The sequence below is a fragment of the Streptomyces sp. JJ38 genome (assembly GCF_019303475.1).
GTDB lineage: Bacteria > Actinomycetota > Actinomycetes > Streptomycetales > Streptomycetaceae > Streptomyces.
Genome location: NZ_JABLSI010000037.1, coordinates 1 through 51,821, shown reverse-complemented (window position 1 = coordinate 51,821; position 51,821 = coordinate 1). Strand labels below are relative to the sequence as shown.

General features: G+C 74.2%; 44 protein-coding genes, 1 pseudogene and 1 riboswitch. Of the genes and pseudogenes, 9 read left to right on the top strand and 36 right to left on the bottom strand.

Going from position 1 to position 51,821, the window contains the following annotated elements; translation table 11 throughout:
* Positions 1–178: 178 nt before the first annotated feature.
* The 7 genes from rho to HPT28_RS19670 all read right to left on the bottom strand — a co-directional run bounded on the left by rho (position 179) and on the right by HPT28_RS19670 (position 9,102).
* The gene (rho, locus tag HPT28_RS19700) at positions 179–2,218 is read right to left on the bottom strand and encodes a transcription termination factor Rho (protein ID WP_219092476.1); all 2,040 of its coding nucleotides are present in this window, start codon (positions 2,216–2,218) and stop codon (positions 179–181) included.
* A 371-nt stretch (positions 2,219–2,589) separates the two neighbouring features.
* Positions 2,590–3,582 carry a homoserine kinase gene (gene thrB / locus HPT28_RS19695; RefSeq protein WP_219092475.1) on the bottom strand — a complete coding sequence of 331 codons (993 nt, stop codon included), beginning with the start codon at positions 3,580–3,582 and terminating at the stop codon, positions 2,590–2,592.
* A 295-nt stretch (positions 3,583–3,877) separates the two neighbouring features.
* Complete coding sequence (gene thrC / locus HPT28_RS19690) at positions 3,878–4,966, bottom strand: threonine synthase (RefSeq protein ID WP_219092474.1); 1,089 nt, start codon at positions 4,964–4,966, stop codon at positions 3,878–3,880.
* Between the two features lie 5 nt (positions 4,967–4,971).
* Entirely contained in the window at positions 4,972–6,273 is a 1,302-nt protein-coding gene (locus HPT28_RS19685) for a homoserine dehydrogenase (RefSeq protein ID WP_219092473.1), read from the bottom strand.
* A gap of 125 nt (positions 6,274–6,398) precedes the next feature.
* Positions 6,399–7,790: a diaminopimelate decarboxylase gene (gene lysA, locus HPT28_RS19680; RefSeq protein ID WP_219092472.1), complete on the bottom strand. Its 1,392-nt coding sequence runs from the start codon at positions 7,788–7,790 to the stop codon at positions 6,399–6,401.
* Between the two features lie 18 nt (positions 7,791–7,808).
* Complete coding sequence (locus HPT28_RS19675) at positions 7,809–8,591, bottom strand: DALR anticodon-binding domain-containing protein (protein WP_219092471.1); 783 nt, start codon at positions 8,589–8,591, stop codon at positions 7,809–7,811.
* A 49-nt stretch (positions 8,592–8,640) separates the two neighbouring features.
* The gene (locus tag HPT28_RS19670) at positions 8,641–9,102 is read right to left on the bottom strand and encodes a response regulator (RefSeq protein WP_308119379.1); all 462 of its coding nucleotides are present in this window, start codon (positions 9,100–9,102) and stop codon (positions 8,641–8,643) included.
* A gap of 293 nt (positions 9,103–9,395) precedes the next feature.
* Here HPT28_RS19670 and HPT28_RS19665 point away from each other — a divergent pair, with 293 nt between their 5' ends.
* Positions 9,396–10,052 (top strand): DedA family protein, encoded by a 657-nt coding sequence (locus HPT28_RS19665; protein ID WP_219092470.1) that lies wholly within the window; start codon positions 9,396–9,398, stop codon positions 10,050–10,052.
* Between the two features lie 485 nt (positions 10,053–10,537).
* Here the strand turns inward: HPT28_RS19665 and HPT28_RS19660 are convergent, their stop codons facing one another.
* Genes HPT28_RS19660 through HPT28_RS19650 form a run of 3 tightly spaced genes read right to left on the bottom strand, consistent with a single transcriptional unit; the run spans position 10,538 to position 13,827 of the window.
* Positions 10,538–11,671, bottom strand: a complete 1,134-nt coding sequence (locus HPT28_RS19660) for a phosphotransferase family protein (protein ID WP_219092469.1) — start codon at positions 11,669–11,671, stop codon at positions 10,538–10,540.
* Positions 11,672–11,701: 30 nt separating this feature from the next.
* On the bottom strand, positions 11,702–12,562 hold the full coding sequence (locus tag HPT28_RS19655; RefSeq protein ID WP_219092468.1) for an SDR family NAD(P)-dependent oxidoreductase: 861 nt from the start codon (positions 12,560–12,562) through the stop codon (positions 11,702–11,704).
* Positions 12,559–13,827, bottom strand: a complete 1,269-nt coding sequence (locus tag HPT28_RS19650) for an acyl-CoA dehydrogenase family protein (RefSeq protein ID WP_219092467.1) — start codon at positions 13,825–13,827, stop codon at positions 12,559–12,561. Before HPT28_RS19650 ends, HPT28_RS19655 begins: the two co-directional genes overlap by 4 nt.
* A gap of 267 nt (positions 13,828–14,094) precedes the next feature.
* On the opposite strand from HPT28_RS19650, the gene HPT28_RS19645 reads away from it, so the two are divergent.
* On the top strand, positions 14,095–15,786 hold the full coding sequence (locus HPT28_RS19645; protein ID WP_374226987.1) for a glycoside hydrolase family 13 protein: 1,692 nt from the start codon (positions 14,095–14,097) through the stop codon (positions 15,784–15,786).
* 122 nt (positions 15,787–15,908) lie between these two features.
* Here the strand turns inward: HPT28_RS19645 and HPT28_RS19640 are convergent, their stop codons facing one another.
* Together HPT28_RS19640 and HPT28_RS19635 are read right to left on the bottom strand one after the other, a co-directional pair.
* Positions 15,909–17,618, bottom strand: coding sequence for an FAD-dependent oxidoreductase (locus HPT28_RS19640; RefSeq protein ID WP_219092465.1), 1,710 nt, complete (start codon positions 17,616–17,618; stop codon positions 15,909–15,911).
* Positions 17,619–17,639: 21 nt separating this feature from the next.
* Positions 17,640–18,563, bottom strand: coding sequence for a diiron oxygenase (locus HPT28_RS19635; RefSeq protein WP_219092464.1), 924 nt, complete (start codon positions 18,561–18,563; stop codon positions 17,640–17,642).
* A 441-nt stretch (positions 18,564–19,004) separates the two neighbouring features.
* Between HPT28_RS19635 and HPT28_RS19630 the strand changes: the two genes are divergently transcribed.
* Positions 19,005–19,163 (top strand): hypothetical protein, encoded by a 159-nt coding sequence (locus HPT28_RS19630; RefSeq protein ID WP_219092463.1) that lies wholly within the window; start codon positions 19,005–19,007, stop codon positions 19,161–19,163.
* Positions 19,164–19,269: 106 nt separating this feature from the next.
* Positions 19,270–20,493, top strand: a complete 1,224-nt coding sequence (locus tag HPT28_RS19625; protein WP_219092462.1) for an FAD-dependent monooxygenase — start codon at positions 19,270–19,272, stop codon at positions 20,491–20,493.
* Between the two features lie 93 nt (positions 20,494–20,586).
* Here the strand turns inward: HPT28_RS19625 and HPT28_RS19620 are convergent, their stop codons facing one another.
* The 10 genes from HPT28_RS19620 to HPT28_RS19575 form a co-directional block, all read right to left on the bottom strand.
* Entirely contained in the window at positions 20,587–21,318 is a 732-nt protein-coding gene (locus tag HPT28_RS19620; protein WP_219092461.1) for an ABC transporter ATP-binding protein, read from the bottom strand.
* Complete coding sequence (locus tag HPT28_RS19615) at positions 21,306–22,094, bottom strand: ABC transporter ATP-binding protein (protein WP_219092460.1); 789 nt, start codon at positions 22,092–22,094, stop codon at positions 21,306–21,308. The genes HPT28_RS19620 and HPT28_RS19615 overlap by 13 nt, the downstream gene beginning before the upstream one ends.
* The gene (locus HPT28_RS19610) at positions 22,091–24,148 is read right to left on the bottom strand and encodes an ABC transporter permease (RefSeq protein ID WP_219092459.1); all 2,058 of its coding nucleotides are present in this window, start codon (positions 24,146–24,148) and stop codon (positions 22,091–22,093) included. The genes HPT28_RS19615 and HPT28_RS19610 overlap by 4 nt, the downstream gene beginning before the upstream one ends.
* 1 nt (position 24,149) lies before the next feature.
* The gene (locus tag HPT28_RS19605) at positions 24,150–25,358 is read right to left on the bottom strand and encodes an ABC transporter substrate-binding protein (protein ID WP_219092458.1); all 1,209 of its coding nucleotides are present in this window, start codon (positions 25,356–25,358) and stop codon (positions 24,150–24,152) included.
* 79 nt (positions 25,359–25,437) lie between these two features.
* Positions 25,438–25,842 (bottom strand): roadblock/LC7 domain-containing protein, encoded by a 405-nt coding sequence (locus tag HPT28_RS19600; protein ID WP_219092457.1) that lies wholly within the window; start codon positions 25,840–25,842, stop codon positions 25,438–25,440.
* Entirely contained in the window at positions 25,839–28,325 is a 2,487-nt protein-coding gene (locus HPT28_RS19595; protein ID WP_219092456.1) for a nitrate- and nitrite sensing domain-containing protein, read from the bottom strand. The genes HPT28_RS19600 and HPT28_RS19595 overlap by 4 nt, the downstream gene beginning before the upstream one ends.
* Before the next feature lie 678 nt (positions 28,326–29,003).
* Entirely contained in the window at positions 29,004–29,867 is an 864-nt protein-coding gene (locus tag HPT28_RS19590) for an energy-coupling factor ABC transporter ATP-binding protein (RefSeq protein WP_219092455.1), read from the bottom strand.
* Positions 29,864–30,613: a cobalt ECF transporter T component CbiQ gene (gene cbiQ, locus HPT28_RS19585; RefSeq protein WP_219092454.1), complete on the bottom strand. Its 750-nt coding sequence runs from the start codon at positions 30,611–30,613 to the stop codon at positions 29,864–29,866. The genes HPT28_RS19590 and cbiQ overlap by 4 nt, the downstream gene beginning before the upstream one ends.
* A gap of 5 nt (positions 30,614–30,618) precedes the next feature.
* Positions 30,619–31,041, bottom strand: coding sequence for an energy-coupling factor ABC transporter substrate-binding protein (locus HPT28_RS19580; RefSeq protein ID WP_219092453.1), 423 nt, complete (start codon positions 31,039–31,041; stop codon positions 30,619–30,621).
* Entirely contained in the window at positions 31,038–31,757 is a 720-nt protein-coding gene (locus tag HPT28_RS19575; protein ID WP_219092480.1) for an energy-coupling factor ABC transporter permease, read from the bottom strand. Before HPT28_RS19575 ends, HPT28_RS19580 begins: the two co-directional genes overlap by 4 nt.
* A gap of 29 nt (positions 31,758–31,786) precedes the next feature.
* Positions 31,787–31,971: riboswitch (cobalamin riboswitch) on the bottom strand.
* Between the two features lie 233 nt (positions 31,972–32,204).
* On the opposite strand from HPT28_RS19575, the pseudogene HPT28_RS19570 reads away from it, so the two are divergent.
* A pseudogene (locus tag HPT28_RS19570) lies at positions 32,205–32,824 on the top strand (hypothetical protein).
* A gap of 32 nt (positions 32,825–32,856) precedes the next feature.
* Here the strand turns inward: HPT28_RS19570 and HPT28_RS19565 are convergent.
* Genes HPT28_RS19565 through HPT28_RS19530 form a run of 8 tightly spaced genes read right to left on the bottom strand, consistent with a single transcriptional unit; the run spans position 32,857 to position 40,991 of the window.
* Positions 32,857–34,338: an NADH-quinone oxidoreductase subunit N gene (locus HPT28_RS19565; protein ID WP_219092452.1), complete on the bottom strand. Its 1,482-nt coding sequence runs from the start codon at positions 34,336–34,338 to the stop codon at positions 32,857–32,859.
* 7 nt (positions 34,339–34,345) lie between these two features.
* Positions 34,346–35,830 (bottom strand): NuoM family protein, encoded by a 1,485-nt coding sequence (locus tag HPT28_RS19560; protein WP_219092451.1) that lies wholly within the window; start codon positions 35,828–35,830, stop codon positions 34,346–34,348.
* A 2-nt stretch (positions 35,831–35,832) separates the two neighbouring features.
* A complete protein-coding gene (locus HPT28_RS19555) occupies positions 35,833–37,776 on the bottom strand; it encodes a proton-conducting transporter membrane subunit (RefSeq protein ID WP_308119377.1) in 1,944 nt (647 codons plus the stop codon).
* Positions 37,773–38,078 carry an NADH-quinone oxidoreductase subunit K gene (locus tag HPT28_RS19550; RefSeq protein WP_219092450.1) on the bottom strand — a complete coding sequence of 102 codons (306 nt, stop codon included), beginning with the start codon at positions 38,076–38,078 and terminating at the stop codon, positions 37,773–37,775. Before HPT28_RS19550 ends, HPT28_RS19555 begins: the two co-directional genes overlap by 4 nt.
* Positions 38,075–38,599, bottom strand: coding sequence for an NADH-quinone oxidoreductase subunit J (locus tag HPT28_RS19545; protein ID WP_219092449.1), 525 nt, complete (start codon positions 38,597–38,599; stop codon positions 38,075–38,077). Before HPT28_RS19545 ends, HPT28_RS19550 begins: the two co-directional genes overlap by 4 nt.
* A gap of 6 nt (positions 38,600–38,605) precedes the next feature.
* The gene (locus HPT28_RS19540) at positions 38,606–39,523 is read right to left on the bottom strand and encodes an NADH-quinone oxidoreductase subunit H (protein ID WP_308119375.1); all 918 of its coding nucleotides are present in this window, start codon (positions 39,521–39,523) and stop codon (positions 38,606–38,608) included.
* Positions 39,520–40,650 (bottom strand): hypothetical protein, encoded by a 1,131-nt coding sequence (locus tag HPT28_RS19535; protein ID WP_219092448.1) that lies wholly within the window; start codon positions 40,648–40,650, stop codon positions 39,520–39,522. The genes HPT28_RS19540 and HPT28_RS19535 overlap by 4 nt, the downstream gene beginning before the upstream one ends.
* Positions 40,641–40,991, bottom strand: coding sequence for an NADH-quinone oxidoreductase subunit A (locus tag HPT28_RS19530; protein ID WP_257578948.1), 351 nt, complete (start codon positions 40,989–40,991; stop codon positions 40,641–40,643). The genes HPT28_RS19535 and HPT28_RS19530 overlap by 10 nt, the downstream gene beginning before the upstream one ends.
* A gap of 363 nt (positions 40,992–41,354) precedes the next feature.
* On the opposite strand from HPT28_RS19530, the gene HPT28_RS19525 reads away from it, so the two are divergent.
* Both HPT28_RS19525 and HPT28_RS19520 read left to right on the top strand, forming a co-directional pair.
* Positions 41,355–42,143, top strand: coding sequence for an LPXTG cell wall anchor domain-containing protein (locus tag HPT28_RS19525; RefSeq protein WP_219092447.1), 789 nt, complete (start codon positions 41,355–41,357; stop codon positions 42,141–42,143).
* Positions 42,144–42,227: 84 nt separating this feature from the next.
* Positions 42,228–42,704, top strand: coding sequence for a hypothetical protein (locus tag HPT28_RS19520; RefSeq protein WP_219092446.1), 477 nt, complete (start codon positions 42,228–42,230; stop codon positions 42,702–42,704).
* Positions 42,705–43,032: 328 nt separating this feature from the next.
* Here HPT28_RS19520 and HPT28_RS19515 read toward each other — a convergent pair whose 3' ends face one another.
* From HPT28_RS19515 to HPT28_RS27110, 5 genes are all read right to left on the bottom strand, one after another.
* Positions 43,033–44,463 carry an FAD-binding oxidoreductase gene (locus tag HPT28_RS19515; protein WP_219092445.1) on the bottom strand — a complete coding sequence of 477 codons (1,431 nt, stop codon included), beginning with the start codon at positions 44,461–44,463 and terminating at the stop codon, positions 43,033–43,035.
* Complete coding sequence (locus HPT28_RS19510; RefSeq protein ID WP_219092444.1) at positions 44,460–45,392, bottom strand: alpha/beta fold hydrolase; 933 nt, start codon at positions 45,390–45,392, stop codon at positions 44,460–44,462. The genes HPT28_RS19515 and HPT28_RS19510 overlap by 4 nt, the downstream gene beginning before the upstream one ends.
* Before the next feature lie 144 nt (positions 45,393–45,536).
* Positions 45,537–47,180, bottom strand: a complete 1,644-nt coding sequence (locus HPT28_RS19505; RefSeq protein ID WP_219092443.1) for a LuxR family transcriptional regulator — start codon at positions 47,178–47,180, stop codon at positions 45,537–45,539.
* Positions 47,181–47,424: 244 nt separating this feature from the next.
* Entirely contained in the window at positions 47,425–48,108 is a 684-nt protein-coding gene (locus tag HPT28_RS19500; protein ID WP_219092442.1) for a spermidine synthase, read from the bottom strand.
* A 318-nt stretch (positions 48,109–48,426) separates the two neighbouring features.
* A complete protein-coding gene (locus tag HPT28_RS27110; RefSeq protein WP_257578947.1) occupies positions 48,427–48,549 on the bottom strand; it encodes a hypothetical protein in 123 nt (40 codons plus the stop codon).
* 337 nt (positions 48,550–48,886) lie between these two features.
* Here HPT28_RS27110 and HPT28_RS19495 point away from each other — a divergent pair, with 337 nt between their 5' ends.
* Positions 48,887–49,906, top strand: a complete 1,020-nt coding sequence (locus HPT28_RS19495) for a TerC/Alx family metal homeostasis membrane protein (RefSeq protein ID WP_219092441.1) — start codon at positions 48,887–48,889, stop codon at positions 49,904–49,906.
* A 455-nt stretch (positions 49,907–50,361) separates the two neighbouring features.
* Positions 50,362–50,940: a response regulator transcription factor gene (locus tag HPT28_RS19490; RefSeq protein WP_219092440.1), complete on the top strand. Its 579-nt coding sequence runs from the start codon at positions 50,362–50,364 to the stop codon at positions 50,938–50,940.
* Between the two features lie 12 nt (positions 50,941–50,952).
* Here HPT28_RS19490 and HPT28_RS19485 read toward each other — a convergent pair.
* Positions 50,953–51,821, bottom strand: an 869-nt coding sequence (locus tag HPT28_RS19485; RefSeq protein WP_219092439.1) for an ABC transporter ATP-binding protein, incomplete at its 5' end; no start/stop codon positions are given.

Below are 51,821 nucleotides of genomic sequence, written 5' to 3'. Positions count from 1 at the left end.
GGGCACGGCCGGGCACCGCCGGGCACCGCCGGGCACGGCGAAGGGGCCGGGCACCGCCGGGCACGGCCGGGCACCGCCGGGCACCGCCGGGCACGGCGAAGGGGCCGCACCGTCGGGTGCGGCCCCTTCGCGGGCGGTGGGCCGTGCGGGCCGCGTCCCACGCGGCCCGGTGCGGATCTCAGTCGCCGTTGCCGGGGGTCGGCGTCGTCTTCTGGATCTGCATGAGGAACTCGGCGTTGGACTTCGTCTGCTTCATCTTGTCCAGCAGGAGCTCGATGGCCTGCTGCTGGTCCAGCGCGTGCAGGACGCGGCGGAGCTTCCAGACGATGCTCAGCTCCTCGCTGCCCATGAGGATCTCCTCCTTGCGGGTGCCGGACGCGTCGACGTCCACCGCGGGGAAGATGCGCTTGTCGGCCAGCTTCCGGTCGAGCTTGAGCTCCATGTTGCCGGTGCCCTTGAACTCCTCGAAGATGACCTCGTCCATCCGGGAGCCGGTCTCGACCAGCGCGGTGGCGAGGATCGTCAGGGAGCCGCCGTCCTCGATGTTGCGGGCGGCACCGAAGAACTTCTTCGGCGGGTACAGCGCCGTGGAGTCCACACCGCCGGAGAGGATGCGACCGGAGGCCGGGGCCGCCAGGTTGTAGGCGCGGCCCAGACGGGTGATCGAGTCCAGCAGGACGACGACGTCGTGGCCCAGCTCGACCAGGCGCTTGGCCCGCTCGATGGCCAGCTCGGCGACCGTGGTGTGGTCCTCGGCGGGGCGGTCGAAGGTCGAGGAGATGACCTCGCCCTTCACCGACCGCTGCATGTCGGTGACCTCTTCCGGACGCTCGTCGACGAGGACGACCATCAGATGGCACTCGGGGTTGTTGCGGGTGATGGCGTTGGCCACCGCCTGCATGATCATGGTCTTGCCGGTCTTCGGCGGGGCCACGATCAGACCGCGCTGGCCCTTGCCGATGGGCGAGACGAGGTCGATGATCCGGGTCGTCAGCGCGCCCGGGTCGTTCTCCAGGCGCAGCCGCTCCTGCGGGTACAGGGGGGTGAGCTTGGTGAAGTCCGGGCGGCCGCGGCCGGTTTCGGGCGACATGCCGTTGACCGAGTCGAGGCGGACGAGCGCGTTGAACTTCTCGCGCCGCTCGCCCTCGCGGGGCTGGCGGACCGCGCCGGTGACGTGGTCGCCCTTGCGCAGACCGTTCTTGCGGACCTGGGCGAGGGAGACGTACACGTCGTTCGGGCCCGGCAGGTAGCCGGAGGTGCGCACGAACGCGTAGTTGTCGAGGATGTCGAGGATGCCCGCGACCGGGATCAGGACGTCGTCCTCGGCGATCTGCGGCTCGAACTGCTCGTCGCGGTTGCGGCGGCCCCGGCGGTCCCGGTAACGGCCCCGGCGCCCGCGGCGCCCGCCGTCGAAGTCGTCGTCGTCGCGCTGACGGCCGCCGCCCTGCTGCTGGCCGCCACCGTCGCCCTTGCGGCGGTCGCGCTGGCGGTCGCGCTTGCTCTGGCGCTCCTGCTGACCGCCCTGGCCGGCCTGACCACCCTGACCGCCCTGCTTGCCGTCGCCACCGCGGCCGGAGTCGCCCTTGCCGCCCTCGGTTCTGCCCGAGTCGGCCTTCTGCGTGTCCTGCTTGGTGGCGTCGGCCCTGCCCTCGGCGGTGTCGGCGGCCTTCTCGGCCTTCTCACTCTTGGCCGGCTTGTCCGCCTTCTCCGCCTTCTCGGCCTTCTCGGCCCTGTCCGCCTTGCCGCCCTTCGCGGGCTGCTCGGCGGGCTGCTCGCCCTTGCCCCGGCGTCCGGCCTCGTCGCTGGCGGGCTGGCCGGGAATGTCGATCTGCTGCTGGGCGGCGCCCTTGTCGGCCCCGGCGCCCTCGCCCTGGGCGGCCTCCCCGGTGCGGGCCCGGGAGGTGGAACGGCGCTTGGGCTTGCTCTCGGCGGGCTGGTCGGTCCCGCTCTCGCCGGCCGAGCCCCGGGCACCGGAGTTCTCGGCCTGCTTCTCCTTGATGACCTCGATGAGCTGGCTCTTGCGCATCCGTGCGGTGCCCCGGATACCGAGGCCGGAAGCGACCTGCTGCAGCTCCGCCAGGACCATGCCCTCAAGGCCGGTGCCGGAGCGGCGCCGCCGTCCGGCGGTGCCGGAGGAAGCACCGGTGGCAGGCGCGGCAGAGGCGTCCGTGGCAGGCGCGTCGGCGTTCACGCCCATCAGATCGGTGGTGTCGCTCACGAAGGGTCCTTCCCTGGAGCGGACGTCGGCCTGTCTGGCTCGGCGACCGGTTGTGCTGTCCGGCTGCGGCCCTGTTCGTGTGGACCGTGCCGGGGCGGTGGTCCCGCCTGTGCGTACGGCGGAAAGATCAATTCATCACAAAAGTGTGTGACGCCTGGCGCGGCAGGCTGACCTGCGTCGTTGGCGCCGGTTCCGGGGCAGGCTCGGCACTGCTCGGCATGCTGCTCGGACAGTGTGGGTGGCTCCCGGAAGAGAGGGTGGCCCCGTAACGGGACGCTGTGCGCCGCACCACTTTCGGCTGCGGACGCAGACTTGAGGTTAACACTACCGGCTCTTTCAAACATTCCCCCTCTCCAAGACCGGCAATCGTGTCACTGCCCCTGACCGCTGCGGTTATGCGCCTGCTCGGCGCGGGTGTGCGGGTCGGGGTCGGAGCCGTTGCCGCCGAGTGGCAGCACCACGGCGCCGGACAGGTCGAGGGCGAGCCGGTTAGCCGCCCAGCCCGCTCCTGCGGCCTGGGCGATCCGTTCGGCCTTCGCCACCGAGCCGTCCTCGGTGAGGGCCAGCACGGTGGGCCCGGCGCCGGAGATGACCGCGGGGACGCCCTCGGCGCGCAGCCGGGCGACCAGCTCCACGCTGTCGGCCATGGCGGGGGCCCGGTACTCCTGGTGCAGCCGGTCCTCGGTGGCGGGCAGGAGCAGTTCGGGCCGGCGGGTGAGCGCCTCGACGAGCAGCGCGGCGCGGCCCGCGTTGGTGGCGGCGTCCACGTGCGGCACGGTGCGCGGGAGCAGCCCGCGCGCGGCCTCGGTGAGGACCGGCTTGCCGGGCACGAAGACGACGGGAACGAGGCCCGGGGCGGGCTCCATCCGGATGGCACGGGCGGCGCCCGTCTCCGTCCAGGCCAGGGTGAAGCCGCCGAACAGGCAGGCGGCGACGTTGTCAGGGTGGCCCTCGATCTCGGTGGCCAGCTCCAGCAGCGCCGTGTCGTCGAGCCGCTCGGGCCCGCCGGTGGTCACGGCGCGGGCGGCGACGATCCCGGCGCAGATGGCCGCGGAGGACGAGCCGAGGCCGCGGCCGTGCGGGATGCGGTTGGCGCACACGATCTCCAGGCCGCGCGGCTGGCCGCCGAGCGCGTCGAAGGCGGTGCGCAGCGAGCGGACGAGGAGGTGGCTCTCGTCCCGGGGAAGGGTGTCGGCCCCCTCACCGGCGATGTCGATGTGCAGCCCCGAGTCGGCGACGCGGACGACGACGTCGTCGTACAGGCCCAGGGACAGGCCGAGGGCGTCGAAGCCCGGCCCGAGGTTGGCGCTGGTGGCGGGCACCCGTACCCGGACGGCGGCGGCTCGGAAGGCTGGACCGGCCATCGCTCGATGACTCTCCTTGGTCGGTGGAAGTGCTCGGTGAGTATGGAACTGCCCCCGGGGGCGGCCGACGTGGGGTTCGGCTCCCTGGGTGGCCGCGACGGCGCGCGGCAGTGGCCCTTGGCACATGCGTGCACGACGGGCGGGGATGACAACAGCCTATCGAAGGAAGGTTCAGTGGCTCCACAGGGCGCACGGGAGGCGCACGATGCGTGTCGTGGCCGAGCCCGTGCACCCGTCGCTGTGAGCACTGCGCGTATCCGGGAATAGGCGCTGGTCAGGCGATGAACGGCCGGACTCAGGCCAGGCCGAGCCGGGCGGCGGCGGCCGCCGCGTCGACCGGGACGGTGACCGGCTGTGGGGCGCCGGCGACGGCCCAGTCGGGGTCCTTGAGCCCATTGCCCGTCACGGTGCACACGATGCGCTGGCCCGTGTCCACCAGGCCCTGCTCTGCGGCCTTGAGCAGGCCGGCGACGGAGGCGGCGGAGGCGGGCTCGACGAACACGCCCTCCTGCGCGGACAGCAGCCGGTAGGCGGCGAGGATCTGACGGTCGGTCACCTCGTCGATGAGCCCGCCCGAGGCGTCCCGCGCGGCCTCGGCGAACGCCCAGGAGGCGGGGTTGCCGATGCGAATCGCGGTGGCGATCGTCTGCGGGTCCTTGACGGGCTCGCCGCGGACGATGGGGGCGGAGCCCGCGGCCTGGAACCCCCACATCCGGGGGGTGCGGGAGGCCATCCCGTCGGCGGCGTACTCCTGGTACCCCTTCCAGTAGGCGGTGATGTTGCCTGCGTTGCCCACCGGCAGAACATGCACGTCAGGGGCGTCACCCAGGCGGTCGACAACCTCGAAGGCAGCCGTCTTCTGCCCCTCGATGCGGACCGGGTTCACCGAATTGACCAGCGAGACCGGGTAGTTGTCGGACAGCCCGCGGGCGAGGCTCAGGCAGTCGTCGAAGTTGCCCTCGACCTGGAGGATCTTCGCCCCGTGGACGAGAGCCTGGCCCATCTTCCCGAGTGCGATCTTGCCCTGCGGCACGAGCACCGCGCAGACCATGCGCGCGCGCACCGCGTAGGCGGCGGCGGACGCGGAGGTGTTGCCGGTGGAGGCGCAGATGACGGCCTTGGCGCCCTCCTCCCTGGCCCGGGAGATGGCCATCGTCATGCCCCGGTCCTTGAAGGAGCCGGTCGGGTTGGCGCCCTCGACTTTGAGATACACATCACACCCGGTGCGCTCGGAGAGCACCTGGGCGTGCACGAGCGGCGTGCCGCCCTCCCCCAGGGTGACCACCGGCGTGGAGTCGCTCACCGGCAGCCGGTCGCGGTACTCCTCGATGATGCCCCGCCACTGGTGGGTGGCGGCGCGGTGGGCGCCTACGGTTGCGGACATCTCTCTCATTCCCCTTCGACCCGCATGATGCTGGCCACGCCGCGGACGGTGTCCAGTCGGCGCAGTGCCTCGACGGTCGCGCCCAGCGCGGCGTCGGTTGCCCGGTGGGTGACGACGACGAGGGAGGCCTCGCCGTCGACGCCGTCCTTGCCCTGCTGGCGGACGGTGTCGATCGACACCCCGTGCTCCGCGAAGACGAGGGCGCACTGGGCGAGGACGCCGGACTTGTCGGCGACGTCCAGGCTGATGTGGTACCGCGTGACGACCTCGCCCATCGGGCTGACCGGCAGCCGGCTGTAGGCCGACTCCCCCGGCCCGCGCGCGCCGCTCAGCTTGTTGCGGCAGGCGGCGACCAGGTCGCCCAGCACGGCCGAGGCGGTGGGCGAGCCGCCCGCGCCGGGGCCGTAGAACATGAGCTGCCCGGCCGCCTCGGCCTCCACGAAGACCGCGTTGTACGCCTCGTGGACGGAGGCCAGCGGGTGGCTGAGCGGGATCATCGCCGGGTGGACGCGGGCGGTGACGCTGCGCCCGTCCGCGGCGCGCTCGCAGATGGCCAGCAGCTTGACGGTGCAGCCCATGCGGCGGGCGGAGGCCATGTCGGCGGCGGTGACCTCGGTGATGCCCTCGCGGTGCACGTCGTCCAGGCCCACCCGGGTGTGGAAGGCGATGCCCGCGAGGATGGCCGCCTTGGCGGCGGCGTCGAAGCCCTCGATGTCGGCAGTCGGGTCGGCCTCGGCGTAGCCGAGCGCGGTGGCCTCGTCCAGGGCCTCGGAGTAACCCGAGCCCTGGGTGTCCATCCGGTCGAGGATGAAGTTGGTGGTGCCGTTGACGATGCCGAGCACCCGGTTGACGGTGTCCCCGGCCAGCGACTCGCGCAGCGGCCGCACCAGCGGGATGGCGCCCGCGACGGCGGCCTCGAAGTAGAGGTCGGCGCCGTGTTTCTCGGCCGCCTTGTGCAACGTCGGGCCGTCCTCGGCGAGCAGCGCCTTGTTGGCCGACACCACGCTGGCGCCGCTCTCGAACGCGGCGGTGATCAACGCACGGGCCGGTTCCAGCCCGCCGATCACCTCCACGACGACGTCGACGTCCTCCCGGGTGACGAGGGCCCGGGCGTCCGTGGTGATCAGGTGCTCGGGCACGCCCGCCCGCACCCGGTCGGGCCGCCGCACGGCGATCCCGGCCAGCTCGACCGGGGCGCCGATGCGGGCCGCGAGGTCGTCCGCGTGCGTCGTCATCAGGCGCGCCACCTCGGAGCCCACGACTCCACAGCCAAGCAGCGCTACCCTCAGCGGACGCGTACGCATCATCTGACCTCGTCTCTCGTCGATGTCGGTGCTACAAGTCTCACCCACCGGACCGGGTATTCCCCCTGAGGTCCAGCATGTGAAACGTCGTTCTCACGGTGTGTTCCGCTCCTCCGCGCGGACTCTGCTCAGCCCACGTCGAGACGCAGCAGGTCCTCCTCCGTCTCCCTGCGGACGATGACCCGGGCGGCGCCGTCCGCCACCGCGACGACGGGCGGGCGCGGCACGTGGTTGTAGTTGCTGGCCATCGACCGGCAGTAGGCACCGGTGGCCGGTACGGCCAGCAGGTCGCCGGGGGCGAGGTCGGCGGGGAGGAAGGCGTCACGCACGACGATATCGCCGCTTTCGCAGTGCTTGCCCACCACCCGGGCGAGCATCGGCTCCGCGGTGGAGGTGCGGGAGGCGAGCGCGACGGTGTACTCGGCGTCGTAGAGCGCGGTGCGGATGTTGTCCGACATGCCGCCGTCCACGCTCACGTACGTGCGCAGGTGGGGCAGCGGCTTGACCGTGCCCACCTCGTAGAGGGTGAACGTCGTCGGACCGGAGATGGCACGGCCCGGCTCCACGGACAGCCGCGGCACCGCGAGCCCGGCCAGCTCGCACTCGCGGCGCACGATCGCGTTGAGCGAGGCCGCGATGTCCGCCGGATCGCTCGGGTCGTCCTCGGCGGTGTAGGCGATGCCGAGCCCGCCGCCGAGGTCGATCTCCGGCAGCTCCACGCCGTGCTCGTCACGCACGTCCCGCAGCAGCGAGACGACGCGGTGCGCGGCCACCTCGAAGCCGGAGGTGTCGAAGATCTGGGAGCCGATGTGGGAGTGGATGCCCACGAGCTCCAGCGCGTCCAGCTTGAGCGCCCGGCGCACCGCCTCGGCCGCCTGCCCCTCGGCGAGGGGGATGCCGAACTTCTGGTCCTCGTGCGCGGTGGCGATGAACTCGTGGGTGTGCGCCTCGACCCCGACCGTCACCCGGATCTGGACGCGCTGGCGGCGGCCCAGCTCCCCGGCCAGGTGGGCGACGCGGGCGATCTCCTGGAAGGAGTCGACGACGATGCGGCCCACCCCGGCCTCGACGGCGCGGCGCAGCTCGGCGGTGGACTTGTTGTTGCCGTGCAGCGCGATGCGCTCCGGCGGCATCCCGGCGGCCAGGGCGGTGGCCAGCTCGCCGCCCGAGCACACGTCGAGGTTCAGGCCCTCCTCGCGCAGCCAGCGCACGACGGCCCGGCACAGGAACGCCTTGCCCGCGTAGAAGACGTCGGCGTCCTCGCCGAAGGCGTCGCGCCAGGCCCGGCAGCGGGCCCGGAAGTCGGCCTCGTCGAGGAAGAAGGCCGGGGTGCCGAACTCGGCGGCCAGGTCGAGGACGCTCTTCCCGCCGACGGTGAGCACTCCGCGCTCGTCACGGGTGGTCGTCCGGGACCAGATGTGCGCGTCGAGGGCGTTGAGGTCGGCGGGCGGCGGCATGTAGTGGCCCTCGGGCAGCACGTCGGCGTGACGGGGCCCGGCGGGGTGGGCGGAACGGCTCATGGCGTGCTCTGATTCCCCTCAGAGGTGGTCGGGTGCGCTGATGCCGAGCTGGGTCAGGCCGCCGGCCAGCACCGTCCCGGCGGCCTCGGCGAGGGCCAGCCGGGCGCGGTGGGCGGCCTCGGGTTTCTCGTCTCCCGGGGGCAGCACGGCCCGGGGCCCGTACAGCACGTCCAGGAAGGCGTCGGCGACGCGGAGCAGGTACCGGGCCAGGGCCTCGCCGTCCCCGGTGGCCGTGACGCGGTCGGCCTCGGCCAGCAGCGCGCCCAGGGCCGCCTCGGGTGCGCCGGGGGCGGGACCGGGCTCGGCTCCGAAGCCGAGCGCGTGGGCGCCCGCGCGGAGCGCACGGGCGCGTGAGTGCGCGTACTGCACCCGGAAGAGCGGGTTCGCGGCGCGCCGCTCGTGGTTCACGGGGGCGCCGGTGAGCTCGCCCCAACGCCGGGCGTCGCGTGCCGGGTCCTCCGGCAGCCTCGCGGGCCGGGGCCGGGCCAGGAGCTCGGCGAGGACGGCGGTGTGCGCGTCGCGCACGGTGATGTTGAGGAAACCGGGCCCCGCGACCTCGACCCGGGCGATGCCGGGTTCGGCCGCCAGCCGCTCACGCAGGACGGCGGCGACGTCGGCCGGACTGCGGCCGGTGCCGGGGGCGAGACGCAGCGCGAGGTTGGAGGCGTAGTCGGCGTCGCCGTGCGGGGGGCGGCGCAGGGTGACCCGGTCGGGCAGCCCGGCGCGTGCGGGTAGCGCCCCGTCGGCGACGGCACGGCACCACGCGTGCCGCACGGTGCGGGAGAGCTGCGCGGGGGTCACGAGGTCAGCGTAAGGAGAGGAGGGCTGGGCGAGCCAATCCGTTTCAGCCTCAGGGACGCCGGACCACGGATTCCGCATCCCCCGCCACGGACGGTGACGGAGGAAGCTGGGCCGGCACCCCGGGCGGCAGGGGCGGGCCCGGCGCCGGGCCGCCCTGGCGCAGCCGACGCACGAGCCGCACCAGCTCCGCCGGCTCGAAGGGCTTGGCCAGGAACGCGTCCACGCCCCGTCCGGCCCCGAGCTGACTGCAGGCGCTGACGATGGCGACGGGGATGCTCCGGGTCCGGGGGTCGGCGTGCAGTCGCTCGGCGGTGCGCAGCCCGTCCAGCCGGGGCATCGTCACGTCGAGGGTGATCACGTCGGGGCACACGTGATGGACGACGTCGAGGCACTCGGCTCCGTCGGCAGCCGTCAGCACCTCGAACCCGTCCAGTTCGAGGTTCACCCTGATCAGCTGCCGGATCACCGTGCTGTCGTCGACCACCAGCACCCGGCCGGATGCTCCTGCCACGCACTCAGCGTAGGACTGCCTAAGTCGCCGCGTCCGGCTTTTCCGCTTTTCCGCCCGGGGAGCGGGCGCCCGTGCTCGTGTCCGGCCTCCTGCGGCCACGGCTCCGGCCGCCGCTCCCGCCACGGCCTCGGCCACGGCTCCGGCCGCCGGCGGGGAACTGCCGTCGGTGGTCCTTCGTTTGGGCTCGGGGGAACCCCACCCCGCCTCGGTGGCCACCCCGGTCGCGGGCGCCACGGCGCGCCCCGTAGGTTCGGGCACGGTAAAGGCCCGACCTCGACTCGTAAAGGCTGTACATGCACTCCGTGAACCTGGCTCTGGAAGGCGAGCCCACCGGTGGCATCGCGGGTTGGGCCACCGGCCTGGTGGAAACCATGGGCGGCCCCGGGGCCGGTCTGGCCATCGCGCTGGAGAACCTCTTCCCGCCGCTGCCGAGCGAGGTCATCCTCCCGCTCACCGGCTTCGCCGCGGGTCAGGGTGTCCTGTCCCTGGCCTCGGCGCTGTTCTGGACGACGCTCGGCTCGGTCGTCGGCGCGGTCGCCCTGTACTGGATCGGGGCGCTGCTGGGACGGGAACGCATGTACGCGGTGTGGGAGCGCCTTCCCCTGGTGAAGACCTCCGACCTGGAGAAGACGGAGGCATGGTTCGCCAAGCACGGCCGGAAGGCGGTCTTCATGGGCCGGATGGTGCCCGTCTTCCGCAGCCTCATCTCCGTTCCGGCGGGCGTGGAACGCATGCCGGTGCCCACGTTCCTGATCCTGACGAGCCTGGGCAGCGCGATCTGGAACACGGTGCTGGTCATGGCCGGTTACTGGCTCGGCGACCAGTGGCACGTCGTCGAGAACTACGTGGGCGTGCTCTCCAAGGTGGTGCTCGCGCTCGCCGTGCTGGCCGTCGCCGTCTTCCTGGCCAAGCGCATGAAGCCCGCCTCCGGCCGGCACCGGCGCTCGTGAGCCCTCCGTCCCCGTGACGTGAGAGGGGCGCGCCGGGGCTCCCGGCGCGCCCCTCTCACGTCACGGGGAGGGTCCTGGCTGAGGCAGAAGGCGCTGAAGCCGAAGCCCCAGGCCTGGACCTGCCCGAGGCGCCGAACGCGCACACCGGCTCCGCTTGCGAGCGCTCCACCGCGAACCCGGCCGACGGCTGCCCCGGCTCCGGGGCAGCCCCCAGGCACGTGCACCACCGCGTCCGGCGACGCAGCAGGAACTTCCGGGAGCCATCCCCAAAGCCCCGCCCCCAGGCGGGGGCGTGTCACCCCCACCTCCGCCGATGCCACGGCGTCCATGGCCCTGGCCGTGACGGCCAACGCCATGCGTCCGCCACCGAAACAGAACAATCCCGATAACGGGCAGGCAGGGCTGCCGCTTGGCGCCCGCACGCCACGGGCGCGGCGCGACGGCCCCGGAGGCGGCCTCGCCGCGCCGGAGCGGGGGCGGCACGCTCAGCCGTCGGCCCGCCGCATGACGCGGTGGCAGCGCCGCTCCAGCATGCGGGTGGCGAGCCACAGGTGCCGGAAGGCCGGGTTGGTGGTCTGCCGGTGGTGGTAGCGGTAGTAGATCTGCTGGCAGATGACGGCGAGCCGGAAAACGCCGAAGACCTCGTAGAACGCCCACTCCCGCTCGGTGAGTTCCAGTCCCGTGCGGGAGGTGTAGTAGGCGACGGCCTCCGCGCGCGTCAGCATCCCGGGCAGGTGCGTGGGCTGACGGCGGAAGCGGCGGAAGGCGGGGCCGTCCTCGGCCTCGACCCAGTACGCCAGGGCGCCCCCGAGGTCCATCAGCGGGTCGCCGAGGGTGGCCATCTCCCAGTCGAGCAGCCCGACGGGACGGGTCGGGTCGTCGGCGTCCAGGACGACGTTGTCGAGGCGGAAGTCGTTGTGGATGAGGCAGACGCCGCGGTCGGGGGGCTGGTGGGCGTCCAGCCACTCCATCACCGTCTCGGCAGAGCCCACGTTCCACGTCCTGGCCCCGCGGTAGCGCCTCGACCAGCCGGCGACCTGCCGCCCGACGTAGCCCTCGCCCTTGCCGAGGTCGGTCAGCCCGGCGGCGGCCGGGTCCACACCGTGCAGGTCGATGAGCAGGTCGAGGACGTTGGTGCACAGCTCACGGGTCTGCCCGGGCGTCAGCTCGACGCCTCGCGGCAGCTCCTTGCGGGGGATGTGCCCCGTGAGGCGTTCCATGACGTAGAAGGGCGAGCCGAGCAGCGAGGAGTCCTCGCAGAACGCCACCATGGCGGGCACGAACGGGAAGACGGGCGCCAGCTGCCGCTGGATGCGGTACTCCCGGCCCATGTCGTGGGCGCCGCCCGCCTTCTGCCCGTGCGGCGGGCGGCGCAGGATGAGCTCGCGGTCGGGGTAGCGCAGCAGGTAGGTGAGGTTCGAGGCACCGCCGGAGAACTGCCGCACCTGAGGCGTACCGTCGAGCCCGGCCGTGTCCCCCGCGCGCTCACGCAGCCAGCGGGCGACGGCTGCGGCGTCGAAGGCGTCCTCGTCGCGGACGTCGCGGACGTCGGGGACGTCGGGGACGTCGGGGACGTCGGGGACGTCGGTGGCTCCGGGGACGTGTTCGGTGTCGCTCACACCGGCCTCCTGACGACGGACGGGATCGTGTCACTGCCCCTCATGTTTCCCGCTCTCTCTCCCGCTTCCGGTCCCGCCCCCGGTCCGGCCCGTGCCCGGTGCGGCGCCGTCCTCGGCGTCCCGGTGGATGCGCCGCCCGAAGGCGTGCATCTGCCGGTCGTAGAGGGGCCGCAGGAGCCGCTTGCTCCAGTACGCCCGCCGCCCGGCCCGGTCGGTGAGGACGACGCCCCGGCCCTTGCGCACGCCCTCCAGGACGATCGCGGCCACGGCGTCCGCGTCGAGCCGGGAGCGGGTGATGAGCCGGCTCGCCATCTTCTCCATCAGCGGGTCGCTGCCGGGCAGGGAGTCGGCGAGGTTGGTGCGGAAGTAGGAGGGGCACACGACGGACGTGGTGATGCCGTAGGGCGTCAGCTCGTGGCGCAGGGTCTCGCTCAGCGCGACGACGGCGGCCTTGACGGCGTTGTAGGAGGCGCTGCCCGGCGGGTGCACGAGCCCGGCCATGGAGGCGATGTTGACGATGTGGCCGGAGCGCTGGCCCTTCAGCACGGGGGTGAAGGTGCGGCAGCCGCGGACGACGCCGAACAGGTTGATGTCGGTGATCCAGCGCCAGTCCTCCAGGGTGAGCACGTCGATGCGGCCCCCGGCGGCGACGCCGGCGTTGTTGACGAGGACGTCGAGGCCGCCCCACTCCTCCTCGACCCGGGTGCGGGCGGCGGCCCAGTCGGCGTCGGAGGTGACGTCGAGCCGCTGGTAGGCGGCGGTAGCGGGCAGCGTGCCGGGCTCCGCGGCCCGGTCGGTGACGAGGACGCGGTCGCCCTGCCGGGCGAAGCCCGCGGCGAGCGCGGCGCCGAGTCCGGAGGCGCCGCCGGTGACCAGGACGCGGCGGCTCATCGGCGCTCCCCCTCCGCCCGGTACTTGGCCAGTTCCAGGCGGGCGACGAGCGCGCGGTGCACCTCGTCGGGGCCGTCGGCCAGCCGCAGGGCGCGGGCCGCCGTCCAGGCCGCGGCGAGGGGGAAGTCGTCCGAGAGGCCGGCGCCGCCGTGGACCTGCACGGCGAAGTCGATGACCCGCTGGGCGGTGTTGGGCGCGGCCACCTTGATCTGGCTGACCTCGCTCAGGGCGCCCAGCGGCCCGGCGGTGTCCAGCTTCCAGGCGGTGTGCAGGACGAGGAGGCGGGTGGAGTCGATGGCGATGCGGGCGTCGGCGACACGCTCGCGGTTTCCGCCGAGGTTCATCAGCGGCTTGCCGAACCCGGTGCGGGCCAGCCCGCGTTCGCAGGCGAGCCGCAGGGCGTGCTCGGCCAGGCCGACGAGGCGCATGCAGTGGTGGACGCGCCCGGGGCCCAGACGGCCCTGGGCGATCTCGAAGGCCCGGCCGGGGCCGACGAGGAGGTTGGCGACGGGCACCCGCACGTCGGTGAAGGACACCTCACCGTGGCCGTGGGGCTCGTCGTGGACACCCATGGCGGGCAGCATCCGTTCGACCTTCACCCCCGGCGCGTCGCGGGGTACGAGGACCATGGAGTGGCGGTGGTGACGGTCCGCCCCGGGGTCGCTGAGGCCCATGACGACCAGGAGCTCGCAGTCGGGGTGGCCGATGCCCGTCGCCCACCACTTGCGCCCGTTGACGACGACCTCGTCGCCCTCGACGACGGCGCGCAGCTCCATGTTCGTCGCGTCGGAGGAGGCCACGTCGGGCTCGGTCATGCAGAACGCGCTGCGGATCCGGCCGTCGAGGAGGGGTTCGAGCCACCGGGCGCGCTGCTCCTCGGTGCCGTACCGCAGCAGCACCTCCATGTTCCCGGTGTCGGGAGCGTTGCAGTTGAACACGTGCGGGGCGAGGAAGGAGCGGCCGGTCAGCTCGGCGATGGGCGCGTAGTCGACGTTGCTGAGCCCGGCGCCGCCGTCGGTGCCGTACTTCTCGGCGTAGGGGCCCTCGTGCCCGGCGGGCAGGAAGAGGTTCCACAGCCCCTGGGATCGGGCCCTGGCACGCAGTTCGCCGATGAGCGGCAGTGGTTCCCAGGCGTCGCCCGCGCCGTGCCGGCGGGCGGCGACCTCGCGGTGGTAGCCGACCTCGACCGGCTCGATCTCGTCGCGGATGAAGGCGTCCACCCGCGCGGTCAGATCGGCGGCGCGGGGCGAGGGCGTGAAGTCCATGGGCCGACAGTAGAGCGTTGTTAAGCGTTGCTCAATAGCGTGACGCCCGGTGAGTGCCGGAGCGGGGACGGGGGTGGACCCGGCCTGGTGTGCCGCGGACGGGGAATGGGTAGCACCGGACAGGCGTTGACCGTGACGTGTTCCCCACCCATCCCGACGTCGGATTCGCTTCCCATCCGCGGGGTCCGGCGGCGTCGGCGGATCGGCTCTGAGCAGCCCGGGCCGCTCCCGCGTCCGCACGCGGTCCCGCACAGCGAGGAGACCGCAGTGCCCCCTGTTCCCGCCGTGCCGGGCGTCACCGGCCGGACGCAGACCCCCGACCCGCGCCCCCACCACGACTGGTGGCGCCAGGCCGTCGTGTACCAGATCTACCCCCGCAGCTTCGCCGACTCCGACGGCGACGGCGTCGGCGATCTCAAGGGCATCACGTCACGCGTCCCCTATCTCGTCTCGCTCGGCATCGACGCCGTGTGGGTGTGCCCCTTCTATCCCTCGGCGCTGGCCGACGGCGGCTACGACGTCGACGACTACCGGGACGTCGACCCCCGGCTGGGCACCCTGGCCGACTTCGACGCCCTGGTCGCCACGCTGCACGCGGCCGGGATCAGAATCGTCGTCGACATCGTCCCCAACCACACCTCGAACCGGCACCCGTGGTTCCTCGAGGCGCTGGCCGCCCCGAGGGGCTCGGCCGCCCGCGCCCGCTACGTCTTCCGCGAGGGCACCGGCCCGGACGGCGCGCTGCCGCCCTCCGACTGGGAGTCGGTCTTCGGCGGCCCGGCCTGGGAACGGGTGCCGGACGGCCAGTGGTACCTGCACCTGTTCGCCCCCGAGCAGCCCGACCTGAACTGGGAGAACCGGGAGGTGCGCAACGACTTCCTGACCACGCTGCGCTTCTGGGCCGACCGCGGGGTCGACGGCTTCCGTGTCGACGTCGCCCACGGCCTCGCCAAGTCCCTGGCCGGGCCGCTCCCGCCACAGGCCGAGCTGCCCGCCCCGCACCTGGCCGAGGGCAGCCACCCCTTCTGGGACCGGGACGAGGTCACCGACATCTACGCCGAGTGGCGTCAGGTCTTCGACGCCTACGACCCTCCCCGCACCGCCGTCGCCGAGGCGTGGGTGCACCCGCGGCGGCTCGCCCGCTACGCCAGCGCCACGGGGCTCGGCCAGGCGTTCAACTTCGACCTCCTGCGGGCCGGCTGGGACCGGGCCGCCTTCCACCGGACGATCGACGAGAGCCTGGCCCGCACGTCCGGCTCGGCCACCTCCTGCACCTGGGTCCTGTCCAACCACGACGTCGTGCGCCACGCCACCCGCTACGGGCTGCCCCAGGTGCCCGGGCCGCTGGGGCAGGACGGCCGCGCCTGGCTGCGCGGCGACGGCACGCACCCGCCGCTCGACACCGCGCTCGGGCTGCGCCGGGCCCGCGCCGCCACGCTGCTGATGCTCGCCCTGCCCGGTTCCGCCTACCTGTACCAGGGCGAGGAGCTGGGGCTGCACGAAGTGGGCGACCTGCCCCGGGACGCGCTCCAGGACCCGACGCACCTCCGCTCGCAGGGCCGGGACAAGGGCCGCGACGGCTGCCGGGTACCGCTGCCCTGGACGGTGGACGGGCCCTCCTTCGGATTCGGCCCGGCGGGCGCCCATCTACCGCAGCCGCCCTGGTTCGGCCCCGCCTCGGTGGAGGCGCAGGACGGCACGGAGGGGTCGACGCTGGAGCTGTACCGGCAGGCGCTCGCCCTGCGCCGGAAGCTGCAGAGCTCCGAGGAGCTGCGATGGGAGGAGGACGCCGCCACCGGGCCGGTCCTCGCCTTCCGGCGGCCGGGCGGCTGGATCTCGGCGACGAACTTCGGGGACGCCCCGGCGCCCCTGCCCGAGGGCGACGTCGTTCTCGGCAGCGCCCCGCTGGAGGACGGGATGCTGCCACCCGACTGCACGGCCTGGGTCGTCGCCCGCTGAGAGTGAGGGCTCCCCGGGGCGGCACCGGATCGCCGCGGACGTCACCGCCACCGGAGTCCGGTCGCGGCGGCGGTGACGGCGCGGCGGTGCCCGGCCCCCATGCCTTCCGGGCACCGCCGGTCTCAGGACGGGGTGCGCACCCGGCGCCGCAGCGGTGCCAGTGGGCCGCCACGGGCGGTGGCCACCAGCTCCTCCACCGTGGCCAGCTTGACGCGGGGACGCCCGTCACGCCGGCCCCGGGAGGTCTCCGCCCGCTCGATCGCGGCCTGACCGCGGGCGTCGACGAGGTGACGGCTGCGCCGCCGCGCGAGCCGCTGGAACGCCCTGGCCCCGCCGGCCGGCGTGGGCAGCGCTCCGGCTGCGGCGTCCGCGAGCAGCGTGCCGACCGTCTCGGCGGCACACGTCCGGTTGGCCCCGATGCCGCCCGAGGGCCCGCGCTTGATCCAGCCGACGACATAGGTGCCCGGATGACCCGTCACCCGGCCGCGCTCGTGCGGGACGGTACCCGCGGCCTCGTCGAACGGCAGCCCGCTGACGCCCACGCCCCGGTAGCCGATGGCGCGCAGCAGCAGCCCGGCCGGAATCTCCCGTTCCCCCGCGCCGTCCGCGGTGCGCACCGCGCGCAGCCCGTCCTCACCGAGCGCCGCCAGCGGGGCCGAGTGGAAGCGGAAGACGATGCGCCGCCCCGGCCCCGGCGGAGCCGACCAGTCCACCCGCTCCCGTTCCACGTCGCGCAGCACCGCGGCCTTGTCCCGCGCGCCCGCCGCGTCGAAGGCCGCGCCGACCCGCTCGTCGTGGTCGTCCACGACGAGCCGCACCCCCGGCAGATGCCGCAGGGCCAGCAGTTCGGACCGGGTACAGGCCACGTCCTCCGGCCCGCGCCGCCCGAGCAGCACCACCTCGCGCACCCGGCTGCCGCGCAGGGCGGCCAGGGCGTGGTCGGCGATGTCGGTCGCGGCCAGGGCCTCGGGGTCGGAGACCAGGATGCGGGCGACATCGAGCGCGACATTGCCGTTGCCGACGACCACGACGCGCTCTGCGGACAGGTCGACGGCGTCGGGGGCGACGTCGGGATGGGCGTTGTACCAGGCGACGAAGGTGGTGGCCGAGACGCTGCCCGGCCGCTCCTCGCCCGGGATGTGCAGGCGCCGGTCGGTGGAGGCGCCCACGGCGTAGATGACGGCGTCGTGGTGCGCGGCCAGTTCCGCGGGGGTGACGTCCCGGCCGACCTCGACCCCGAGATGCATCCGGACCCTGGGGTGGCGGTGGAAGCGGGCGAAGGTCTCCCCCACCTTCCTCGTCCCCGGGTGGTCCGGCGCCACGCCGTAGCGGACGAGACCGCCCGCGACGGGCAGCCGGTCCACGAGCGTCACCTCGGCGCCGGTGTGCAGGAGGAGGTCCTCCGCCGCGTACATCCCGGCGGGGCCGGTGCCCACGACGGCGACGCGGAGGGGCGGGAAGTCGGACGGCAGGACCCGGTCGAAGACCGGCTTGCCCCAGGCGTGGAAGTTCGGGCGGTGCTCCTGCGCCCCCGCCGGCGGCGCGTCCGGCGGCTCGGCGCCCTCCGACGCGTCCGAACCGGCGGAGAAATACGCGGCGTTGATGTCCGCGTACTCCTTCTGCGCGGGGCTCAGCCGGTCCACGGGGACGACGGCGTCCACCGGGCAGGCGTCCGCGCAGGCCCCGCAGTCGATGCACGCCCTGGGGTCGATGTGCAGCATCTCGGTGCTGCCGAAGGCCCGTTCCTCGGGCGTGGGGTGGATGCAGTTGACCGGGCACACGGACACACAGGTGGCGTCGTTGCAGCAGGTCTGGGTGATGGCGAAGGCCATGGGACTCGTCAGCTCGCTCGGTCAGATCAGGTCGGCGCGCTTGTAGAAGACGAGCGCGGGCTTGGTGAGCAGGCGGGCGGAGGCCAGGAACTCCATGAGGCCGGAGCAGCTCGACCGCATCATCGCCTTGTGGTGCTCGTTGGCACGGGCCTCGGCGATCGCCCGCTGCGAGTCGAGCCCGGCGTTCGCGTAGACCTTCTTGTTCACCATGCTGGTGACGATGAAGTAGGAGGCGACGGCGACGACGAACGCGTTGATCTGCCGCCGCACCCAGCCGGCGCGGCGCAGCCGCTTGCGCGTCTCGTCACGGGCGAACTTCATGTGCCGCGACTCCTCCACCACATGGATGTTGTTGATGGTCCGCACGAACGGCACGACCCGCTCGTCGCGCATCCAGTCGCGCTGCATGACGTCGAGGACCTCCTCGGCCACGAGGATCGCCGCGTAGGCGGCCTCGCCGAAGGCGAGCGTCTTGAACGCCCGGCCCAGCTCCAGCACGGCCCGGTGGGGCCGGTAGGGCGGAGCCTCCAGCTTGGCGGCGCCCCGGGCGAACATGATCGAGTGCCGGCACTCCTCGGCGATCTCGGTCAGCGCCCACTGGAACTCGGCGCCGGTCGGGTCCTTGGCGTAGATGTCGCGCAGCACCATCTGCTGGAGGATCATCTCGAACCAGATGCCGGTGCTGGCCACGGAGGCCGCCTCGTGGCGGGTGAGTTCCCGGCGCTGCGCCTCGGTCAGCTCGTTCCAGTAAGCCGTGCCGTAGAGGGTGCTCCACTCGGGGCTCGCGCCGTGGAAGTCCTTGTCGAGCGGCGTGTCCCAGTCCACCTCGGTGGCCGGGTCGTACGCCAGCGTCGCGGCGGAGTCGAGCAGTCGGCGCGCGACGTCCTGTTCGTCGGGGCGGTCCTCGTGCGCGGAGGCGTGCGGGCGAACGGTGCTGCTGGCCATGGCAGTGCTCCTCGGATCGAGCGTGGGTCCTTGTCCGTCGGTGCCGGTGGGTCGTTCGTGCCGGCCGGCACGTCCACTCGACGCGGAAGGCGGGGGCAGGGCTCACCACACGACGGGGGGCCGTCGGCGGGCGGGGTGGGGCGGGGCGGGACGCGGCGCGGCCTCAGCCGGTGGCGGTCGTCGCCATGGTCGACACCTCCGGTGGATCACAGGAGGGCGGCCGGGCGGCCACCCCTTGTTAGACAGAACGTATAGCAAGAGCCGCCCGGAGCCTACCCCTCGGTAAGAACAAATTTCGGCCGCCCCGACCGGCACCCATCGAAGCCGCACCGTCACCCGCGGTGCCACGTCGGGGCGCTCACCCCCGAGGCCCGGCACCACTCGGTGAACCCCCTGAACGGCGCCGGCTCGCCGGATCGCGCACCCGGACACCGACCGACCGTGGCCGCCCGGCTGTTCGAGGAGCCGGTGTCCGGATCGTCAAGGGGAGCGCCAGCAAACTCCATTCCGTGGGAACCCCTGCTCACCCTGCTGGGCCTGTTCGTGCCCGTCGTCGCGGCGTTCCACCAGCCCGAGCCCACCGGCCCCGCCACACCCTGAACCGTCCTCCAGCCTTGCGCCGTGCGGCAGTTGGGGATCGCGGCTAGGATCTGCGCGGCCGCCGGGACCAGCGACCGCCGGCCCGACGACGAGACGGGAGAGCGGAATGCGGGGAGGCAGCGTCGCCGTGGTCGGCGGGAGCATCGCCGGCTGCGCCGCGGCCGTGGCGGTGGCGCGGGGCGGGGCCGGCCAGGTCACCGTCTTCGAGCGCACCGCCGGGGCGCTGCGGGACCGGGGGGTGGGCATCACCCTGCAGCGGGAGCGGTACGCCGAGCTCCGGGACGCGGGCTATGTGGACGACGCGGTGCCGTGGCTGCCGATCTCCCGCCGGGTGTGGAGCGTGCGCGACGGGGACGCGCCGCTGGGACGGACGATCGCCACCCAGCCCTTCCACTTCCGCGCCTACAGCTGGGGCACACTGTGGAGCGGGCTGCGGCGCCGGGTGCCCGAGAGCGCCCGCTACCGCTCGGGTACGGCCGTCGCCGCCGTCGAGCCCGACGCCGAGGGCGCCACGCTCCGGCTGGCCGACGGAAGCACCGAGCGGTTCGACGCGGTCGTCGGGGCCGACGGCTACCGCTCGGCGGTCCGCGCCGCCCTCTTCCCGGAGTCGGAGGGCGCTCCCCGGTACGCCGGTTACCTCGCCTGGCGGGGCACCTCTCCCCCCGTGGACACGGCGCTCTGGGCCGAGGGCGACTGCCACACCGTGGTCTTCCCCGGCGGCCACTGCATGATCTACCGCATCCCCGACCCCGTCGAAGGGCACCGCGTCAACTGGGTGCTCTACGCCGCCCCGCCCGAGCCTCCCGGCGGCCCGGACGCCGCCACCCGGACGGCGGCCTGCCTCCCGCCCGGCAGGCTGGGCCCGGCGCTGACGGCGTATCTGCGCGACCTCGTCACCCGGCGGTTCGCCCCCTTCTGGGCCGAGTGCCTGCTGCGCTCCCCGGCCGAGACGATGTTCGCCCAGCCCATCCACGACGTCGAGGTCCCCGCCTACGCGGCCGGCCGCGTCCTGCTGACCGGGGACGCCGCCACCGTCGCGCGGCCGCACACGGGCGGCGGCAGCGTCAAGGCGCTCCAGGACGCCACCGCCCTGGAGGCGGCCTGGCGGGCCGGGGACGACTGGCCGGCGGTCACCGGCGCCTACGACGCGGACCGCACCGCGGTCGGCCGGGCCATGGTGGCCCTGGGCCGCCGGCTGGGCCGGGCCCAGGTGCAGGAGACGCCCGACTGGTCCGCGATGGGCGAAGCCGAGCTGGACGCCTGGTGGCGCGAGCTGACGGGCGCGGGAGCGGGCGGCACCCTGGGCGGGGTGGCACTGGACCGTCGCTGAGCGGCGGCCCCCTCCCCCCGCGCCGGGCTTCCCGAAGCCCGGGCTCCCCGGGCGCCTCCCCCGGTGCCGGGCTCGCGGGGTTCCCGCGCCCGCTCAGCCCTCGGCGCGCAGGGGCGCCAGGGCGAGTGCCTCGCGCAGGGCCGCCTGGTCCGCGCGCACCTCGGCGCCGTCGAACCGGGCGGTCACCCGGCCCGAGGTGAGGACCGTCACCGTGTCCGCACAGGCCGCGGCCGACTCGGGGCTCGGGGAGACCAGCAGCACCGCGAGCCCCTCGGCGGCGAGGGTTCCGACGAGGGCGTGCACCTGTCGGGTCAGGCCCGGGGCGAGCCCCTCGGTCGGCTCGTCGAGCAGCAGCACCCGCGGCGAGCCGAGGAGTGCCCGGGCGAGGGCGAGCATCTGCTGCTCCCCGCCGGAGAGTTCGCCGCCGCGGTGGCCGCGCCGCTCGCCGAGGCGGGGCAGCAGGTCGAGCACCCGCCCGATGCCCCACTCGCCGCCCACCGCGCCCGCCCGGCGCCGGGGGCGGTGGGCCAGGAGCAGGTGCTCCGCGACCGTCAGCGAGCCGAAGACGCGGCGCCCCTGGGGCACGAGGCCGATGCCGGCATGGGCGACGCGGTGCGGCGGCCAGCCGGTGACGTCCGTGCCGTCCAGCCGCACCGTGCCCGAGCCGGGCCGCAGCAGGCCCGCCACGGCGTGGACGAGGGTGGTCTTGCCCGCGCCGTTGTGGCCCACGACGGCGTGCACGCCCCCGGCCGGGACCTCGGCGTCCAGGCCGTGCAGGACGGTACCGCCGTGGTATCCGGCGGTCAGCGAGGTCAGTTCGAGCATCGGCCGTGCTCCTCGGCTCGCGGTGCGTCGCCGGGCGTGCCGAGGTAGGCGCCGCGCACCGCGGGGTGGGCCAGAGCCTCCCGGGTGGGTCCCGTGACCAGGACGCGCCCGGCGGTCAGGACGGTGACGGTGTCCGCGAACTCGGCGACGACGCCCGTGTGGTGCTCGACGAGGAGGACCGCGACGTCGTCGGCCAGGGCGGCGAGGACGTCGAGCAGCCGCGGGAGGTCCGCGTCGGTGAGCCCGGCGGCGGGCTCGTCGAGCAGCAGCAGCCGGGGCGCCCCCATGAGCGCGGCGGCGAGGTCCAGCAGGCGGCACTGGCCGTGGGAGAGGTCCGCGGCGGGCCGCCCCGCGTGTGAGCCGAGCCCGACGGCGTCGAGCCGGCCGCGGGCGTCCCGCGCGAGGCGGCGGTGGGCCGCCGGCCGACGCCACAGGGCGGGGCCGTGTGCGTGGTGCCGCCAGCCCGCCAGCACCACGTTCTCCAGCACCGTCAACTCCCCGATGGCGCGCGGCTGCTGGAAGCTGCGGGCGATACCGAGACGGCTGCGCCGGGCGGGCCCGGCCCGGGTGACGTCGCGACCGTCGAGGGTGACGGTTCCACGCCCGGGCCGGTCGGTTCCGGCGATCAGGTTGAGCAGAGTGGTCTTCCCGGCACCGTTGGGGCCGACAAGGGCGTGGCGGGCGCCCGCGGGCAGCCGGAGGCCGACCCCGTCGACGGCGGCCAGGCTACCGAACCGGCGGGTGAGACCGTCGAGTTCAAGGACCGGTGACGTCACGACACCGCCTTCCCCACCGGCCGCGCCGTCGCCCGCACCCGGAGCGGGCCGCGCGGCGGGCGCAGCCCCGCGAGCCCGCGCGGCAGCAGGTAGACGACGGCGACGAAGAGCACGCCGAGCACGAGGGGCCCGTGCCCGGGCCAGGCCCCGGCGAGCCAGTCGCGGGTCATGACGATCAGCCCGGCGCCCAGGAGCGCTCCCGGCACCGAACTGGTGCCCCCGATGACGGCAGCGAGCAGGGCGAAGGCGGCGATCTCGAAGCCGACGTCGGCCGGGGAGACGTAGGAGCGCACGGTGACCATGAGGGAGCCGCCGACCCCGGCGAGGGCGCCCGCGCCGACGTAGGCCGTCAGCAGGTAGCGCCCCACGGGGTGCCCGGAGGCCCGCATCCTGGCCTCGGCGGCGCGGACGCCGGTGAGCAGCCGGCCGGCCGGTGAGTGCAGGACGAGCAGGGTCAGGGCGACGGCCACGGCGGCGACGGTGAGCGCGTACCCGTAGACGGCGAACTCGTCCGTCAGCGGCTCGGTGAACCACAGCCAGCGCACCGGGGCGAAGCCGACGAAGCCGTCGGTGCCGCCCGTGAGCCAGCGCATCTGGTCGATCGCGATGACCGTGAGCTCGCCGATGGCCAGCGTGATCATCAAGACGGTCGTGCCGCGGGCCCGGATGACGGCGGGGCCGGTCAGCAGGGAGAAGAGCGCCCCGCCGGTCGCCGCCACGAGCACCAGCAGCGGACCCGTCGTCCACCCGGCGTCGGCCAGGAGCGCGGTGGCGTAGGCGCCCACGGCGAACGGCGCGGTCTGGCCGAGGGTCGGCAGTCCCGCGTAGCCGGTCAGGACGGTGACGCTGACGGCGAGCAGCCCCAGCGCGAGGGCGTAGCCGACGAGGGAGACGGCGTAGGCGTCCAGCGTCAGCGGCAGGACGGCGAGGAGCCCGAGGAGTCCCAGGGACGGCAGCGCCCGTCGGAGGGGCGCCGGGGTGGAGAGGACGAGCGGGGTCGTCCGGCGGGCGGAGGACGGCGCGGGAGCGCACCGGCCGTCGTCGGCCGCCCTCGTCCGCTCGGGCCGCAGCCGCTCACGCCACAGTCGCCCAGGCCGAGGCCGCCCCGTCAGCTGGCTCCCGGGCAGGTGCCGCCGCAACCGGGCGAGGGGGCCGGGGCCGCCGCGTTCCGGGCCGGACGCGGGCGCCGACCGCGGCTCCAGGGTGAGCCGGGAACGCAGGATCAGCACCGCCGCCATCGCGGCGAACAGCAGGTAGGGCGCCCAGTCCGGGGCGAGTGACACCCCCAGCGTCTGCACCTCGCCGACGGCGAGGGCCGCCAGGAGCGTGGCCCACAGCGAGCGCAGCCCGCCCAGCACCACGACGACGAGCGAGAGCATGAGCACCGTCTCGGCGGCGCCCGGCCCGGGACCGATGATCGGCGCGCCGAGCACCCCGGCGGCACCGGCGAGCGCGCCGGCCACGGCGAGCACGCCGGTGTGGACGGCCCGGGGGCTGAAGCCGGTGGCCGCGAGCATCTGCGGGTCGTCCGCCGCGGCCCGGACGGCCGCACCGGCCCGGGTGCGGGTCAGCGCCCAGGTGCCGGCCCCGGCGAGCACGACGGCCATGACGATGAACCCGAGCCGGTAGGCGGGGTAGCGGTGGCCGAGGAGGGAGACGGAGGCGTCCAGGGCCTCGGGCACGCGTACCGGCATCTCGTCCGCGCCGAAGAGCTCGACGAGCAGGTTGCCGCCGATCAGCGCGAGGCCGAACGTCAGCAGCGCCTCGGCGAGATGGCCGCGCCGGGCGAGCGGAGCGGTGGCCGCCGACAACAGGGCCCCGGCCAGGCAGGCGACGGTCGTCCCGGCGGCGAGGCCGAGGAGGAACCCGCCCCAGGTGCCGTCGCCGAAGTGGGCGCCGGTGTAGGCGCCGACCGCGTACAGCGTCCCGTGGGCGAGGTTCAGCACCCCGGCCGTGCCGAAGGCCAGGCTCAGGCCGGCGGCGACGACGAACAGCAGGAGCCCGTAGGCCACGCCGTCCACCGCCGGCACGAGGTGGGCGTCCAGGACGTCCACGTCAGCCGCCGAGCGTCGCCAGGTCCTGGACCATGACGTTGGCCAGCTTCTCGCCGTCCGGCCGGACCTCGCGCAGGTACCACTTCTGCACCGGCGCGTGGGTGTCCTGGTTGAACTCCCACGGGCCGCGCGGGCTGTCGATCTGCCCGAGCGATCCGATGGCCTTGTTGATGGTCTCGGGGGTGACGTCGCCGTCCTTGTCGGCCTTGGCGATGGCCTTGTCGAGCACCGCGGCGGCGTCGTAGGAGGCCATGGCGAAGGTGGTGGGCGGCGCGTCGTGCTGGGCGGTCCAGTCGGCGACGAACTTCCGGTTGGCGTCGTTGTCCAGGTCCGCCGCGTAGTTGAGGACGGAGTTGATGCCCTCGGCCGCCTTGCCCTGGGCGGGCAGGACGCTGCCCTCGGTCAGGAACCCCGCGGCGTACAGCGGCACGTCGGCGATGTCGGACTTGGCGTACTGCTTGACGAAGTCGATCGCGGCCTTGCCGGCGTAGAAGCAGTAGACGGCCTCGGCGTCCGACGCGGCGATGTCGGAGAAGTAGGGGGTGAAGTTGGTGGTGGTCGGGAAGGGGGTCCAGGTGGTCTTCCCCTCGGGGTTGGCCAGTTCGCCCCCGGCCTTCTTGAACGCGTCGGTGAAGCCGCGCAGTTCGTCGTGACCGCCCTGGTAGTCGGGGCCGATGGCGTAGACGGGCCCGTCGGTCTCGCTCGCCACGTACTCCGCGATGGCCTCGCCCGGCTCGTCGGAGAAGTAGCTGGTGTGCCAGACGTATTCGACGTTCTCGACGGTCGGCCGCGCGTTGGAGCCGATGAAGGGTATGCGCGACTGGTCCACCAGCGGCAGGACGGCGTTCACCGAGCCGCCGCCGACGACGCCGGTGAGGACGTCCACCTTGTCCTTCTTGACCAGCTTGGTGGCGGCGGGGAGCGCAGTGGGCGGCCCGTCGCCCTCGTCCGCCACCACGAGGTCGATCGCGTGGCCGCCCAGCTTGCCGCCGTGGGTGTCCAGGTACAGCTGGAAGCCGTCCCGCATGTCGGTGCCGACGGTCTTGTAGGTGCCGGAGAGGGAGACCAACAGCCCGACCTTGACCGTGTCGCCGCCGGAGTCTCCGCTGTCGCTGCTGCATCCGGTGGCGGCGGTCAGGGCCAGGACCAGCGCCGCCGCCGCGGCGGTGCGGGTTCTGGCGCGGTGGGCTGGGCGAGCGGTCGAGGGCATGGGGAGGCTCCAGGTGCGTCTTCGGGGGGTCATTTCCGCTGGGGCTGCTGGGGGGGGTGGCAGACCGACGTGGGAAGGGTCAGGAGGCGGGCTGCCGGCCGTCCCGGATCTCGGGGGACAGGGCGTCGCCGACCTGGTTGATCAGTTCCGCCATCCGGTAGCTGACCTCCCCGATGTCCGCGTCCCGGGTGGTGGTCACGAGGAGGGAGGCCCCGCTGGAGACCGCCATGGAGAACATGTAGCCGCCCTCCATCGCGGTCAAGCTGTGTTCCACCGGGTCGGTGCGCAGGACCTGGGCGGCTCCCGAGAGCAGGTTGACGAGGCCGGACGCGATGGCGGCGAGCCGGTCGGCGTCGTCGCGCTCGACACCGGTGAACGCCAGGGCGAGGCCGTCGACGGACACGGCGATCGCCTGGGTGACCTCCGGGAGGTGCCGGGCGAAGTCGCCCAGGATCCAGTTCAGGTCGGCGGTGGACGTGGTCATCTGGGAGCTCCGTTGGAGTGGTCGTCGGTGCCGGAACGGATGGTCTCCGCGCCGGTGGGTCGCTGGCGGCGGCTGGTGCTGCGGTTGATCCCCTGGGTGTAGGCCGCCAGGACGTCGGAGATCTGGCGCGAGTCACGCTGCCGCGGCGCCGGTTTGGCCGGGCGGGCCGCAGCGGCGGGGCGCAGGAGGGTGTCGTCGCCCCGGCGGCCCGGTCCGGGCCGGTCCGGCACGCCGCGCCGCTGTCGTACGGGCAGCCCGGCGGCGCTGTAGCGGGTCACGCGCTGCGCCGCGGGGTCGGGGCCGGGGGTGCGCCGGGCCCCGCCGGGCCCGCGCCCGGTGGCCGGGGTGTCCGTGCCGCCGGTGGTGCGCTCGGCGGGCTCGTCCCGCCGCCCCGTGCCGCGCACCCCGGTCGTCGTCCCCTTGCGGGAATCGTCGCTCGTCGTCCCCCCGCCGGACGCGTCGGCCGTCCCCCCGCCGGACGCGTTCCGGGCTCCTACGGCGGCCACCGCCACGGTGGCCCGCTCGTCGGTCGTCTCCCGGCTGGCGGTGGCGATGAGCGGCCGCAGGGCCGCCTCCTCGCGCGCCGCCTCCTTCGCGGAGACGTCGGCGAGTACCGAGTGCGGCAGGGTGACCTCGGCGATCGTGCCCGGCCCCGCGGAGTCCCGCAGTTCGACGGAGATGCCGTGGCGGGCCGCCAGCCGGGCGACGACGTGCAGGCCCATGGACCGGACGTCGCCGAGCTCGGTCGGCGGCTCGGCCAGGGCCGCGTTGAGCCGGGCGCGCCGATCGGCGTTGATGCCCACACCCTCGTCGACGACCTGCAGGACGGCCCGGTCCCACAGCCGCCAGACCGCCACGCCGACCCGCTTGTCCGGCGGGGAGTACCGGGTGGCGTTGTCCAGCAGCTCCGCGAGGATGTGGGCGACATCGTGCACGACGCGGGCGGCGATGCCGATCCCGGGTTCGACGATGCCCAGTTCGACCCGGTCGAAGCGCTCGATCTGCTGCGCGGCGGCGACGATCACGGTGGAGCAGGGCACGTCGTCGACGCGGACCCGGCCGTGACCGTAACCCCCGAGCACCAGCAGGTTGTTGGTGTTGCGCTCCATGCGTACGGCGAGGTGGTCGAGGGCGAAGAGCGCCTTCATCCGCTCGGGGTCGGCCTCGTCGCGCTGGACGGCGTCCAGTTCGGTGACCATGACGCTGGTGAGCTGGGCACCCCGGCGGGCGACGCCGACGAGCGTCTCGGCGAACTTCTCGTGGAACAGCGCCTGTCGGGCCGCCAGCCGCACCGCCTCGTAGTGGACGGCGTTGAACGCCTCGCCCACCTCGCCGATCTCGTCCCTGCCGGTCGTGGTGACGGGACGGCCGGAGGCCATCGCCATCTCCTCGGGGCTCGCCCCGCTGAGGGCCCCCGGCTGGGAGAGCTCGGTCACCACCTTCGGGAGGCGCACGTGGGCGACGTCGTGGGCGGCGTTGCGCAGGTCCCGCAGCCGGCGGATCATCAGCCGTCCCGACCGGACGGCGATGAGCACGACCACGACAAGCGTGAGCAGCACCAGGCCGACCTGTGCGACGGCCCACCAGGCGAGCGCGTCCCGGGAGTCGACGACGTCCTGGTGGACGTCGACCCCCACCCGCTGTTCGATGACTCGCAGCAGCTCGATCCGCTCGGCGGTCGCCTTCTGCCAGTCGCCGCCGGGGATGCCCAGCTCCCGCCCCGGCTCGGCCCGGCCGGCCCGGTCCTCCAGACCGCGTGCGGCCAGCGTTTCGGGGCCCGAGAGGGTGGACTCGAACCAGGTGCGCCACTCCTGCTTGCCGATGTCGAACAGCACGCGGACGGAGTCGGCGTAGCCGAGCCGGGTGGCTTCGAAGGACCGCTTGGACGCCGGGGTGAAGCCGCCGCTGGACATCGCCCGCAGGACGACGACCTGCTGCCGGGCCAGGTGTTCGCCCGCGCGGGAGAGGGAGGCCGCGGCCCGGATGTGGTCGGCGGTGGTCGCGGACACGCCGTCGGACAGGGCGATGCCGTCCCGGAAGTCGATGAGGTCGGCGACGGCGATCCGGTAGCCGAAGGCAAGCGAGGAGAGCGAGCTGTTCCCGGAGCGGGCCTGGGCTCGCAGCGAGGGAAGGTGCTCCAGGGAGCTCTCGACGCGCTGGAGCGCGCTCTGGGCCTTCCCCGGCACGGAGGACAGGTCGGCGCTGCGGGCACGGAAGTCGCGGACGGCGGCGTCGGTCTCGCCCGCGCGCTCGGCGAAGTCCCTGGCCTCGCTCTCGCCGGCCACCAGTGCCGTCGCGGCGGTGCGTTCGTCCTGCAGCCGGTGGGTCAGTCTGGCCGCGGAACCGGCGACCTCGGCCATCGTGGTGAGCCGGTGCGCCTGGATGGTCTGGGTGGTCGCCGGCACCAGGCCCAGCACGGCGAAGGCCAGCGCCACGGCCAGCGGGATGGAGACGAGGAGTACGAGGCGGCGGCTGATCGTCACGTCGCGGCCCCCTCGCGAGGAGCCCGGGTCCTGGTCAATAACACGCGTGAACGCCTAGCTGTGTTGGGGGATGGGGGGTGGGGTGGCACAGCGTTGCGGGGGCAGTCGGCACCTCGGGTAGCGGTACGTGACTTTGCGCCACAACACCTTGCAACAAATCGCTGGTGAATGTCCAAACTGAGGTCATGAACGAAACTTTTCAGACCCGTTGGAGCAGCTCTGGACCGGGCGCGGAGACGGAGACCGGCGGGGTGCCATAACCGCGGGGGTCGGGGATTCTCAGCCGCCATCGACGTGCTCACCCGGCCGCCGGACTTTCACAGCACCCACACACAAGTCCGCGGCCCCGTATGCCATTCACGTGTTGCAGCTCTCCTCACTGGAGGTGCGGTGAAACGCACCGCGCGAACACCGGGGGCCGGTACCGGGCGGCGAAGTGCGCGAGCACGGGCCGGTGATGCCGGCAGTGGTCCGCGCGGAACGCTCCGCACGTGGACGGCCCCCGTCACCGGCCGAGGCCGGCGCACCGTCGAAAACAACCGCACCTTAACGCCCGCGCGAACTCGCACGCCATGCCGCCCCGGGCGACAGGGGTGTGCCAGTGGTGTATGCCTCTGGCATGGCGACGTCCCGTCGGCCCCACGTCCCCGGCACGGGCCGGGGGGACGGGACGTGCGGTCAGGCCTCCGCCGGCGGTCTCGGTCCGGCGAGCGCGGCGGACAGCGCGGCGAGCTCCTCGGCCGTCCGCGGTCCCGTGTCGGCCTCGCTCAACAGCCCCTGCTCGCGCAGCAGTCGCGCCGTCGCGATCCCCCACGGCAGCCGCAGCCCCGCCTCCGTCAGGAGCTCGGTGCGGCCCAGCGTCTCGGACGCGGGTCCGGTGCGCACCCCGGACGGGGTGAGCAGTGCGACGTCGTCGGCCCAACGCAGGGCGAGGTCGACGTCGTGGGTGGCCATCACGACCGTGGTGCCACCCGAGCGGAGCCCGTCCAGCGTGGCCAGCAGCCGCTCCTGACCGTCCGGGTCGAGCCCCGCCGTCGGCTCGTCCAGGATGAGGACGCGGGGCCGCATGGCGACGGCGCCGGCGATCGCGGTGCGCTTGCGCTGGCCGTAGGAGAGCAGATGGGTGGGCCGGTCGGCCAGGCCGGCGATGTCCAGCGCCGCCAGGGCCTCGTCGACCCGCGCCCGCACCTCCTCGTCGGGCAGGCCCAGGTTGAGCGGGCCGAAGGACACGTCCTGGGCGACGGAGGCGGCGAAGAGCTGGTCGTCCGGATCCTGGACGACCAGCTGGACGGTCGTGCGCAGGCGCAGCAACCCCTTGCGGTCGTACGTCACCGCCCGCCCCCGGAGCGTCAGTTCGCCGTCGCGCGGGCGGAGGCCGCCGCTGAGCAGCCGCATCAGCGTGGTCTTCCCGCTGCCGTTGCGGCCGAGCAGCGCGAGCGCCCGCCCCTCCCGCACCGCGAAGTCGAGCCCGCTGAGGACGGTCGGGCCGTCCTCGTAGGCGAAGGACGCGCCCCGCAGGGCGACGAGGACGGCTTCGGTCATGGCAGGAGCCCCTTCAGGACGAGGGTGACGGCGACGACCACGGCGAGCAGCACCACGCTCGCGGCGACGAACGGGACGGAGACCCGGGCCTCGGGCACGAGCACGCGCAGCGTGCCGTCGTACCCACGTCCGGCGAGCCCGTTCTGCAGCCGCGCCGCCCGGTCGAAGGCGCGGACGAACGCGGTGGCGCCGAGCCCGGCCAGCGACCGCCACTCGGCCGCCCGCGTGGTGTGCCCGAGCCGCGCGGCCTGCGCCTGCCGGATCCGGCGCACCGCGTCCAGCAGCAGGAAGCTCATGCGGTACGTCACCAGCGCGACGTCGACGACCGGCGCGGGCACCCCGGCTCGCACCAGCCGGGGCAGCAGGTCGGACATCGGCGTGGTGAACGCGACCAGCAGCACCCCGAGCGAGGCGGCCGAGGTCCGCAGCAGCAGCTCGCCCGCCCGTACCGCGCCGCCCTCGGCGGGGGCGAGGAGCCCTCCGGGCCCGCCGACCTCGACGAGGAGCGTGAGCGCGCCGGTGACGCAGAAGCCCAGCGGTACCCGGTAGGCCCGCCACAGCCGCCGTCCCGGCACCCCCGCGGGCCCGAGCAGCACGGCCAGAGCCGTCAGCAGCACCAGGGCGGCGCCGGGCCAGGGCGGCAGGGAGATGGCCAAGGCGGTCAGTCCCAGCCCGAGGACGGCCTTGTCGACCGGGTGGCGGCGCCGCCAGCGGCTGCTGTGCGCCGCCGCGTCGATCGGCAGCACGCGGGTCAGCCCTGCCCGGTGGCGTGCTCTTCGGAACCGCTCGGCCCGGTACCGCTCGGCCCGGTACCGCTCGGCCCGGTACCGCTCGGCCCGGAACCGCTCGGCCCGGCGGCAGCGGCGGCCCGTTCCCGTTCGGCGCCCTGACGCCGTCCGCGCCGCAGGCCGAAGTAGTAGGCGAGGAAGCCCGCGCCCAGCGCCGCCTGGAGGGAGAACAGCGCCGACTCGACCTCACCGGAGGGCGGTTCGTACAGCGGGGAGAACCAGGGCTCGTAGTCCGGGTCGATCTCGGTGATCGTCGTCTCGGCCTCGCCGTCGGCGCCGGTGAACGGCTCCTCCTTGTGGTCTCCGAGGCCGAGGGCCAGCGGCAGCACCGCGAGCGCCACGACGACGAGCAGCAGCAGGCTGTTGATCTTCGCGTTCCGGCTCATCGGGTCACCGCCTCGTCCTCGGCCTTCCCGGCGTTCCCGTTCTTCGCGCGCTGACCGGACAGCAGCACGCCGAGCCGGGTCAGCTCACCCTTGCTCGACTGCACCAGCAGCCGCATCACCAGCACCGTGAGGAGCCCCTCGCTGACCGCGAGCGGAATCTGGGTGACGGCGAACACCCCGCCGAACTTGGCGAGCGCGCCCAGGAAGCCGCTGCCCGGATCCGGGAACGCCAGCGCGAGCTGCACGCTGGTGACGCAGTACGTGGACAGGTCGGCGACGAACGCTCCGCAGAACACGGCACCCATCAACGGCACGTCGTAGCGCCGCAGCAGCCGGTACGTCGCGTACCCCGCCCACGGCCCGACGATGGCCATCGAGAAGATGTTCGCGCCGAGCGTGGTCAGGCCGCCGTGGGCCAGCAGCAGTGCCTGGAAGAGCAGGGTGATGGTGCCCAGGACCGCCATGATGGGCGGCCGGAACAGGATGGCGCCCAGCCCCGTACCGGTGGGGTGGGAGCAGCTCCCGGTCACCGAGGGCAGCTTGAGCGCGGACAGGACGAACGTGAAGGCCCCGGAGGCCCCCAGGAGCAGCGTGCTCTCCGGATGTTCCCTGACCTCACGGGTCAGTGACCGGACTCCGTGGACGACGAACGGTGCGGCCGCGACGCCCCAGGCGACGGCGTGCACCGGAGGAAGAAATCCCTCGGCTATGTGCATGGCTTGGCAGACCCTCTCCAGCACCTCGTGGATGGACGACGTGCCTCGGCCGGTCTCCTGGCTCACGGGTTCCACCGCCCGTGCTCCGCCTTCCCGGGTCCGGGGACCCAGTGGCTGCCCGCAGGGGGCCGGAGCCGGACTTCCCGATCACAGTGGCGAGGGCCGCACCGGTTTCGCACCGGATTTCCCGTTCACCAAGGCGTGGTGACAGTAGTCGGCTCGAACAGCCCATGACAAGCCACGTCCGGGGGGCGCGTGGGCGCTCGTCCCGGGCGCACGCCACACCCGATCACCTGCGCCATCGCGTTCCCCGTGGCCGACGCGGCCCCCTGGCCCTCCCGAACAGCCGGGTCTTTCCGGCCATGTGGCGCTCACCACGTGACCGCCCCGCCCGCCGGAAACCGTGCTCGGCCTTGAGCGAACCGGACTGGAGGTCCGCGGCGCGCCGTGCTTGGGTGGCGAGATGAGATCTTGGTGCTGGGCGGTACGGCACGGCTGGGCCGGGACGTCGCACGACAGGCGCTCGCACGCGGTCGCCGGGTGACGTGCCTCGCGCGCGGCGAGAGCGGCAAGGGCGCGGAGTGCGCGACGCTGGTCGCCGCCGACCGCCGCGCCCCCTCGGCGTACACGCCGCTCCTCGACCGCACCTGGGATGCCGTCGTCGAGGTGTCCTGGCAGCCGCTGTTCGTCCGCCGGGCGCTCGACGCCCTGGGGCGCGGGCCCGGCACCGGACGTGCGTCTCGTCCGTCGCGGCCCGGATCCGGCTCTCCCGCGCCGTCGGCGGACACACCGGGCCGGTGGCCGCCGTCGACTCCGCACGTCTGCTCGCCCACGGGGTGGCCGAGTACCTGGGGCCCGAGTCACCGCCCATGTGGCTCGTCAAGCCGGGCCGGGAGGGCTGGTCCGACAGCGGCGCCGCCGCCCGGGCCGCGGGCCTGCGGCACCGCCCCCGCGCGGAGCCCCTGGCCGACACCCTGCGCTGGGAGCGCGAGCAGGGCCTGGACCGGCCCCGGCGTGCGGGGTTGAGCGCCGGACGCGAGCGCGAACTGCTCACTGCCCTCGCCTGAGGGAGGGCTCGCACGACCGCGTGCGCGCGAACTCAGCGGACGAACGTGTCGGAGAGCGCGGAGAGCACCGGGCCCGCGCCCGCCCCCAGGATCACGGACCCGGCCGCCGCCGCGACGGCGGTGCCCGCCGCCCCGCGATCCGGCCGCACGCCGGCCACCGTCACGCCGTCCGCGTCACCGCCCGTCTCACCGCCCACGTCGCCGTCCGCGTTTCCGGCCCCTTCCCGGTCGGCGTCCGCGCCCGAGGACAGCGCCGGGGCGATCCAGCGCAGGTAGTAGAAGAGGCTGGCGAGGGTGTTCACGGCGGCGGTGACGACGAGCCAGACCATGCCGCCGTCCCACGTGGCGGAGAAGACGGTCAGCTTGCCGGTGAACACGGCGGTCGGCGGGGTGCCGACCAGCCCCAGGAGGCACACGGTGAGGGCGGCGGCGAGCCAGGGGCGACGGCGTCCGAGGCCGCGGTAGGCGGCGAGGGTGCGCAGGCGGGGCAGCGCGGCGGCCACGGCGAAGGCGCCGAGGTTGGTGACGGCGTACGCGGCGAGGTAGAGCAGGAGCGCGCGGAGGGCGCCGGGGCGCTGGGCGACGGCGACGGCCATGAGCAGGTAACCGGCCTGGGCGACGGTGGAGTAGCCGAGGAGCCGCAGCGGGTCGGTCTGGGCGAAGGCCGCGAGGTTGCCGAGGGTCATGGTGGCCGCCGCGAGCACGGCGAGCAGCGGCCGCCAGTCGACGGCCTGCTCAGGCAGGACGGACACCACCCGGTACAGGGCGAGCAGACCGCCGATCTTGGGGACGGTGGTGAGGAACGCGGCGGCCGGGACCGTCGCCCCCGCCGCCGCGTCCGGGACCCAGAAGTGGACGGGGACGCTCCCGGCCTTGAACAGCGGGCCGGACAGCAGCGCCACCGTGCCCACCGCCAGGGCGGCGCCGGGCGCGTCGGCGAGCCCCTCGGCCAGCGCCGCGTAGTCGGTGGCACCACCGAGCCCGTACAGGAGGGCGGCGCCGAACATCATGGTGATGCCCAGCAGGACGCCGAGGAGGTAGAGCTTCAGGGCGGCCTCGGCTCCGCGCGGGTCCCGGGCCCAGCCGGCGAGCGCGTAGAGGGGGATGGAGGCGAGCAGGTAGGCCACGGCGAGGAGCAGCAGGTCGGAGGCGCCCGCCAGAAGGACGGCGCCGAGCGAGCCGAGCAGCACGAGGGCGCAGAACTCGGCCTCGCGCCGGTCACCGCGCACCCGCCCGCCGGCCAGCGCGAGGACGGTGAGCGCGGCGGCGGGGACGATGACGCGGGCGGCGTCGCTGGCGCCGTCGAGGGCGTAGGTGCCGGCGTAGACGGTGCGGTCGTCCCCGGGGGCCTGGACGGCGGCGGCGGTCAGGGAGGCGGCGAGTGCGGCGGCGGCGAGGGCCCGGGCGATCCACTGCCGTCGGCGCGGCAGGAACGAGCCGGTGAGCAGGGTGGCGACGGCACCGGCGAGGAGCAGGACCTCGGGGATGAGGGCGAGGAGGTCGTTGTCGTGCATCGCGGCGTCACCGGGCGAGGAGGCCGACGGCCGTGCGCGCGGCGGGTTCGACGGTGTCCAGCAGTTCCCGCGGCAGGACGCCGACGAGCAGGGACAGCGCGAGCAGCGGGGTGACGGCGGACAGTTCGGCCGGGCGCAGGTCGGCGTCGACGGGCCGGGGCTCGCGCCGGGGCCCGAGGAACACCCGGTGCAGGGCCCACAGGAACAGGCCGGCGGTGACGAGGATGCCCAGGAGGGCGAGAGCGGTGGCCACGGGGGCGGGGCCGAGGCTCCCGGCGAAGACCTGGAACTCGGCGACGAAGCCGCTGAAGCCCGGCAGGCCCAGGCTCGCGAAGGCGGCGACGGCGGTGAGGGCGGCGAAGCGGGGCATGGCTCCGGCCAGGCCGCCCCAGGCGCCCATGTCGTAGGTGCCGCCGCGGTCCCACAGCACCCCGGAGAGCAGGAACAGCGCGCCGGTGACGAGCCCGTGGCTGACCATCAGGACGACGGCCCCGGTGACGGCGGTGGTGCGGGCCTGCTCGTCCGCGCCGGAGAGGAGTCCGGCGGCGCCGAGGGCGAGCAGGACGTACCCCATGTGGTTGACGCTGGTGTAGGCGACCATCCGCTTGAAGCCGCGCTGCGCCAGGGCGACCAGGGCGCCGTAGAGGGCCGAGACGACGCCCGCGACGACGAAGACGAGAGCCCAGTCCCGCCAGGGGCCCGGCAGGATCGGCATGGCGATCCGCACGAAGCCGTAGGTCCCCATCTTGAGCAGGACGGCGGCGAGGACGGCGGAGCCCGCGGCCGGGGCGTCGGTGTGGGCCGGGGGAAGCCAGGTGTGGAAGGGGAAGACGGGGGTCTTGACGGCCAGGCCCACCGCGATCGCGGCCAGGACGAGCGTGCCCGCGGCGCCGCCTTCCAGCGGCGGGGCGGCGGTCAGTTCGGCGATGTCGAAGGTGTGCGGGTCGGAGGCGGCGTACAGGCCGATGAACCCGAGGAGCAGCGCGAGCGAGCCGAGGAAGGTGTAGAGGAAGAAGACCAGCGCCGAGCGGGCGGCCCGGCTGCCGTGCCCCCAGCCCGCGATGACGAGGTACATGCCGACGATGGACAGGTCGAAGAAGAGGAAGAACAGGATCAGGTCGAGCGCGGCGAACAGGCCGAGGCAGGTCGTCTCCAGAGCGAGGAAGAGCGCCGCGAAGCGGCGGACGGCGCGCTGCCCGGACAGCGAGTGGACGGCGCAGGCGAGGAAGACGACGGCGGTGAGCGCGAGGAGCGGCAGGGACAGCCCGTCCACGCCGATGTGGTAACCCGCGCCCGCGCTGGGCATCCACGGCCGGTCGGTCTCGTGGTCGATGCCGGGGCCGTCGTACGTCACCCACAGGGCCGCGACGAGCGCCACCTCGACCGCCGAGACCGCGACCCACAGCCACCGCACGGCCGCCTCGGGCAGAGCGCGCCAGGCCAGCAGGAGGGCGGCGGCGGCCAGCGGGAGGAAGACGGTCAGCGAGAGCATGCTCACCTCAGCAGCAGGAGCAGGAGGACGGCGGCGGCCAGCAGGGTGAGGGCCTGGGCGTAGTAGTGGTGGAGCTGCCCGGTCTGCGGGCGGCGGGCCAGCTCGCCCAGTCGGCGGGTGCCGTCGGCCACGCCCTGGACGAGCCGGTCCACGCCGAAGCGGTCGGCGGCCGCGGCCCAGCCGGCCAGGCGCCGCACGGTCCCGGCGGCCCCCAGGGCGGCGCGGTGCAGCACGGCGTCGTCGAACCGGGCGAGGGCGCGGGCCGTGACCAGCGTGGGCCGTACGGCGAGGGCGTGCGCCGCCGTCTCCAGGTGCAGCCACGCCCGCGCCCACCGGGGCTCCGGCAGCCGGGCCGCGAGGACGGCGGCGAGCACGGCCGCGAGGAGGGAGAGCGCGGCGGTGGCGAGCATGAGGGCGGGCCCGGCCGAGGGCTCGCCGGGCGCGCCGAGGGACCGCTTCAGCGCCCCGGCCAGCGGTGGCAGGGCGAGGGCTCCGAGCACGGCGGCGCCGAGGGCGAGGAGCCCCAGGGGCAGGCCCCACAGCAAAGGCAGGCCCCGCACGCGGCCGGGCCCCGGCTCGCGGGCGTGGGCGCCGGGCGGCGCGGGCCGCAGGAGCAGCCCGAGCGCCTTGCCCGCGTAGAGCGCCGACAGGGCGACGGCCGCCAGCGCCACCCCGAACAGGGCGGGCGCGTCGATGGCGGCGAGGATCTCGTCCTTGGTGGCCCACAGTGACAGCGGTGGCACACCGGCCAGGGCGAGTGCCCCCACGACGAAGGGGAGGCCAGCGGGCCACGGGCGCCGCGCGGCCCCGCGCAGGGCGCTCAGGGTGTCGGTGCCCCGGGTGGCCAGCCAGCAGCCGGCGGCCAGGAACAGCAGGGCCTTGACGGCGGCGTGGGCGGCGAAGTGGGCGGTGCCGCCGGCGAGCCCCCCGGCTCCGGCGGCCAGGGCGACGAAGCCGAGCTGGGCGCCGGTGGAGGCGGCCAGCAGCTGCTTGAGCTCCCGTTGGGCGAGCGCGACCGCGCCCAGGGCGAGCGCGGTGAGCGCGCCGCCCCAGGCGGCGGCCGTCGCCGCCCAGCCGGCGGCCTCCAGCAGCGGGTGCAGGCGCAGCAGGAGATAGCCGCCCATCGCCACCATGGCCGCCGAGTGCAGCAAAGCGCTGACCGGGCTCGGGCCGAGCATCGCCTTCGACAGCCAGAAGGAGAAGGGAAGCTGGGCGGCCTTGCCGAAGGCGGCCACCAGCGCCCCCGCGGCGGCCAGGTCCAGCCAGGGGCGGTCCAGGGCGGGCAGGGCGTCGAGGGAGAGCCGCCCGGGTTCGCCGGTTGCCCCGGCGAGGGCGGCACCGGCCGCCAGATACAGCCCGAGATCCCCGGCGCGGGTGGTGAGGAAGGCGGTCGCCCCGGCCGCCACCGGCTCGTTCGCACGCCAGTGGAAGGCGATCAGCGCGTAGGAGGTGGCGCCCATGACCTCCCAGGCCAGCAGCAGGGCGGTGAGGGTCGTGGCCGTGGCGGTGACCAGGACGGCGGCGAGGAACAGCAGCATCAGGCCGAAGAAGCGCGGCCGTTCGGCACGGATGTCGGCCGCGGCGAAGACGAGCACGAGCAGACCCACCGCGGTCACGGTCACGACCACCACCGCCGAGAGCCCGTCGGCCGCCAGGGCCAGCGGGCCGCCCGCCACGAAGCCCGTCCGCGCCGAGGGGCGGGTGAGGGCGGCGGCGACCGCCAGCGCGAGCGTGACCGCCGCGACGGCCACGGCGAGCACGGGTGCGGTACGGCCCCTGCCGCCGGGGCGTGTGTACGTCCCGGCCGTACGGCGTCCGCCCCCGGACAGGACGAGGACACCCCCGGCCACGGCGGGCAGCAGGACGAGGGACCACAGCAGGGCGCCCTCCGCGCTCGGCACCCCGCCCAGCGCCCCGCTCACTGCCCGGCTCAGTGTCGCGCTCACCGCCGGAGCTCCGCGGCGGTGTCGGTGAGGTCCACGTCCCCGGCGCGGAACAGCAGCGTCACGACGGCGAACCCCAGGGCCATGTCCACCGTCATGGCCGCGATGACCACGAGCACGAGGACCTGGCCGTCCGGCGCCGCGGGCGCGAGGAAGTACCAGAAGGCCGCGGCCGCCACGATCACGCCGTTGATCATCAGTTCCAGGCCCATCATCACCATGACGACGGACTGCTGGCTCAGGGCCCCGTACAGCCCGACGGCGAAGAGCGCGGCGGCCAGCAGCAGGAACGGTTCCAGCGTCACGCGTCACCGCCTCCGTCCCGCTCGTCGTCGTACCGGCTGCGGGCGGAGGCCAGCACGAGCGCGGCCACGATGGTGGTGAACAGCACCGCGCTGACGCCGATCATCACGAGCATCTTCGGGCCCATGACCGCCTCGCCCACGGCCCGGGTCGGGTCGGCCGGTACGGCGCCCCGCCGCTCGGGCCAGGGGACGAGCAGCGCCAGGGCCGCCAGAGCCGCGAAGACCCCGCCGGCGATGACCGGCGCGCCGCGCTTGTTGTGGAGCATCGACATCGGCATGAGACCGGCCGGGTTCATCATGAACATGATCATGAAAACGGCCATGATGGCCATCTCCATGATCATCATCAGCACCGTCACCACGCCCAGGTAGGCCAGGTCCAGCAGGAGCAGCGCGGCGCCTACCGCGACGAACGAGAGCGCGAGCGCATACGTCGCCCGGGCCATCGAGTTCACCGTGAACACCGCCACGCCCGAGGCGACGGCCACCACGGCCAGCCCCCAGAACAGCACCGTCTCCACCGTGTCTCACCCCTTCCACACCATGACGGCCGCCACCACGAGCAGTTGCAGCAGCACGGCCGGAAGCGCCACCAGCCACCCGAGCGACGCGAGGCGTTCGGGGCGCAGCACCGGCAGCCGCCGCAGCGCGACCAGCACCGCCAGGACAGCCAGCGTCTTCAGCAGCGACCACATCCAGCCGGGCAGCCACGGCCCCGCGCCCCCGCCCAGGAACAACGCCACCGCCATGCCCGCCCCGGCCGCCAGCAGCGCGTACCGCCCGGCCAGCACCAGCAGCCGGTCCACCCCCGCCGCCTCCGCCAGCACGCCTCCCGCCGCGTCGCGCCCCACCGGGGAGGAGAACGGCCCCCACATGCTGAAGGCCGCGACCGACCCCAGGAACACCAGGAAGGCCACCGGCATCCACACCGCGAACCACAGCGGCTGCTGGGCCCGCACCACGTCCCCCACCCGGAGACTCTCCGCCGCCACCGCGGGCGCGGTCAGCGCGAACATCAGCGGCAACTCGTAACCGAGCGCCTGGGCCACGAAGCGGTAGCCTCCGACCAGCGGATACACGCTGTTCGGCCCCCAGCCCGCCAGCCACACCGCCGCCCACAGGGTGACGTCCACCGCGTTGAACCAGACGATCCCCACCGGCAGATCCGCCACCACCGTTCCCCCGACGGGCACCACCACCGCCATCAGCAGGGCAGCGACCAGCCCACCCGCCGTCCCGAGGCGCCACAGCAGCCGGTCCGGGGCCACCGTCGTGCGGCCGGCCTGCCGCATCAGCCGCGCCGCCTCGGCCAGCGGCCGGGTCCGGGCGGGGGCGGCCGGTCCGGCGTCCAGGACAGCGTCGAGCACGGCCGCGGACCACGCCAGGGCCAGCAGGACGGCGGCCGCCGGCACCACCGCCCACACCGGTGCGCCGCTCACCGTCACCGGCCGCCCCCTCCCCCGGTGCCACCGGGTCCCCGCCCCGCCGCCAGCTCGTCCGGGTCCGGGTCGAGGGAGGCGAGCAGCAGCCGCGCGGCGGTCAGCTCCAGCCCGGGCATCCGCTCGACGGCCGCCTCCAACAGCCCCCGGGACGGCGGCACACCGTCCACGGTCACATCGCCACGGGGCCCCGCGTCCGGCACCGGGCCGCCCGCGAGCAGCCCGTCGGTCTCCGCCAGCCAGCACCGCCAGCGCGCCGTCGCGTCATGCGGTGCCCGTGCCCGCGCCGCCGGGCCGGTCACGCCCAGCTCCGCCGCGTCCGCCGGGGTGAGGACGCCCAGCCCGTCCGTCGCCCACCGCAGCGTGCGGGACCGCTCCACCCGGCGCCGCCACACCCCGAAGTCCGCGCGCACCCCGCGCTCCGGCTCGCCGTCCAGCAGCCGGTCTCGCAGGGCCCGCGCCCCGCGGGCAGCGGCCCACCACCCGGCCACGGCCAACAGCCGTCCCAGCGCGTCCAGATGGCAGGCGGCCGTGCGACGCCGACGGGCCTGCCGGCCCTGCCCAGCGCTCCAGAACGGCGGCCGCCACGGCCCGGCGAAGGGCAGCACCCGGCCCGCGGCGCGCTGGACGACGTCGCCCTGCAGGACGGTGTCCACCACCAGCCCGGCGGGCCAGTCCGGGAGCACCGGCCCCAGCGGCACGTGCAGCACGTCCAGCTTCAGCCCGTCCCGGTCCTCGCCCCGGTCCGCCATCACCGGCTCGCCGAGCCGCTGCGGGGCGCCGTCCCCACCGGGTGGCCGCCACCGCGCCGAGCGCGCCGTCCCGGCCGGGCCGCCGCGCTCGGGCAGCAGCGCTTCCAGCACCGCCTTGACGTCCCGCGCCCGCGCCGCCCGCCCGCGCGCCCGGGGGCCCGGCATCTGACCCCACAGCACCTCAACGGCCGAGTGCAGCTCCGCGGCCGGCTCCCCCGCCACCAGCAGGACGTCCGCCTCGGCCGGGGTCAGCGCCAGCTGTCCGCCACGCTCCCCCACAGCCGCCTCGGCCGCCAGCCGTACGGCCGTGCCACCGGGGCACGTCACCAGCAGCACGCGGGGACCACCGGCCAGGCCCCGCAGGACGGCGTTCAGGCCCATCGCAGGGCGCCCTCCCGCCAGGCGTAGAGCACCCCGCACATCAGCAGGCCCAGGAAGACGAACATCTCCACCACGGCCGGCGCCCCCATCCGCGCCACGACGACCGCCCACGGGTACATGAACAGCATCTCGACGTCGAAGGCCAGGAACAGCAGCGTCAGCGCGTACCAGCGGGCGTGGAAGCGCGAGACCGCGTGCTCGCCCGGCACGTTCCCGGAGAGGAACGGCGCGGCGAGCAGGGGCTCCGCGCGGACGGCCGTCAGCCGGTGCAGCCCGCGCAGCCCGGCCACCAGGCCGACCGCCAGCACCAGCATCGCGCCCACGTCGAGAAAGTCCCGCATGCTCTCCTCAGGTTCCGGAGCCGCACTCCGCCGGGCAGGGTCGAGTCGGCCTCCCGGTACCCGGCACGGAGCCTCCCATTCCGTACCTCACCCGTCCGGCGGCCGAGCCGGGGACACCGGACGCGCGCCGGCGCGGGCGGAGAACGGAGTGATACGTGAGCGCCCACCCGAGTGGAACCCGTCGCCCCGCCGCGGCCTCCCGGACCGCGAGTGAGTCGGGAATCGTTGCGGCTCTGCAACGCGCCAGATCGGGCACAGCGCGGCAAGCGGGAGAATTCGTCCTTGCCCAGGGCGCACGGCAGCCAGGACACTGAGCCACCCCCCACGGCTCCCGCACTTCAACGTGTCAGAGGAATCCATGCCATGCCCTCTTTGTCCGTGACCTCCCGTTTCGCCGCACTGCCCGCCGCCGCGCTGCTTCTGACCGCGGGCGCGGCCCCCGCCCTCGCGAACGACGACGCCTACACCGTCCAGCTGCGCCAGGAGCTTCCCCGCACCGCCACCTCCGCCAGTGGGGGTGTTCCGCAGCAGGGCGCCGACGAGTGCCCCGGCATTCCCGCGGCCCAGGACGGCTGGCACTTCGTGCTGCCCGGCGGGTCCTCGAACTTCGTCAAGCTCACCGTCGCCTTCGAGCCCGGCGGCGAGCAGGTGGTGACCGAGTTCGGCCCGCCGTCCGACAAGCACGCCTACGTCGCCTCTGCCCCCGGAGCCGAACTCACCTCCGCGGTCGCCGAGGTGACGGGCGGCGACCTGGAACTCTTCAACCTGTCCCACACCTGCCCCGCGGCTGCGCCGGAGTCTCCCGGGCAGCCGGCGGAGGAGGACGAAGAGGGGAACGACGAGGAGAACGAGGAGCCGGGCGAGGAGCCGGGCGAGGAGCCGGAGCCGGAGCCGGAGAAGCCCGGCGACGCGTCCTGCGAGGACGCCGCGGACGCGTCCGGTGAGCGGTGCGAGGAGACCCCCGGCACGCCGTCGGACGAGACGTCGGACGAGCCCTCCGCGTCGCCCTCCCCGGACGTCACTCGCGACGGTGACCTGGCGGTGACCGGTGCCGGACCCACCATCGGCCTCGCCGCCGCGGCAGCGGCGTTGCTCGGCGTCGGCGGCTTCCTGGTCCTGCGCCGCCGCAGGACCACCGCGGGGAACGACTGACGTCACCTACTCCTCGGGCCGGAGCACCACGCTCCGGCCCGAGGAGCACACTCTCGCTTTCCGATCAGGAGGGGGACAGGAGTTATGGCAGAGGTTGTGGCGACCGACACCTCATTCGTCGGTCATGACCCGATCAATGTCCTCCTTCTGGCCTTCGGCGGACTGATCGCCACCGCGGTCGTCGGCGTCTACAGCCTGGTCCGAGCCACCGACAACGGGTTCGGCGGATGCCGGGGAACGACGGCGGGGCTCCGCACAGCGGGCAGCGCGGCTCTCGGCGGGGCGATCGCGGTGTACACCTGGGGGCTCCTGCACCTGGTGGTGCTTGACGCGACCGCTCAGGCGAAGGCCTGCCGTGACGCGCTGGGTGGTGCGGAACTCCTGGCCTACGAACCGAGCTACCTGCCGCTCGCCTTCGGGTGCGTCGCCGCCGACGGCGGCACCCATGACGTCATCGTGCCCGGTTACGTGTCGCCCGTCGCCGGGCTGCTGGGCGGCGGCGCTCTGCTCCTGGCCGCGCTCAGCTTCGGCGAAGCGTACCGGCAGAAGGCCGACGCCTGAGACCAGGCACACGAGGGGGTCGGGACGCGGCGGCTTCGCGCGGGGGACTCGCGGCGGACGGTGAGCGCGCGCTCACCGATGCGGCGGCCCGGGCCTGCCGGGCCCGTCGTGGACACCGCGGTCATCACGATGGTGGCCGGCTGCCGGGCTCCGCCGACACCCTCGCGGGCTGGCTGATCCACGCCGACCACGGCATGCTCCGTCTGGCCCGCGGCCGCAGCACCGTCCTCGGCCCCGAAGCGGCTGCGCGACGCCGTCGGCTGACACCGCGGTCCGTCACAGGCCCAGGGGTGTCAGCCGACGCCACGTCACGCCGTGAACGCCGCCCTCACCTGGCCGGCCGGATGTTGCGGTTGACGCGGAGGAGATTGGCGGGGTCGTAGCGCGTCTTGAGCTGCTGGAGACGCTCGTAGGTGCCCCGGTAGGCGTCGGCGGTCCGGTCGGCGTCGTCCTCGGACAGCTGGAAGTTGACGTAGTTCCCGCCGGTCGAGAACGGCCGGATGCTCTCCCACCCCTTGCGAACCGCGCCCACGATGCCCTCTCCGTCGGCCCGCGGCGGCCACACTCCGGAGAAGCCGCTGATGAACCGGGCTTCCCGGTTGCCGACCGCACCGCCGTCGGCCGACTCGTTCAGCGCTCCGGCCAGGTGGAAGACGACGGAGTACGAGAGCGGGGACGCGACGTCGAGCGCGGCGTCCCGGAACACGGGAAGGTACTCGGCCGGCAGGCCGGGGAGGAACTCCGCCTTCCAGTACTGGTTCAGCCCCTTGGGCTCCATCGCGTCGAGCATCGACTGCTGGGCCACGTATGGCTTCTCACCGATGAGGTTGAAGATCGGTTCCCCGAGGGCACGCAGCGGCGCGAGATCGGCCTCGGCTTCGGCGACGGTGCCGCTGTGGCACACGAGCAGTGCGACGACGGGCCTGCCATGCCACGCGTCGGGGATGAACGGGGCGGGCGGCGCGAGCTGGATGACAGCCGCCGCCGTCAGTGTGCGGGGAGCGGACGCGGTGAGCTCCCGGTACGTCGCGAGCACGTCGTCCGCCCGATCGGCGCTCCAGGCGGCGAGGCCCCCCGTGACGACGGGGCCGACCTCGTGCAACCGGAAGGTGAAGCGGGTGACGACGCCGAAGTTGCCGCCGCCTCCGCGCAGCGCCCAGAACAGGTCCGGGTTCTCCGTCCGGCTCGCGGTCCTGACCTTTCCGTCCGCCGTGACGATCTCGACCTCGTCGAGGTTGTCGGCGGTCCAGCCGAACCGGCGCGTCAGGTAGCCGAATCCGCCGCCGAGTGTCAGGCCGGCGACTCCGGTCTCGGACACGAAGCCGAGCACCGTCGCCAGCCCGTGCCGCTGGGTCGCCCGGTCGACGTCCCGCAGCAGGCATCCCGGACCCGCGTGCGCGAGTCGGGCGGACGGGTCCACGGTGACCTCGCGCATACGGGACATGTCGAGGGTCAGTCCACCGTCGGCGAGGGCCGTGCCGGCGATGTTGTGGCCCCCGCCCTTGACGCTCAGCAGCAGGCCGTGGTCCGCGGCGAACCGGACGGCCGTGGCCACGTCCTGGGCCGAGACCGGCTGGACGACCAGCGTCGGCCTCGCGGTGACCATGGCGTTCCAGACCTCGACGGCCTCGTCCCAGCCCTCGTCCCCGGCCGCGAGCAGCGGCCCTTCGAGCCGGGTGCCGAGCTGCTCGATCCGGGCGGAGGTCAGGCCCACGCGCTCGTTCCCGAGTCCGGCGACCTGGAACATCCTCGTGCTCATGTCGGCTCCTCCCCCGATGCCCCGGAATCGCCCGCCACCCCGATCGCGGTGCGCAGCGCGTCCAGGAACGCTTCCGGCTGCTCGACGGCCGGGTCGTCCCGGCACTCCTCGATGATGTGCAGCGGCCAGCCGTACCGGGCACTCGCCGCCTCGGCCGTCCGCAGCCGCACCTGAAGGCCGTGCCGACCGTGGATCAGATCGGTGGGAACGCTGATGCGCGCGAGATCGCCGGGCGGGATCGGCGGTACGCCGACGCGCGGGATGATGCCGCGCATCGCCACCTGCACGCTCGGTGTGCGGGCGCGGTCCAGGGCGTAGTCCAACAGCGGCTGCCACTGCGCTCCCGTCCGTTCGCCCGCCCGGTCCATGTCGAGGAAGCACTGGTTGAACAAACGGTCCCGGCTCTTCGCGGTGGGCCGGGCGAGGAAACCCATCATGGGCGCCGCGAAGCTCGGCGCCGGCCGGAACCAGCCCAGACCCATCGTCTCGACCAGGACCAGGTGGGCCACACGGTCGCTGTGGTGCACCGCGTACCGCGCGGCGATCGCGCCCCCCAGCAGGTGGCCGGCCAGCACGGGGGGCCTCGCCCCGCAGGTCCGGTCGATCAGCTCGTCGAGCCAGGTCACGACCGTGCCGGCGTCGAGGCGACCGCCGTCCTGCACCTCCGAGGCGCCGTGGCCGGGCAGGTCGGGAACGATCACCCGGTGGGTCCTGACCAGGTCGGGGACCACATTGATCCAGACGGGGGCGAACTCGCCCTGGCCGTGCAGCAGCACGAGCGGTGGGCCGTCGCCGCCCTCCAGCACGGCGGTGGACACCGTCGCCAGCTGGATCCGCCGCTCGGTCAGCGGCATCGCGGCCAGCAGCCGGTCGCGCACCGGCTGCCCGGCCGGTCCCTCGGGTCGCGTCGCACTGTTCTGCGTGCTCATCTCGGGCCTCCTTGCTCAGTGCCTACGCAGCAAGGGTCCGAGTCCGGCGGCGGCGTCCGCATCGGTGGTGTCAACCAACATGCCGGTGCATGCCGTATGGGTATTTCTGTGCAGGCGGCCCGGCGCCGCGTCCGGCTCCCGGTCCTAGACGAGGTCGTGCTCGTAGGCATACGCGGTGGCGGCGGCCCGCGAGGAGACGCCCAGCTTGGTGAACAGGTTGCTCACGTGCCGGGCGACCGTCTTGTCGCTGATGACGAGACGGTCCGCGATCTTCCGGTTCGACGCGCCCGTCGCGACCAGGCGGAGCACCTCGACCTCGCGAGGCGTCAGCCCTCCGGGGCCGCCCTCCGTCCGGCCCTCCCGGCCCAGGAGTGCCCGCGTCTCCTCCAGCGCCGGCATCGCGCCCAGCCGTTCGAAGACCCGGTAGGCGGCCTCCAGCTCCATCTCGGCCGTGTCGTGGTCGCCGATCCGGTGGTACGCCCGTGCCAGCTTCAGCCGCACCCGCGCCGCCTCATACGCAGCCTCGTTCTCGTGCCAGGCGACCCACGCCCGGCGCAGGGCGATGCACGCGGCCTCCGGGTCACCGGCGGCCAGCAGCACGGACCCGTGTGCGTGCGCCGCCACCGCCCGCAGGTACGGCGAGTCGAAGCCGGCGGCGATCTTGTCCAGCTCGTCCACCGCCAGCTGCGCCTCCTCGACGGCTCCGACGGCGAGCTCGATCTCCACGTAGCCGGCCAGCACCCTGGTCCGTTCCTCCGCTCCCTCGGTCTCCATGAGGGTCCGGCGGATGGCGGCGGCCGCGTCATCCGGCCGCCCCTGCGCCAGCCGGAGCAGGGCCAGCCCCGGCTGCGCCGAATGTCCCCGGTCACCGGCCTCGCGGTAGCAGCTCTCGGCCCGCGAGAACTCGCCGCGCAGCCGGAGCAGCTCGGCCCGCTGGTACAGCGCCATGCCCAGCACCGGGTCACCGGGCACGACGGCCAGGTGCTCGCATGCCCGCCGTGCCTCGTCCATGGCGTCGGCCCACTCGCCGCGCAGCTGCATGATCTCCGAACGGTGCACCATGCACTGGCCCCGGTAGGGCCTGAGGTCCTGTTGCCCGTCGCACCAACGGCTCAGTGCCGCGGTCCACTCCTGCACGCGGCGGAAGTCGAAGATCCCGCGGCAGGCGAGGATCACGGCGCAGTAGACGATTCCGGCGGCGAGGGGCGACACCTCTCCCGTGGTCACCGCCACCATCGCCTCGTCCAGCATCACCACGCCCGGCGCCGGCCGGCCCTGTGCCATCAGCGCCTGCCCCTGCCCCAGCCTCCCGAGCGCTCGCAGGTCGCTGTCGCCGAAGCGGTCGGCGAGCTCGGTGATCTCCACGAACGAGCGCCTCGCCGCCTCGGCGTCGCCACCCTGCAACGCCCCCAGCGCCATGGGAACACGTGTGTACCCGTGCTCCACACAGTCGAGCGCCGCGTCGTCGAGGGTGTGCTGAGCCCGGGCCAGCCAGCCACCGCCCAAGGCGTGTTCGCCCCCGAGGAGGAGCGTGAGCCCGAGCCAGAACGCACACCGCACGGCCGACGCCGCGTCCCCTCGGTCCAGGAACGCGCGATGGGCCCGCTCCCAGGCCCCGGTCGCGGCGTCGACGGCACCGGTCAGATACGCCGCCCGCGCCATCCGGTCGAGATCCTCGGCCGCCAGCGTGCCCTGCCGGTCGGCGGCCGTCAGCTGGTCGTACGCCTCCCGCCAGGCCAGCCGCTCGTACGCCTCGCGACCCTGCGTACGTGGATCAACCGTGGCCATGAGTGCTCCCGTGGGCGACGCGTCCCCGAGGGCAGCGTATGCGGTGACCTGGAGTCATGCGCGTTGGCCGCGGGCTGTTCGGCCCGGTGAGCCGTCGGGCGGCCGAGGCGGGTGCCGCCGTGGGTCACCGGCCCGGCGCGTGCGACGTCCGGAGGCGACCGGAGCACATTCATGCCCCATTCGAGTGGCCCCGCCTGCTTCTCCGCACGGGGCCGAGCGTTCAAGGTCCCCGAGAGCGTCCAGCTCAGACGGGGCTGCGAGCAAGGTGTACGGCGTCCGGGACCCCGCGCGCGACGCGCACCTCCTGGGTGTGCACGTCCTCGAACCCGGCACGCTCGAGAGCCCTCTCAAACGCGGAGGAGGGCCGGGCGGACCAGATGGCCAGCATCCCCCCCGGGGCGAGACGGGCACGGCAGGCCGCCAGTCCACTCGGAGAGTAGAGGCTCTGATTGCCATCGGTGACGGTCCAGTCGGGGCCGTTGTCGATGTCGAGGCAGAGGGCGTCATACGGCTCGCCCGGGGCCCGCAGGTGATCGTTGAGATCGGTGTGGAGAACGCTCACCCGCGGATCGGACAGAGCGGTGGCGGTGAACGCACTCAACGGACCTGCACGGTGCCAGCCGATCACGGCGTCTTCGCGTTCGGCCACGACGATCCGGGACCAGCGTGACTGCCCGCTCGCGTGGGCGAGCGAGAACCCCACGCCGAGCCCGCCGATCAGGATCGCGGGGTCTGCGGCTGTCACCCGCTCCAGAGCGGCATCGACGAGGAGGCGTTCGGAGCGTCCATCGGACGTGTCCATCAGAAAACAGCCGTTCACGATGATTTCGTAGGTGTCTTTCCGACGGCGTAGAACCACCTCGCCGTGCGGTCCAGTACGGCGGTCAAGCACCAACGGGGCCGTTCCATCGGTGGCCTGGAACGTCATGAAACGGAAACCCCCTGCGCTCGATTGGTCGCTCGGTCTCCCCAACGCGGTCTCTGGTCGTGAGGTTCCGTCGGCGCGACGGTCGACCCGGCCTTCAGCGCCCTGGCATGGCAGGGGGCCGAAGGCTGTGGGGCGCGATGGAGTGGCGGCGAGGAGTGCGCCGACCAGGCCCCGGCCCGGCGCTCGATGCGACGATCGGTGCCTGTTCCGAGGCCGTCAGCCACGCTGGGACCCCGGAGAGGATCCGCACGCCGGCGGCGGTGTTCGCGGTGGAGTCCACAGCGATGTTCACCCCGGCGGTTTCCACGCCGGACACCGCTATGCCCGGTGGAGCGGCGCGGCGAGCAGGGGCTCCGCGCGGACGGCCGGCAGCCGGTGCGGCCCGCGCGGCCCGGCCACCGGACCGACCGCCGGCGCCAGCATGGCGCCCACGTCGAGCAAGTCCCGCATGCTCTGCCCAGGCGTCCGGAGCCGCGCCCCGCGGGCAGGGTCGAGTCGGCCTTCCCGTACGGGCCCGGAGCCGCTCCGTTCTCCGTGTCACCCGACCGGCGCACGGCGGCCGTGTCGTCCCCGCCGAAAGGCCCCGAGGGCCGAGCCGGGGGCGCCGCACGCACCGCGCGACGCCGGTGCCTCCCGAAAGGGCGGCCCCGGGGCCGACACCCCCGTGTGCCGTTGCCGCGCCGGCCGCCGCCGAGTGGGAACCTGGTCGCTCGGCCCCACCGGCGGGCCGACATGGGCCGGGGCGAGCACGGCGGGACGGACGCGGCACGGAGGAACGGTGGACATCAGCGCACTCACCTGGGCCGTCACCGTCGGGCTGATCCTCGCCCTGCTGGCCGTCGACCTGGTCCTGGCCGCCCTGCGCCCCCACCGCGTCGGCTTCGGTGAGGCCACCGCCTGGTCGGTGTTCTACATCCTCGTCGCGCTGGCCTTCGGGGTCTGGTTCGCCGCGCGGTACGGCGGCGAGCTCGGCACCGAGTACTTCGCCGGCTACATCGTCGAGAAGAGCCTGTCGGTCGACAACCTGTTCGTCTTCGTCATCATCATGACCACCTTCGCCGTACCGGCCGAGCACCAGCACAAGGTGCTCACCTTCGGCATCGTGCTCGCCCTGGCGATGCGCGCGGTCTTCATCGTCCTCGGTGCCACCCTGCTGGCGCTGTTCTCGTTCATGTTCCTGCTCTTCGGCCTGCTGCTCATCTACACGGCCGTGCAGTTGTTCCGGCACCGCGACGAGGACCCGGACATCGAGGACAACCCCGTGGTCAAGGCGGCCCGCCGACTGCTGCCGGTCACGGACGACTACGTCGGCGGCAGGCTCCTCACCCGCGTCGACGGGCGCCGGATGGTCACCCCGCTGTTCGTCGTCCTGCTCGCCATCGGCAGCATCGACCTGCTCTTCGCGCTCGACTCCATCCCCGCGGTCTTCGGCGTCACCCAGGAGCCCTACATCGTCTTCGCGGCCAACGCCTTCGCCCTGCTCGGCCTGCGCGCCCTGTACTTCCTCGTCAAGGGGCTGCTGGACCGGCTGGTGTACCTGTCCGCCGGGCTCGCGCTGATCCTCGCGTTCATCGGCGTCAAACTCATCCTGCACTGGGCCCACGTCGACGTGGACGACGGCGTCCCCGAGATCCCCACGCCGCTCAGCCTCGCCGTCATCGCCGTCGTCCTGGCCGTCGTCACCGTGGCGAGCCTCGTCAAGACCAGGCAGGACCCGACCGCCAAGGCCCACCCCGGCTCCCTGCGCGCCCACCCCTCCCGGCCCGGGGACTCCGACCACGAGGGCGACCGCCACTGAGCGGCCCGCTCGGCGTCACCGTCGCCACGGCCGCCGCCCAACGTCCTGCCGCTCACCGGCCGACCGACGGCGAGGCCGTGCGGTTCGCGGACCGCGCCCCCTCGGCCGGGGAAGGGAGGAGCTCGTCGTGTGCGCGTCGAGCCGTACGGAGGCCGTCGGCGCCCTCGGCCCCGAGCGGCCGCGCGACACCGTCGGCTGAGGCCGCCGGACACGTGAACTGCCGGCAGCCTGCGGCGAGGGAAGTGAAACGCGCTTCGGGGGCACGCGCCGGGCGCACGGGGTGCACGGTGTGTGCGAGACGGGCTTTCCTGCGCCACTTCCGCGCCCCCGAAGCGTCGTGATAATCGTACTGCGACTGTGTGTGACAGACCGGACACGTTAAGGGATCGTCGAGCGAGGCGTGTCTACGTCCCGTCTCACGGGATATCCGCAGGAGCAGGGGGTTGGAGACCGCGATGGTTCACGTTGTGGTGGTGCACGAGCACAATCTGCTCAAGGCGTCGCTCGCGGCGTTATTGCGCTCGGACGAATCGCTGGAGGTCTCGGAAGCCTCCTGGGAGGAGGTCGAGCGCGATGCGGCGGTCCGGGGTGCGGTGGACGTCTGGATCACCGACGCCGCGTCGCTGCGCCCGGGGGTCAGCCTGCGGGGCGGAGGGGCACTGCTGGTGCTCGTTGCGCCCGACCAGGCCGGTGCGCTGCGCCGGGCCTACGAGGCCGGGGCGGCCGGGTACGTGGACAAGGACGGACCCCGGGGCCGGCTCATCGACGCCGTCCACCGCGTGGCGAGGGGCGGAGAGTTCATCGACGGATCGCTCGCGCTCAGCCTCCTGCAAGCGGCCGAGATGCCGCTGACCCAACGCGAGCGCGGAGTGCTGGTCCTGGCGGCGGAGGGGGCGTCGACCGCCGACATCGCGGCGACCCTGCACCTGTCCCTGGGCACGGTGCGCAACTACATCGCGTCCGCCACGCGGAAGGCGGGGGCCCGCAACCGGCTGGACGCCGTCCGCATCGGCCGGCAGGCGGGCTGGATCTGAGGGCCCGCGGAGTCATCGGCCACCCGGGGGAAGCGGCAGGGCGCTCACGGCCGTGGGGCCCGCCGCTCCGGGTTCGGCGTGGCCGAGGAGGCGGCGGTACGCGGAAGAGCGCCGGAGCAGTTGGCCGTGGGTCCCGCACGCCGTCTCCGCGTCGTCCAGCAGCAGCACCCGATGGGCGCGGCGCGCGGACGACAGCCGGTGGGCGACCACCAGCAGCGTGCCGCTCCGCGTCGCCAGGAACCGTTCCGCGTGCGCCTCCGCGCTCGGGTCGAGATGACATGTCGCCTCGTCCAGGATCAGCAGGGGCGCCTGAGCGAGGTGGGCCCGTGCCAGACAGATCAGTTGGCGTTCGCCCTCGGACAGCGTGCCGGGCCGGATCGCTCCGGCCAGCCCGCCGAGCCGGCGCAGCAGTTCGTCCGGGAGCAGCGCCTCCGCGGCGGCCCGGACGTCGGCGGCGCGGGCATCGGGGCGCAGCAGCCGCAGGTTGTCCTCGAGTGAGCCGGTGAACACGTACGCCTGCTGCGGCAGAACGGCCCGCAGGCGGGCCAGCTCCCCGCGTGTCCGCCCGGCGACCGGCTGCCCGGCCAGGTGCACGCTGCCACGGTCGGGGGCCATCAGTCCCGACAGCACATGGGTGAGGGTCGACTTGCCGATCCCGCTCGGCCCCAGCACGGCGAGGTGCTCGCCCTCCTCCACCACCAGGTCCAGACCGTCCACGACGGGGCGCGAACCGGGACCGTAGGACACGGTGACGCGGTGGCACTCCACAGCCGGGGCACGGCGTCCGCGTCCGGCCGGTCCCGGTGCGCCGGCGCCCGCCGGTGCGCAGCCCGGCGGCACCGCGGCGTCCGGCGGTGCGGCGGCCTCCGGCGGTGCGGCGG

Coding starts and splice junctions, on each gene's coding strand:
- thrB (WP_219092475.1), bottom strand. CDS start 3,582: ATGGCCGGTCCAGCCTTCCGAGCCGCCGCCGTCCGGGTACGGGTGCCC.
- thrC (WP_219092474.1), bottom strand. CDS start 4,966: ATGTCCGCAACCGTAGGCGCCCACCGCGCCGCCACCCACCAGTGGCGG.
- HPT28_RS19685 (WP_219092473.1), bottom strand. CDS start 6,273: ATGATGCGTACGCGTCCGCTGAGGGTAGCGCTGCTTGGCTGTGGAGTC.
- lysA (WP_219092472.1), bottom strand. CDS start 7,790: ATGAGCCGTTCCGCCCACCCCGCCGGGCCCCGTCACGCCGACGTGCTG.
- HPT28_RS19665 (WP_219092470.1), top strand. CDS start 9,396: ATGCACTCCGTGAACCTGGCTCTGGAAGGCGAGCCCACCGGTGGCATC.
- HPT28_RS19655 (WP_219092468.1), bottom strand. CDS start 12,562: ATGAGCCGCCGCGTCCTGGTCACCGGCGGCGCCTCCGGACTCGGCGCC.
- HPT28_RS19650 (WP_219092467.1), bottom strand. CDS start 13,827: ATGGACTTCACGCCCTCGCCCCGCGCCGCCGATCTGACCGCGCGGGTG.
- HPT28_RS19640 (WP_219092465.1), bottom strand. CDS start 17,618: ATGGCCTTCGCCATCACCCAGACCTGCTGCAACGACGCCACCTGTGTG.
- HPT28_RS19635 (WP_219092464.1), bottom strand. CDS start 18,563: ATGGCCAGCAGCACCGTTCGCCCGCACGCCTCCGCGCACGAGGACCGC.
- HPT28_RS19625 (WP_219092462.1), top strand. CDS start 19,270: ATGCGGGGAGGCAGCGTCGCCGTGGTCGGCGGGAGCATCGCCGGCTGC.
- HPT28_RS19620 (WP_219092461.1), bottom strand. CDS start 21,318: ATGCTCGAACTGACCTCGCTGACCGCCGGATACCACGGCGGTACCGTC.
- HPT28_RS19605 (WP_219092458.1), bottom strand. CDS start 25,358: ATGCCCTCGACCGCTCGCCCAGCCCACCGCGCCAGAACCCGCACCGCC.
- HPT28_RS19600 (WP_219092457.1), bottom strand. CDS start 25,842: ATGACCACGTCCACCGCCGACCTGAACTGGATCCTGGGCGACTTCGCC.
- HPT28_RS19590 (WP_219092455.1), bottom strand. CDS start 29,867: ATGACCGAAGCCGTCCTCGTCGCCCTGCGGGGCGCGTCCTTCGCCTAC.
- HPT28_RS19580 (WP_219092453.1), bottom strand. CDS start 31,041: ATGAGCCGGAACGCGAAGATCAACAGCCTGCTGCTGCTCGTCGTCGTG.
- HPT28_RS19575 (WP_219092480.1), bottom strand. CDS start 31,757: ATGCACATAGCCGAGGGATTTCTTCCTCCGGTGCACGCCGTCGCCTGG.
- HPT28_RS19565 (WP_219092452.1), bottom strand. CDS start 34,338: ATGCACGACAACGACCTCCTCGCCCTCATCCCCGAGGTCCTGCTCCTC.
- HPT28_RS19560 (WP_219092451.1), bottom strand. CDS start 35,830: ATGCTCTCGCTGACCGTCTTCCTCCCGCTGGCCGCCGCCGCCCTCCTG.
- HPT28_RS19535 (WP_219092448.1), bottom strand. CDS start 40,650: ATGGGCCTGAACGCCGTCCTGCGGGGCCTGGCCGGTGGTCCCCGCGTG.
- HPT28_RS19530 (WP_257578948.1), bottom strand. CDS start 40,991: ATGCGGGACTTTCTCGACGTGGGCGCGATGCTGGTGCTGGCGGTCGGC.
- HPT28_RS19525 (WP_219092447.1), top strand. CDS start 41,355: ATGCCCTCTTTGTCCGTGACCTCCCGTTTCGCCGCACTGCCCGCCGCC.
- HPT28_RS19520 (WP_219092446.1), top strand. CDS start 42,228: ATGGCAGAGGTTGTGGCGACCGACACCTCATTCGTCGGTCATGACCCG.
- HPT28_RS19515 (WP_219092445.1), bottom strand. CDS start 44,463: ATGAGCACGAGGATGTTCCAGGTCGCCGGACTCGGGAACGAGCGCGTG.
- HPT28_RS19510 (WP_219092444.1), bottom strand. CDS start 45,392: ATGAGCACGCAGAACAGTGCGACGCGACCCGAGGGACCGGCCGGGCAG.
- HPT28_RS19505 (WP_219092443.1), bottom strand. CDS start 47,180: ATGGCCACGGTTGATCCACGTACGCAGGGTCGCGAGGCGTACGAGCGG.
- HPT28_RS19500 (WP_219092442.1), bottom strand. CDS start 48,108: ATGACGTTCCAGGCCACCGATGGAACGGCCCCGTTGGTGCTTGACCGC.
- HPT28_RS19490 (WP_219092440.1), top strand. CDS start 50,362: ATGGTTCACGTTGTGGTGGTGCACGAGCACAATCTGCTCAAGGCGTCG.